59 protein-coding genes (1 of these 59 running past the window's edge) are annotated in these 56057 nt (G+C 71.9%); 19 read left to right on the top strand and 40 right to left on the bottom strand.

The genetic code is table 11. The features are described 5' to 3' along the window. Nucleotides 1–194, top strand: partial view of an inositol monophosphatase family protein gene (locus tag A4R43_RS33475; protein ID WP_113695742.1) — the final stretch only. Its footprint begins 649 nt before the window's first position; 194 of the gene's 843 nt are visible here — the last part of the coding sequence; its start codon lies off the left edge, out of view; the stop codon is at nt 192–194. Here the strand turns inward: A4R43_RS33475 and A4R43_RS33470 are convergent. Both A4R43_RS33470 and A4R43_RS33465 read right to left on the bottom strand, forming a co-directional pair. Next, the gene (locus tag A4R43_RS33470; protein WP_113695741.1) at nt 191–646 is read right to left on the bottom strand and encodes a DUF3592 domain-containing protein; all 456 of its coding nucleotides are present in this window, start codon (nt 644–646) and stop codon (nt 191–193) included. The genes A4R43_RS33475 and A4R43_RS33470 overlap by 4 nt on opposite strands. A 71-nt stretch (nt 647–717) precedes the next feature. Beyond that, nucleotides 718–2310 (bottom strand): M1 family metallopeptidase, encoded by a 1593-nt coding sequence (locus tag A4R43_RS33465; protein ID WP_113695740.1) that lies wholly within the window; start codon nt 2308–2310, stop codon nt 718–720. Nucleotides 2311–2423: 113 nt separating this feature from the next. Between A4R43_RS33465 and A4R43_RS33460 the strand changes: the two genes are divergently transcribed. Beyond that, nucleotides 2424–3176, top strand: a complete 753-nt coding sequence (locus A4R43_RS33460) for a LamB/YcsF family protein (RefSeq protein WP_113695739.1) — start codon at nt 2424–2426, stop codon at nt 3174–3176. A 225-nt stretch (nt 3177–3401) separates the two neighbouring features. Here A4R43_RS33460 and menD read toward each other — a convergent pair whose 3' ends face one another. Further along, nucleotides 3402–5066, bottom strand: coding sequence for a 2-succinyl-5-enolpyruvyl-6-hydroxy-3-cyclohexene-1-carboxylic-acid synthase (gene menD, locus A4R43_RS33455; protein WP_113695738.1), 1665 nt, complete (start codon nt 5064–5066; stop codon nt 3402–3404). A 57-nt stretch (nt 5067–5123) separates the two neighbouring features. On the opposite strand from menD, the gene A4R43_RS33450 reads away from it, so the two are divergent. The 4 genes from A4R43_RS33450 to A4R43_RS33435 are packed head-to-tail and all read left to right on the top strand — an operon-like array spanning nt 5124 to nt 9253. Further along, nucleotides 5124–6047 (top strand): 1,4-dihydroxy-2-naphthoyl-CoA synthase, encoded by a 924-nt coding sequence (locus tag A4R43_RS33450; protein WP_113695737.1) that lies wholly within the window; start codon nt 5124–5126, stop codon nt 6045–6047. Next, a complete protein-coding gene (menE, locus tag A4R43_RS33445) occupies nt 6047–7162 on the top strand; it encodes an o-succinylbenzoate--CoA ligase (RefSeq protein WP_113695736.1) in 1116 nt (371 codons plus the stop codon). Before A4R43_RS33450 ends, menE begins: the two co-directional genes overlap by 1 nt. A gap of 56 nt (nt 7163–7218) precedes the next feature. Further along, nucleotides 7219–8334: a hypothetical protein gene (locus A4R43_RS33440; RefSeq protein WP_113695735.1), complete on the top strand. Its 1116-nt coding sequence runs from the start codon at nt 7219–7221 to the stop codon at nt 8332–8334. A gap of 43 nt (nt 8335–8377) precedes the next feature. Then, a complete protein-coding gene (locus A4R43_RS33435; RefSeq protein ID WP_113695734.1) occupies nt 8378–9253 on the top strand; it encodes a 1,4-dihydroxy-2-naphthoate polyprenyltransferase in 876 nt (291 codons plus the stop codon). A 125-nt stretch (nt 9254–9378) separates the two neighbouring features. Here A4R43_RS33435 and cds1 read toward each other — a convergent pair whose 3' ends face one another. The 3 genes from cds1 to A4R43_RS33420 are packed head-to-tail and all read right to left on the bottom strand — an operon-like array spanning nt 9379 to nt 11221. After that, nucleotides 9379–10452: an L-cysteine desulfhydrase Cds1 gene (cds1, locus tag A4R43_RS33430; RefSeq protein WP_113695733.1), complete on the bottom strand. Its 1074-nt coding sequence runs from the start codon at nt 10450–10452 to the stop codon at nt 9379–9381. Next, nucleotides 10449–10736, bottom strand: a complete 288-nt coding sequence (locus tag A4R43_RS33425; RefSeq protein WP_162788678.1) for a DUF4229 domain-containing protein — start codon at nt 10734–10736, stop codon at nt 10449–10451. Before A4R43_RS33425 ends, cds1 begins: the two co-directional genes overlap by 4 nt. An 11-nt stretch (nt 10737–10747) precedes the next feature. Further along, nucleotides 10748–11221 (bottom strand): Lrp/AsnC family transcriptional regulator, encoded by a 474-nt coding sequence (locus tag A4R43_RS33420; RefSeq protein ID WP_113695731.1) that lies wholly within the window; start codon nt 11219–11221, stop codon nt 10748–10750. 176 nt (nt 11222–11397) lie between these two features. Between A4R43_RS33420 and A4R43_RS33415 the strand changes: the two genes are divergently transcribed. Beyond that, complete coding sequence (locus A4R43_RS33415) at nt 11398–11610, top strand: BldC family transcriptional regulator (RefSeq protein ID WP_113695730.1); 213 nt, start codon at nt 11398–11400, stop codon at nt 11608–11610. 150 nt (nt 11611–11760) lie between these two features. Beyond that, the gene (locus tag A4R43_RS33410) at nt 11761–11958 is read left to right on the top strand and encodes a hypothetical protein (RefSeq protein WP_113695729.1); all 198 of its coding nucleotides are present in this window, start codon (nt 11761–11763) and stop codon (nt 11956–11958) included. Between the two features lie 9 nt (nt 11959–11967). On the opposite strand, the gene A4R43_RS33405 is transcribed toward A4R43_RS33410, so the two are convergent. From A4R43_RS33405 to A4R43_RS33335, 15 genes are all read right to left on the bottom strand, one after another. Further along, on the bottom strand, nt 11968–13278 hold the full coding sequence (locus tag A4R43_RS33405) for a MinD/ParA family ATP-binding protein (RefSeq protein WP_162788677.1): 1311 nt from the start codon (nt 13276–13278) through the stop codon (nt 11968–11970). A gap of 60 nt (nt 13279–13338) precedes the next feature. After that, a complete protein-coding gene (gene ccsB / locus A4R43_RS33400; RefSeq protein ID WP_113695728.1) occupies nt 13339–14313 on the bottom strand; it encodes a c-type cytochrome biogenesis protein CcsB in 975 nt (324 codons plus the stop codon). A gap of 2 nt (nt 14314–14315) precedes the next feature. After that, a complete protein-coding gene (gene resB / locus A4R43_RS33395) occupies nt 14316–15917 on the bottom strand; it encodes a cytochrome c biogenesis protein ResB (protein WP_113695727.1) in 1602 nt (533 codons plus the stop codon). Beyond that, a complete protein-coding gene (locus tag A4R43_RS33390; protein WP_113695726.1) occupies nt 15914–16687 on the bottom strand; it encodes a cytochrome c biogenesis CcdA family protein in 774 nt (257 codons plus the stop codon). Before A4R43_RS33390 ends, resB begins: the two co-directional genes overlap by 4 nt. Nucleotides 16688–17030: 343 nt before the next feature. Continuing rightward, nucleotides 17031–17600 carry a TlpA family protein disulfide reductase gene (locus tag A4R43_RS33385; RefSeq protein WP_113695725.1) on the bottom strand — a complete coding sequence of 190 codons (570 nt, stop codon included), beginning with the start codon at nt 17598–17600 and terminating at the stop codon, nt 17031–17033. Then, the gene (locus A4R43_RS33380; RefSeq protein ID WP_113695724.1) at nt 17597–18223 is read right to left on the bottom strand and encodes a histidine phosphatase family protein; all 627 of its coding nucleotides are present in this window, start codon (nt 18221–18223) and stop codon (nt 17597–17599) included. The genes A4R43_RS33385 and A4R43_RS33380 overlap by 4 nt, the downstream gene beginning before the upstream one ends. Further along, a complete protein-coding gene (gene hemL / locus A4R43_RS33375; protein ID WP_205215558.1) occupies nt 18220–19530 on the bottom strand; it encodes a glutamate-1-semialdehyde 2,1-aminomutase in 1311 nt (436 codons plus the stop codon). The genes A4R43_RS33380 and hemL overlap by 4 nt, the downstream gene beginning before the upstream one ends. A gap of 67 nt (nt 19531–19597) precedes the next feature. Next, nucleotides 19598–19945: a hypothetical protein gene (locus A4R43_RS33370; RefSeq protein ID WP_205215123.1), complete on the bottom strand. Its 348-nt coding sequence runs from the start codon at nt 19943–19945 to the stop codon at nt 19598–19600. Next, complete coding sequence (locus A4R43_RS33365; RefSeq protein WP_113695722.1) at nt 19938–20396, bottom strand: hypothetical protein; 459 nt, start codon at nt 20394–20396, stop codon at nt 19938–19940. The genes A4R43_RS33370 and A4R43_RS33365 overlap by 8 nt, the downstream gene beginning before the upstream one ends. Further along, nucleotides 20393–20896, bottom strand: a complete 504-nt coding sequence (locus tag A4R43_RS33360) for a hypothetical protein (protein ID WP_236808437.1) — start codon at nt 20894–20896, stop codon at nt 20393–20395. The genes A4R43_RS33365 and A4R43_RS33360 overlap by 4 nt, the downstream gene beginning before the upstream one ends. A 79-nt stretch (nt 20897–20975) precedes the next feature. Beyond that, on the bottom strand, nt 20976–21947 hold the full coding sequence (gene hemB / locus A4R43_RS33355) for a porphobilinogen synthase (protein ID WP_113698052.1): 972 nt from the start codon (nt 21945–21947) through the stop codon (nt 20976–20978). Nucleotides 21948–22172: 225 nt separating this feature from the next. After that, the gene (locus tag A4R43_RS33350) at nt 22173–23705 is read right to left on the bottom strand and encodes a bifunctional uroporphyrinogen-III C-methyltransferase/uroporphyrinogen-III synthase (protein WP_113695721.1); all 1533 of its coding nucleotides are present in this window, start codon (nt 23703–23705) and stop codon (nt 22173–22175) included. Between the two features lie 93 nt (nt 23706–23798). Next, nucleotides 23799–24740 carry a hydroxymethylbilane synthase gene (hemC, locus tag A4R43_RS33345; RefSeq protein ID WP_113695720.1) on the bottom strand — a complete coding sequence of 314 codons (942 nt, stop codon included), beginning with the start codon at nt 24738–24740 and terminating at the stop codon, nt 23799–23801. After that, nucleotides 24737–26059 carry a glutamyl-tRNA reductase gene (locus tag A4R43_RS33340; protein ID WP_113695719.1) on the bottom strand — a complete coding sequence of 441 codons (1323 nt, stop codon included), beginning with the start codon at nt 26057–26059 and terminating at the stop codon, nt 24737–24739. Before A4R43_RS33340 ends, hemC begins: the two co-directional genes overlap by 4 nt. Then, the gene (locus A4R43_RS33335) at nt 26056–26871 is read right to left on the bottom strand and encodes a redox-sensing transcriptional repressor Rex (protein WP_113695718.1); all 816 of its coding nucleotides are present in this window, start codon (nt 26869–26871) and stop codon (nt 26056–26058) included. Before A4R43_RS33335 ends, A4R43_RS33340 begins: the two co-directional genes overlap by 4 nt. A gap of 259 nt (nt 26872–27130) precedes the next feature. Between A4R43_RS33335 and A4R43_RS33330 the strand changes: the two genes are divergently transcribed. From A4R43_RS33330 to A4R43_RS33305, 6 genes are all read left to right on the top strand, one after another. Further along, nucleotides 27131–29830: an AfsR/SARP family transcriptional regulator gene (locus tag A4R43_RS33330; protein ID WP_162788676.1), complete on the top strand. Its 2700-nt coding sequence runs from the start codon at nt 27131–27133 to the stop codon at nt 29828–29830. A 37-nt stretch (nt 29831–29867) separates the two neighbouring features. Continuing rightward, the gene (locus tag A4R43_RS33325) at nt 29868–30164 is read left to right on the top strand and encodes a YbaB/EbfC family nucleoid-associated protein (protein ID WP_162788675.1); all 297 of its coding nucleotides are present in this window, start codon (nt 29868–29870) and stop codon (nt 30162–30164) included. After that, entirely contained in the window at nt 30161–30352 is a 192-nt protein-coding gene (locus A4R43_RS33320; RefSeq protein WP_113695715.1) for a hypothetical protein, read from the top strand. Before A4R43_RS33325 ends, A4R43_RS33320 begins: the two co-directional genes overlap by 4 nt. Nucleotides 30353–30410: 58 nt before the next feature. Next, a complete protein-coding gene (locus tag A4R43_RS33315) occupies nt 30411–30734 on the top strand; it encodes a type VII secretion target (protein ID WP_113695714.1) in 324 nt (107 codons plus the stop codon). Continuing rightward, nucleotides 30731–31537 carry a hypothetical protein gene (locus A4R43_RS33310; RefSeq protein ID WP_113695713.1) on the top strand — a complete coding sequence of 269 codons (807 nt, stop codon included), beginning with the start codon at nt 30731–30733 and terminating at the stop codon, nt 31535–31537. The genes A4R43_RS33315 and A4R43_RS33310 overlap by 4 nt, the downstream gene beginning before the upstream one ends. A 309-nt stretch (nt 31538–31846) precedes the next feature. After that, nucleotides 31847–32869, top strand: a complete 1023-nt coding sequence (locus A4R43_RS33305) for an IS110 family RNA-guided transposase (protein WP_113693096.1) — start codon at nt 31847–31849, stop codon at nt 32867–32869. A gap of 22 nt (nt 32870–32891) precedes the next feature. Here the strand turns inward: A4R43_RS33305 and A4R43_RS33300 are convergent, their stop codons facing one another. From A4R43_RS33300 to A4R43_RS33290, 3 genes are read right to left on the bottom strand one after another with little or no spacing between them, the layout of a single operon-like run. Then, entirely contained in the window at nt 32892–34418 is a 1527-nt protein-coding gene (locus A4R43_RS33300) for a molybdopterin-dependent oxidoreductase (protein WP_113695712.1), read from the bottom strand. A 57-nt stretch (nt 34419–34475) separates the two neighbouring features. Then, entirely contained in the window at nt 34476–34712 is a 237-nt protein-coding gene (locus tag A4R43_RS33295; protein WP_113695711.1) for a glutaredoxin family protein, read from the bottom strand. 9 nt (nt 34713–34721) lie between these two features. Then, complete coding sequence (locus A4R43_RS33290; RefSeq protein ID WP_418190761.1) at nt 34722–36272, bottom strand: AMP-binding protein; 1551 nt, start codon at nt 36270–36272, stop codon at nt 34722–34724. A gap of 216 nt (nt 36273–36488) precedes the next feature. On the opposite strand from A4R43_RS33290, the gene A4R43_RS33285 reads away from it, so the two are divergent. The 3 genes from A4R43_RS33285 to A4R43_RS33275 all read left to right on the top strand — a co-directional run bounded on the left by A4R43_RS33285 (nt 36489) and on the right by A4R43_RS33275 (nt 39317). Beyond that, entirely contained in the window at nt 36489–37169 is a 681-nt protein-coding gene (locus A4R43_RS33285; protein ID WP_113695709.1) for a sigma-70 family RNA polymerase sigma factor, read from the top strand. 60 nt (nt 37170–37229) lie between these two features. Continuing rightward, a complete protein-coding gene (locus tag A4R43_RS44520) occupies nt 37230–38264 on the top strand; it encodes a DUF5667 domain-containing protein (protein WP_113695708.1) in 1035 nt (344 codons plus the stop codon). Between the two features lie 66 nt (nt 38265–38330). Continuing rightward, nucleotides 38331–39317, top strand: coding sequence for an HAD family hydrolase (locus A4R43_RS33275; RefSeq protein WP_113695707.1), 987 nt, complete (start codon nt 38331–38333; stop codon nt 39315–39317). Between the two features lie 349 nt (nt 39318–39666). On the opposite strand, the gene A4R43_RS33270 is transcribed toward A4R43_RS33275, so the two are convergent. The 15 genes from A4R43_RS33270 to A4R43_RS33200 all read right to left on the bottom strand — a co-directional run bounded on the left by A4R43_RS33270 (nt 39667) and on the right by A4R43_RS33200 (nt 53487). Continuing rightward, complete coding sequence (locus A4R43_RS33270) at nt 39667–40992, bottom strand: alpha/beta fold hydrolase (RefSeq protein ID WP_113695706.1); 1326 nt, start codon at nt 40990–40992, stop codon at nt 39667–39669. A 3-nt stretch (nt 40993–40995) separates the two neighbouring features. Next, nucleotides 40996–41304: an ArsR/SmtB family transcription factor gene (locus A4R43_RS33265; RefSeq protein ID WP_205215122.1), complete on the bottom strand. Its 309-nt coding sequence runs from the start codon at nt 41302–41304 to the stop codon at nt 40996–40998. Nucleotides 41305–41502: 198 nt separating this feature from the next. Further along, a complete protein-coding gene (locus A4R43_RS33260) occupies nt 41503–42570 on the bottom strand; it encodes a lysophospholipid acyltransferase family protein (RefSeq protein ID WP_113695705.1) in 1068 nt (355 codons plus the stop codon). Next, on the bottom strand, nt 42567–43616 hold the full coding sequence (locus tag A4R43_RS33255; protein ID WP_113695704.1) for an NAD-dependent epimerase/dehydratase family protein: 1050 nt from the start codon (nt 43614–43616) through the stop codon (nt 42567–42569). Before A4R43_RS33255 ends, A4R43_RS33260 begins: the two co-directional genes overlap by 4 nt. A gap of 306 nt (nt 43617–43922) precedes the next feature. Next, nucleotides 43923–44024, bottom strand: coding sequence for a 30S ribosomal protein bS22 (locus A4R43_RS33250; RefSeq protein ID WP_017986394.1), 102 nt, complete (start codon nt 44022–44024; stop codon nt 43923–43925). A gap of 118 nt (nt 44025–44142) precedes the next feature. Next, nucleotides 44143–44361 (bottom strand): helix-turn-helix domain-containing protein, encoded by a 219-nt coding sequence (locus A4R43_RS33245; protein WP_113695703.1) that lies wholly within the window; start codon nt 44359–44361, stop codon nt 44143–44145. Between the two features lie 196 nt (nt 44362–44557). After that, nucleotides 44558–45364: a pyrroline-5-carboxylate reductase gene (proC, locus tag A4R43_RS33240; RefSeq protein WP_113695702.1), complete on the bottom strand. Its 807-nt coding sequence runs from the start codon at nt 45362–45364 to the stop codon at nt 44558–44560. 53 nt (nt 45365–45417) lie between these two features. Beyond that, the gene (locus A4R43_RS33235) at nt 45418–46239 is read right to left on the bottom strand and encodes a thioesterase family protein (protein ID WP_113695701.1); all 822 of its coding nucleotides are present in this window, start codon (nt 46237–46239) and stop codon (nt 45418–45420) included. Continuing rightward, entirely contained in the window at nt 46236–47156 is a 921-nt protein-coding gene (locus A4R43_RS33230) for a proline dehydrogenase family protein (protein ID WP_113695700.1), read from the bottom strand. The genes A4R43_RS33235 and A4R43_RS33230 overlap by 4 nt, the downstream gene beginning before the upstream one ends. Nucleotides 47157–47235: 79 nt before the next feature. After that, nucleotides 47236–48027 (bottom strand): sugar phosphate isomerase/epimerase family protein, encoded by a 792-nt coding sequence (locus A4R43_RS33225; RefSeq protein ID WP_236808435.1) that lies wholly within the window; start codon nt 48025–48027, stop codon nt 47236–47238. 12 nt (nt 48028–48039) lie between these two features. Next, nucleotides 48040–49521 carry a hypothetical protein gene (locus A4R43_RS33220; RefSeq protein ID WP_113695699.1) on the bottom strand — a complete coding sequence of 494 codons (1482 nt, stop codon included), beginning with the start codon at nt 49519–49521 and terminating at the stop codon, nt 48040–48042. Beyond that, a complete protein-coding gene (locus A4R43_RS33215) occupies nt 49518–50516 on the bottom strand; it encodes a Ppx/GppA family phosphatase (protein WP_113695698.1) in 999 nt (332 codons plus the stop codon). Before A4R43_RS33215 ends, A4R43_RS33220 begins: the two co-directional genes overlap by 4 nt. Before the next feature lie 60 nt (nt 50517–50576). Further along, entirely contained in the window at nt 50577–51266 is a 690-nt protein-coding gene (locus tag A4R43_RS33210) for a response regulator transcription factor (RefSeq protein WP_113695697.1), read from the bottom strand. Further along, nucleotides 51263–52495, bottom strand: coding sequence for a sensor histidine kinase (locus A4R43_RS33205; protein WP_113695696.1), 1233 nt, complete (start codon nt 52493–52495; stop codon nt 51263–51265). Before A4R43_RS33205 ends, A4R43_RS33210 begins: the two co-directional genes overlap by 4 nt. Before the next feature lie 107 nt (nt 52496–52602). Then, nucleotides 52603–53487: an oxidoreductase gene (locus A4R43_RS33200; RefSeq protein ID WP_113695695.1), complete on the bottom strand. Its 885-nt coding sequence runs from the start codon at nt 53485–53487 to the stop codon at nt 52603–52605. A gap of 44 nt (nt 53488–53531) precedes the next feature. Between A4R43_RS33200 and A4R43_RS33195 the strand changes: the two genes are divergently transcribed. Both A4R43_RS33195 and A4R43_RS33190 read left to right on the top strand, forming a co-directional pair. Next, on the top strand, nt 53532–54158 hold the full coding sequence (locus tag A4R43_RS33195; RefSeq protein ID WP_113695694.1) for a response regulator transcription factor: 627 nt from the start codon (nt 53532–53534) through the stop codon (nt 54156–54158). Between the two features lie 80 nt (nt 54159–54238). Next, a complete protein-coding gene (locus A4R43_RS33190; RefSeq protein WP_162788674.1) occupies nt 54239–55066 on the top strand; it encodes a hypothetical protein in 828 nt (275 codons plus the stop codon). Here the strand turns inward: A4R43_RS33190 and A4R43_RS33185 are convergent. Beyond that, complete coding sequence (locus A4R43_RS33185; RefSeq protein WP_113695692.1) at nt 55056–55970, bottom strand: GNAT family N-acetyltransferase; 915 nt, start codon at nt 55968–55970, stop codon at nt 55056–55058. The two genes, A4R43_RS33190 and A4R43_RS33185, sit on opposite strands and share 11 nt — an antisense overlap. Between the last annotated feature and the right edge of the window lie 87 nt (nt 55971–56057).

The following is a 56057-nucleotide window of genomic DNA, read 5'->3' as shown; positions in this document are numbered from 1 at the left end:
CGGCCGTGCTGCACAGCTACCACGAATGGGACGTCGCGGGCGCGGTCGCGCTGGCCATCGAATCGGGCGCGGTGGTGATGGACCGGCACGGGGAAGGCAACGCGCTGCCGTCGGACGGCCTGCTGGTGGCGGCACCGGGCCTGGCGGAAGTGGTGCTCGACTGGTGGCGTGGCACCGCCCTCAGCCGGGGCTAGGCAGGCTCGGACTCCGACTTCGCCTCCGCCGCGCGGCGCAGCAGGCGGCGGGCGAACCACCACGCCGGGCCCACCACCAGCCAGGTGAACAGGATCGTCGTGCCCAGCGGCAGCAGGGTCAGCGACGCGCTGCGCCCGGCCACCCGCGCCAGCTCCGGGTCCTCGGTGTTGTATTCGACCCGCACCAGCTGACCGGCCTCCAGCCCCTCCGGGTAGAGCACGCCCAGCGACGGCGTGTGCGCCACGCCGTCCGGGGTCACGAACCGGATCAGCGTCCGGTCGAAGGAAACCGACAGCACCTCGGCGTCGGCGAGGCCGCGGTGGTCGCTGATCGCGCTGTCGTTGCGCACCGCGGCGAAGAACAGGGTCACGCACAGCAGGGTGAGCACGGCCGCGACGCCGACCAGCACGCGGACGCCGATCCGCAGCAGCTTCTCACTCCTGGGGGACATGGGGACACCCTAGCCACCCCTGGCTCGCGGGCGTGGGCAGTCGCTGGAACGCCCGCGAGCCGGGGAGCGGGCTAGAAGTCCCGGCCTCCCGTGTCGTGCCCGTCGGTGTGGGCCTCGCCGTGGGCGTGGGCGTGCCCGTGCTCGGCCAGTTCGGCGTGGGTCAGGCGGATCTTCGACCACGACTTCGGCTCGGCGGGCTTGCCGTCGGCCGCGCGGGCCACCGTCGCCGCCGAAGCCGCCGCGGGCTGCCCGGCCGGGCTGAACTCCGGGCGTCCCGGGGTGTACAGCCACGTCTGGAACAGGTCGTACAGCGGCTTGCCGGAGAGCTTCTCCGCGAGCGCGATGAACTCCGGAATGGTCGCGTGCGTGCCCTTCTTCTGCGCCTGCCAGGTCTGCAGGATCTGGAAGAAGCTCTCGTCGCCGACCGCCTTGCGCAACGCGTGCACGGCCAGCGCGCCGCGGTCGTAGACGGCCGCGTCGAACTGCTTGTCCGCACCCGGGTCACCCGGCTTGACCTGCCAGAACGGGCTGTCCGCCGGGTAGGAGTTGTAGAGGTACTCGGCCAGCTCGTCGGCCGTGCCCTCGCCGATGCTCTCCGACCACAGGAACTCCGCGTAGCTGGCGAAACCCTCGTTCAGCCAGATGTCGCTCCACTTGCCCAGCGAAACCGAGTCGCCGAACCACTGGTGCGCCACCTCGTGCGCGACCACCGAGGTGTTCGAGCCGTTGCGCCAGAAGCTGTTGCCGTAGACCGAGCGCGTCTGGTTCTCCAGCGCGAAGCCGATCGCGTTGGACGCCACGCCGCCCTGCGCCTCGAACGGGTAGGGCCCGAACTGGGTCGCCAGGAACTCGGTGACCTCGGGCGTGCGTTCGATGCTGGCCTTCGCCGCGGGCAGCGCGGCGCCCAGCGCCGGGTCGTAGGCGGACAGGAACGGCTGCCCGCTCGGCGTGGTCGACTGCAGCACCTCGAAGCCGCCGACCGCGAGGAACGCCAGGTAGGTGGCCTGCGGCTGGGTGCTGCGCCAGTTCCAGCGCGTCCAGCCGGTGCGCTGCTTGGTCTTGCGCACGAGGTTGCCGTTGGAGATGGCCGAAACCGCGTCGGGCACCTCGACGGAGACGTCGAAGGTGGCCTTGTCGGTGGGGTGGTCGTTGGCGGGGTACCACCACTCGGAGCTGAACGGCTCGTCCACCACCTCGGCGCCGGTCGGCGTCTTGCGCCAGGCCGTGGCGCCGTCGACAACCACCTTCGACGGCGTGTCGGCGTAGCTGACCACGATGGTGACGAACTGGTTCTTCGCCAGCGGCTTGACCGGCTTGACCACCAGCTCGCTCGGGTCCTTGGTGTCCTTGCTGAACTGGGCGGGGGCGTTGTTCACCCGCACCGAGCTGACCTTGAGCGCGAAGTCCAGGTTCAGCGACGACAGCTCCTGCGTGGTGGTGGCCAGGATGGTCGTCTGCCCGGACAGCTGGTCGGTCTGCGGCTGGTAGGTCAGCCTGATGTCGTAGTGCTGGACGTCGTAACCGCCGTTGCCGGCACCCGGGTAGTAGGGGTCCCCCGCTCCGGGCGCGCCGGGCGCGGGGGCGGCGCTGGCCGAAGTGGCCAGCAGGATCGAGGCGAGGCCGGTGGCCACCGCACCGGCTCCCGCGCGAGTTCTCAGCCGCATCTATACCCTCCAGGTGTCCGTGGCTCGAGCTGCGGCGAACCTATCGCCGCGCGGTGGCCCGAGGAACTACCAAAAGGAGGGTCTTGCCTGCTGAGAACGGTCCAACCGGGAATTTGACGGTCGACCTCAACAGTGATCTGGGCGAGGGCTTCGGGATCTGGACCCTCGGTGACGACGAGGCCCTGCTCGACGTGGTGACCAGCGCGAACGTCGCCTGCGGCTTCCATGCCGGCGACCCGACGATCATGCGCGACACCTGTGAACGCGCGGCCAGGTCGGGTGTGGTGATCGGCGCGCAGGTGTCGTACCGCGATCTCGCGGGCTTCGGCAGGCAGCGGATGGACGTGCCACCGGACCGGCTCGCGGACGAGGTCACCTACCAGATCGGCGCGCTGGACGCGTTCGCGCGCGCGGCCGGGACGCGGGTGGCTTACGTGAAACCGCACGGCGCGCTGTACAACACGGTGGTCACGGACTCGGCGCAGGCGGAGGGCGTCGTCGAGGGCGTGCGCCGGTACGGCTCGCTGCCGGTGCTGGGGCTGCCGGGCTCGGCGCTGCTTTCGGCCGCGGAAGCCGCCGGACTGGCGACGGTGACCGAGGCGTTCGCCGACCGCGCGTACACCCCGGACGGCCACCTGGTCTCGCGGCGGGAGCCGGGCGCGGTCCTGCACGACGCCTCGGCGATCGCCGCGCGGTGCGTCGACCTGGCCACGCACGGGCGGATCACCGCCATCGACGGCTCCACGGTGACGGTCGGGGCGCGCTCGATCTGCGTCCACGGGGACACGCCCGGTGCGGTGGAAATCGCCCGCGCGGTACGCGCAGCCCTGGAAGCGGCAGGCATCACGCCCCAAGCCTTCGCCTGAGCCGAGCGGCGGCGGGGCCCGAGCGGCGCGCGCCTGGGCCGTTCGGCAGGCGGGGCCGATGTCACGAATGTGGCTTTCGAGACGTCTGGCGTCTCGAATGTGGCTTTCGTGACGCCGCCCTGGACACGAATGTGGCTTCCGGGGCGCTGCCTGGACACGAATGTGGCTTTCGGGGCGGAATCGGCCCCCAAAGCCACATTCGTGTTCCGCGAGGGGGCGTCCCGGTCAGACGGCGGCGGAGACGGCGGCTCGTAGGCGGGCGTGCAGGTCCCGGTGGCGTGCCCGGTCCACCCGGACCTCGATCACCCGCAGCCCCGGCGCGGGCCGTAGCGCCGCCCGGAACTCCGTAAGCGTTTCCGCGACCACGTGCGGCACCCGGTACCCCGCGCACAAAGCGCCCAGGTCAGCCCCGTGCGGTGTGCCGAAAACCCGCTCGAACCCGGCGCTGTGCTCCGGCGCGCCCTGCTCCAGCAGGGTGAAGATGCCCCCGCCGTCGTCGTTGAGCACGACGATGGTCAGGTCCGGCCGCGACTCGGCGGGCCCGGTCAGCAGTCCGTTGATGTCGTGCAGGAAGGTCAGGTCGCCGAGCAGCGCGTACGACGGTCCCTTGTGGACACTGGCGGCGCCGATCGCGGTGGACACCGCGCCGTCGATGCCCGCCACGCCGCGGTTGCGGTGGACCAGCACGTCCGGCCGCATGCCACCGGCGAGCGCGATGTCCCGCGTCGGGTTCGACGGGCCGACCACCAGCATCGCGTCCTCGGGCAGCGCCGCCACCAGCTCCGCCGCCAGGCGCAGCCCGGTCGGCCACGGCTCCTCCGCCAGCGCCTCACGCACCGCGGCCTTCGCCGCCGCGTCCGCGCGCTGCCAGCTCGCCAGCCACTCCGGATCGGCGGGCTTGGTCGGCTCGGCAAACCACTGGCCCACCTGCCGCACGTTGTGCGCGGGCGCCGGCCAGTCCGAATCCGGCCGGACCAGCAGCACCTCCACGTCGGCGTCCGAGAGCAGCGCCTGCACCTGCCGGAACACCGTCGGCCTGCCGAGGCAGAGCACCTGCTCCGGCTTGTGCCGCTCGATGAACTCCGGCACCCCGAGCAGCCAGGCCCCGGCGCCGATCGCGGTCGACCCGGTCAGCCCGATGCCGCCGGTCTCCGAGACCACCGGCCAGCCGTGCTGCTCGGCCCATTCGCTGGCCGCGCCCACCCCGGTGTCACACGCGATGACCAGCCCGTGCCGCGCGGACGGCACCACGAACGCGGGCAGCGCGCCGAAGTCGGGCAGCTCGGTCCACCGGGCACCGCCGGGACGGCCCTCCAGCGACTCGTACCACTCGCCGTCCTCCTCGTCGGGGACCAGCGGCTCGCGAAAGGGGATGTTCAGGTGGACCGGCCCGCTGCGCCATTCGCCGTAGGCCGCGTTCCACGCCCGGCAGACCTGGCTGCGCCAGTACGAGTTCTGCCCGGCACGGCGTTCGGCCACGGCCAGCTCGTCGCCGTAGCGGACCGCGTCGCCGTACAACCGGCGCTGGTCGATGACCTGGTTGGCACCGGCCGCGCGCAGCTCGGGCGGGCGGTCGGCGGTGAGCACGATCAGCGGCACGCCCGCGCGGTCGGCTTCGAGCACGGCCGGGTGGAAGTTCGACGCGGCGGTGCCCGAGGTGCACAGCACGGCGACCGGGCGGCCGGTGCGCGCGGCGATGCCGAGCGCGAGGAAGGCGGCGCTGCGCTCGTCGATCCGGACGTGCAGCCGCAGCTTCCCGGTGGACGCGGCGTCGTAGAGCGCCAGCGACAGCGGCGCGTTGCGGGAGCCGGGGCAGAGCACCACGTGCGACACGGTGTTGCGGATCAGCTCGTCCACGATGACCCTGGCCTGCGCGGTCGACGGGTTCACCGGGCATCCCCCGGCAGGTCGTCCGCGCGCATAGCCATAGGTCCTATTCTCCCAGGCGTGGATGACGCCCAAGTTTCCGAGCTGTTCGACCCCGCCTCGTGGTCCGAGGTCGAAGGTTTCGACTTCACCGACATCACCTACCACCGTTCCACGGAGAGCCGCTCCGGCAAACGCGTCGTCCGGGTGGCATTCGACCGGCCGGGCGTGCGCAACGCCTTCCGGCCGCACACCGTCGACGAGCTGTACCGCGCCCTCGACCACGCGCGGATGAGCTCGGACGTCGGCTGTGTGCTGCTCACCGGCAACGGTCCGTCGCCGCGGGACGGCGGGTGGGCCTTCTGCTCCGGTGGTGACCAGCGTATTCGCGGTCGGTCCGGGTATCAGTACGCGGACGGGGAGACCTCCGACACGGTGGACCCCGCGCGGGCGGGCAGGCTGCACATCCTCGAGGTGCAGCGGCTGATCCGGTTCATGCCGAAAGTCGTAGTAGCGGTGGTGCCGGGCTGGGCGGCGGGCGGCGGGCACTCGCTGCACGTGGTGTGCGATCTCACGCTCGCCTCGGCCGAGCACGCGCGGTTCAAGCAGACCGACGCCGACGTCGGCTCGTTCGACGGCGGTTACGGCTCGGCCTACCTCGCCCGGCAGGTCGGGCAGAAGTTCGCCCGCGAGATCTTCTTCCTCGGCCGGTCCTACACCGCCGAGCAGATGCACGCGATGGGCGCGGTCAACGCGGTGGTGCCGCACGCCGAGCTGGAGGCCGAGGCGCTGCGCTGGGCGTGGGAGATCAACGGCAAGTCGCCGACCGCGCAGCGCATGCTCAAGTACGCGTTCAACCTGATCGACGACGGGCTGGTGGGGCAGCAGCTGTTCGCCGGTGAGACCACCCGGCTGGCGTACATGCAGGACGAGGCGGTCGAGGGCCGCGACTCCTTCCTGCAGAAGCGCGAACCGGACTGGTCCGGCTACCCGTACTACTACTGATGCGCCTGGTCACCTCGGTCGCAGAGCTGCCGGGCGCGCTGGCCGACGCGCTGGACGGCGGTCCGGCCGTGCTGCCGGTCGGCGATCCCGCGCTGGCCGAGGCGATGCGGCCGGACCTCCCGGTCGAGGACGGCACCGCGGTGATCATCGCGACCTCGGGCTCGACCGGGGCGCCGAAGGGCGTGCTGCTCTCCGCGGCGGCGCTGCGGGCGTCGGCCGAGGCCACGCACGAGCGGCTCGGCGGTCCCGGCCGCTGGCTGCTCGCGACGCCGCCGCAGTACATCGGCGGGCTGCAGGTGCTGGTGCGCTCGATGCTCGCCGGGACGTCGCCGGTGGTGCTCGACACCAGCGCCGGGTTCCGGGCCGCGGCCTTCGCCGACGGCGTGCGCGAGCTGGTCCGGCAGCCGGGTCCGCACTACAGCGCGCTGGTGCCGACGCAGCTTTCGCGGCTGGTGGACGCGGGCCCGGAGGTGACCCGCGAGGTGGCGAAGCTGGACGCGATCGTGCTCGGCGGGGCCGCGCTGGACCCCCGGCTCGCCGAGCGCGCGGCCGAGGCGGGCATCACCGCCGTGCCCGCGTACGGCATGAGCGAGACCGCCAGCGGCTGCGTCTACCAGGGCGTTCCACTGTCCGGAGTGGACATCCGGATCGGTGACGGCGGCCGGGTGGAGATCGCCGGGCCGGTGCTGGCGCACGGGTACCGGCTGAACCAGGAGCTGACCGCGGAGTCCTTTGTGGATGGCTGGTTCCGCACCAGCGACCTCGGCCGGTTCGACGGTGGGCGCCTGGAGGTGCTCGGCCGCGCCGACGACGTGATCAACACCGGCGGGGTGAAGGTGCCCGCGGCCGCGGTGGAGAAGGCGCTGCTGACGCATCCGGCGGTGCGGGCGGCCTGCGTGGTCGGCGTGCCGGATCCGGAGTGGGGTGAGGCCGTGGTGGCCGCCGTGGTGCCTGCGGCAGAGCCCCTTCCGGAGGACGAACTGCGGGCGCTCGTGCGTGCGGAAGCGGGCGCCGCGGCGGTGCCGAAACGGGTGCTGGTACTGGCCGAGCTTCCGCTGCGGGGGCCGGGCAAGGTGGACCGTAGCGCCGTGCGGCACCTTTTTGAACAGGGATAACACGGTCGGGGATGGTTGATTGACAGATCACGAAGCGTGGTTTTGGCTGGCGTTCCGTGATCAAGAGAACCCGGGCGGTCACCCTGTGCGTGCTGCTCGCCCTCACCTGCCTGACCACCCCCGCCTTCGCCACCGGCCCGGTGAGCTGGACCGTCGAACCGCCGCGTGGCCGGATCGACCCGGTGCCGGGCACGCCGGCCAGCGCGTCGCCGCTGAGCGTCGAGGAACTGCCCGCCAGGGCACTTGAGTCCGAAGTGGACACCGTGCGGGCGGAGTTCGGCACCCCCGGGGTGGCGGTGGACCTGCGTGGGCAGCGGCCGGACGGGAGGTGGACCGAATGGGTCGAGGCGGTACCGGGTGCGCCGACCGTGCTGCCGAGCGCGACGCGGTCGGTGCAGGCGCGGCTGGTGCTGACCGGGCCGGTCGGCACGGCCGTCGGTCCGATCGGGCTGACCGCCTGGCGCGCGGGCACCGAGGTGACCGACCCGACGCTCGCCGCCACCTACCGGGTTTTCGCCACCCGGGAGGGCCTGGTCGGCGGGACCACCGCGAACGGGCACAAGATCGTGCAGCGCGACCACTTCGTGGCGCTGCCGTCGCGACGCGGGCTGGCGGGCAAGGGGCAGGGCAACTACTCGGTGAAGGTGTGCACCGCCGACCACGCGCGGTGCGAATGGGCGCCGGTGTGGGACGTCGGGCCGTGGAACATCAAGGACGACTACTGGAGCGTCGAGCGGCTGAGCTGGGGTGAGCTGCCGCGCGGGCTGCCGCAGGCGCAGGCCGCCTACCAGCACGGGCACAACGGCGGCCGGGACCAGTTCGGCCGGAAGGTGGCGAACCCGGCGGGCATCGACCTGGCCGACGGCACCTTCTGGGACGGGCTGAAGCTGAAGGACAACGCCTGGGTGGACGTGACCTACCAGTGGACCGGCGGCGGGCCGTGGGGCACGGTGACCTCGCTGGACTCGCTGAACGTGCGCACCGGCCCGCACAGCGGCGAGCGGCAGGTGGGGCTGGCCGCGCGGCACGCGCAGATCCGGATCGAATGCGCGGCGGCGGGTCAGCCGGTCACCGGCACCGAGGGCACCACCGACCGGTGGCACCGGCTGGCGCACGGCATGTACGTCTCGGGCGCGTACGTGCGGCTGGCGCAGCCACCACCCGCCTGCTGACCCTGGTGACCGGCCGGGCGCGCCGGTGACCAGAATGAGCGGTATGGCGACGCTGACCGAATGGATCGAGGGGGCGCGGCCGCGGACGCTGCCGAACGCGGTGGCACCGGTGGTCGCCGGGATCGGGGCGGCGACGGCGCTCGACGCGTTCTCCTGGTGGCGTTCGCTGCTCGCGCTGGGCGTGTCGCTCGCGCTGATCATCGGGGTCAACTACGCCAACGACTACTCCGACGGCATCCGCGGCACCGACACCGAGCGCGTCGGCCCGTTGCGGCTGGTCGGCTCGGGCACGGCGAAGCCGAAGGCGGTGCTCGCCGCCGCGCTCACCTCGCTCGCCCTGGCCGGTGTGCTCGGCCTGGTGCTCGTGGCCGCGAGCGGGTACTGGTGGCTGCTCGCGGTGGGCGCGGCCTGCCTGCTCGGCGCGTGGTTCTACACCGGCGGGCGGCGGCCGTACGGGTACCACGGTTTCGGCGAGGTGGCGGTTTTTGTCTTCTTCGGGCTCGCCGCCGTGCTCGGCACGGTCTACATCCAGGCGGGCCGGATCAGCTGGGAGGCGCTGGCCTGCGCGGTCGCCATCGGCTGCTTCTCCACCGCCGTGCTCACCGCGAACAACCTGCGCGACATCCCGACCGACGTCACCTCCGGCAAGCGCACGCTGGCCGTCCGCCTCGGCGACGAGGGCACGCGCCGGTTCTACCTGGTGTTGGTCGCCGTGCCGTTCGTGCTGAGCTTCGCCCTCGGCCTGGCGGTCGATCCGCGGCTGGTGATCGGCGTGCTGGCGGGTGCCCTGCTGATCCGCCCGGTGCGCGCGATCCGCTCGGGCGCCACCGGCCCCGGCCTGATCCCGGCACTCAAGGACACCGGGCTGGCCATGCTGGCCTGGGCCGTGCTGACCGCGCTCGCGCTCGTTCTGCTCTAGGCAGCCCGCGAGGTCGCGCCGGTCGCTGGGCTGAGGTGGGCCGGGCCGCCCAGCGGCACGGCGCGCCTCGGCCCAGCGACCGGCTCAAAAGCGACCTCGCCGCCGCGCCGGAGGCGCGGCCAAAATTACGGCAGGAACTTGCCGCTGACCAGGAATTCCTCCATCGCGGCGCGGTGGGGGGCCAGGTCGAAGCCCTGCGCGGCCACCCAGTCGTCGTTGTAGTAGGTGTGCGCGTACCGGTCGCCGCTGTCGCAGAGCAGGGTCACCACGCTGCCCGCCTGCCCCTCGGACACCATGCGTGAGATCAGCTTGAACGCGCCGTACAGGCTGGTCCCGGTCGAGCCACCGGCCCAGTGCCCGGTGTGCTCGCGCAGCAGCCGGATCGCCGCGAGCGAAGCGGCGTCCGGGACCTGGAACATCTCGTCGATCACGCTCGGCACGAACGAAGGTTCGCAGCGCGGCCTGCCGATGCCCTCGATCCGCGACGGCATGCCGGTGGCGTAGTCGAGCGCCCCGGTCTCCCAGGCGCCGTAGAACGACGAGTTCTCCGGATCGACCACGGCGATCTTCGTGGTGTGCCGCCGGTAGCGCACGTACCGGCCGAAGGTGGCGCTGGTGCCGCCGGTCCCGGCGCCGACCACGATCCACGAGGGCACCGGGTGCCGCTCGGCCCGCAGCTGCGCGAACACCGACTCGGCGATGTTGTTGTTGCCACGCCAGTCGGTCGCGCGCTCGGCGTAGGTGAACTGGTCGAGGTAGTGCCCGTTGCACTCGGCGGCCAGGCGCTCGGCCTCGGTGTACATCTCGGCGGGCACGTCGACGAAGTGGCAGCGGCCGCCGTAGAACTCGATCAGCGCGACCTTCTCCGGGCTGGTCTTGCGCGGCACCACGGTGACGAACTCCAGGCCCAGCATGCGCGCGAAGTACGCCTCGGACACCGCGGTCGAGCCGCTGGACGCCTCGATCAACACGGTGTCCGGGCCGATGTGCCCGTTGACCAGGCCGTACAGGAACAGCGAGCGGGCCAGCCGGTGCTTGAGCGAGCCGGTCGGGTGCACCGACTCGTCCTTGAGGTAAAGATCGACGCCCCATTCCGGCGGCAGCGGGAACACGTGCAGGTGGGTGTCGGCGCTGCGGTTCGCGTCGGCCTCGATGATCCGCACGGCCTCACGGGTCCACGCGCGGTTCTGCTGGTTCATTCGGCTTCGCTCGACTCGCCCCGCAGCTGGGCGCGGAGCTTCGCGCGCTCACGGGCGCGCTTCTCGTTGCGCTTGGCCAGCTGCGCGGTGACCCGGGAGTTGAGCCCGCGGAAGGCGAGCAGCCCCAGCGGCAGGCCGACCACCAGGCCGACCGCGAGCGCCACCAGCAGCGGCACGTTGACCAGCAGCAGGAGCGCGGCGACCACGGCCACCAGGCCGAAGCGCGCGAGCAGGTACAGGGTCAGGTCACGACCCAGGTGGCCGGGCACAGCAGCGTCACTCACATCTATGCAGGTTACGCGTCATCTTCGGCGGCCTCGTCCAGGCCTTCGTTGTTGGGCCTGCCCTCGAACCGGGTGGACAGCACCACGGTGGTCCGCGTGCGCGCCACCCCGTCGATCCGGCGGAGCCTGCCGAGCGTGCGCTCCAGCTCGTCGACGGTGGACACCCGGACCTTGACCACAAAAGCCTCGTCGCCGGCCACCGCGTAGCAGCTCTCCACCTCGCCGAGCTTGCCGAGCGCCTCGGCCACGTCGTCGTCGGCGGCGGTGTCGGTCGGCTGGATGCCCACCAGCGCGGTCACGCCGAGGCCGACCGTGCTCGGGTCGACCACCGCGTGGTACCCGGTGATCACCCCGGCGGCCTCCAGCTTGCCGACGCGCTCGTGCACCGAGGACGCCGACAGCCCCACGGTCCGGCCCAGCTCGGCGTAGGTGGCCCGCCCGTTGAGCCGCAGCGCGGCGATGATCCTGCGATCGAGTGCGTCCATAGCGGCTCACCCTAACCAGCCCGGGTGGATGTCCGAGTCGCGCCGTTTATCCCTTACTACCTCTTTACTCTTCGACAACCGTTCGAGTACCTGGCGGGGTAAGTGCGACGATTGCCCCGTTGAGAGCCGGCTAGCTACCTACCGGTATAGCCGCGAGGTCGTGAAGGAGGCGGAAAGTGACCGCGACCGTCGGAGGACGACTGCTCACCCCGGGTGAGGTCGCCGCGTTGTTCCGAGTCGATCCGAAGACCGTGACCCGCTGGGCCACCGCCGGGCGGATCGGTTCCATCCGCACCCCGGGCGGGCACCGCCGGTTCCGGGAAGCCGAAGTGAACGAGCTGCTCGCCGAGCTGACCACGGACGCCAGCGAGCCCGCCCGCCGCGTCTGATCGGCCTGCGAACCAACGGGGATGTCTCACGACATCCCCGTTCGCATGTCACGACGCGGGGGGCATCGCACACCCGGCACCCGCAAACCCGGCAAAAGGGTTAACCTCGGGGGAAGCACATCCGCGCACCAAGGCCAGAAGGGATCGAGCATGCTCTACCTGCTCGCGGCGATCGGAGCACTGACGGTCGCCGTTGTCCTGTGGCGAACATTCGGCGCCCCGCGCCCCGGAGTCCCGTCGTCACAGCCGCCCGTCGCCCCCGATGACGACCCGGACTTCCTCCGCGGCCTAGCCGAGCAGCAGCGGCGGCAGCAGCAGAAGACCCGCGAGGACGACGACCCGAAGTAAAACCGGGCTTTACCGTTCGACGGCGAACCCGTCGGCCACGGTGGCCGCCAGTTCCAGCAGCGCCAGGCGGGTGTCCGCCTGCAGGCGGTCCAGTTCGATCTCGGCGCCCTCTTCCAGGTGCGGGTCGAACGGGATGCGGCACACCCCGCGCACCCGCGCGGCGAAGTGCGCGGCGAGCTTGTCCAGGTCGACCGAGCCACCCTTCGGCCGCACCGAGTTGATCACCGCGACCGAGCGCTTCACCAGGTCGCCGTAACCGTGCGCGTCCAGCCAGTCCAAAGTGGCCGATGCGCTGCGCGCGCCGTCCACCGAGCCGGACGAGACCACCACCAGCGAGTCGGCGACGTCGAGCACACCCTTCATCGCCGAGTGCATCAGGCCGGTCCCGCAGTCGGTGAGCACGATGTTGTAGAAGTGCTCCAGCAGGTTGACCGTGCGCCGGTAGTCGTCCTCGGAGAAGGCCTCCGAAACCGCCGGGTCCTGCTCGCTGGCCAGGATCTCCAGCCGGCTCGAACCCTGCGAGGTGTACGAGCGGACGTCGCTGTAGCGCGTGATCTTGTCCGCGTCCCGCAGCAGGTGGCGCACGGTGGCGGTGGTCTCGATCGGGATCTTCTGCGACAGCGTGCCGCGGTCCGGGTTCGCGTCCACCGCGACCACGCGGTCACCCCGCAGCGAGGCGAAGGTGGCGCCGAGCGTGGTGGTCGTGGTGGTTTTGCCGACCCCGCCCTTCAGGCTCAGCATGGCGATCTTGTAGCAGCCCCGCAGCGGCTGGTTGACCTGCGCGATCAGCTCGCGGCGGCGCCGGTCGGCCGGGCTCTCACCCGGGTTGATCAGCTTGCCGGAACCGACGTAGAGCGCCTTGCGCCAGCCGGACTGCGGACGGCGCTTGGTGGGCTTGACCAGGTGCGCGGTGGTTAGGTCGTCCCCGGGCAGCGGCTGCCTGCCGTGCTGCGGCTGGGGCAGCATGCCCGGCGGCAGCACCGGCGCGGGCGGACCCTGCGGGGTCTGCGGCTGCGGCAGCGGCGGCGGCTGCTGCTCGTACCCGGGCTGGGCGTACTGCTGCTGCGGGTGCAGCGGCGGCAGCTGCTGGTCGTACGGGTCGGCGTAGGGCCGCTGGTACGGCGGCACCTGGGGCACGTCGTACGGTCCTGACGTGGACCCGGCCGCCGGGTGGGGCGCCGAGTCGGTGCGCTCCTCGGAGAAGTGCGCCTGGTCGCCAGCGGGCTGCTGGGCCGCCGGCGGTGGGGGCGCGGGCTGCCACTGGGTGGGCTCGTCCCCGGGTTCCGGCTGCTGACCGGGCACCTCGTCAGATCCGGTCACCTTCGCGATCCTCCCTCAAGTCGTACTGGGCACGACGGTAGCCGGGATCGCCGCGAGATGTCAGCCGACCCCGGCGTAGGAGTGCAGACCGGTGGTGACGAGGTTCACGAAGAACAGGTTGAACACGGTGGCCGAGAAGCCCAGCACGTTGATCCAGGCCGCCCGGTTGCCGCGCCAGCCGGCGGTGGCCCGCGAGTGCAGGTAGGCCGCGTAGATCACCCAGGCGATGAAGGCGACCGTCTCCTTGGGGTCCCAGCCCCAGAACCGGCCCCACGCGGCCTCGGCCCACACCGCGCCGCACAGCACGCCGAAGGTGAACACCGGGAAGGCGAACACGGTGGTCCGGTAGGCGACGCGGTCCAGCACGTCCAGCGCGGGCAGCTTGGGGCCGAAGCGGGCGAACTTCGCCGGGTTCTTCTCGTGCTTGCTGCGGATCAGGTAGAACACGCTGGCCACGCCGGGCACCAGGAACACACCGGAGGCGACGATGGCCGCGGAGACGTGGATGATCAGCCAGTACGACTGGAGCGCGGGCTGCACCGGCGCGGCGACCGCGTAGAGCATGGTGCCGCCGACGAACATCAGGATGACCACCGGCAGCAGCACGAACGCCGACAGGTGCCGGATGTCGGACTTGCGCAGCACCACCAGCCAGGTCGCCACGGCGATCAGGCAGACCGCCATGATGTATTCGTACATATTGCCCCAGGGCACGCGCTGCGTGGCGAACCCGCGCAGCACCAGCGCGGCCAGGTGCAGCAGCACGCCGAGCACGGTCAGCGCCACGCCCATGCGGCCGATCCGCTCGGCCCGCTCACGCCGGGACGGCGCCTCGTCCACCGGGGGCACGGTGGTGGCCAGCACGGCGGTGCCACCGCCGCCGACCGCCGCCCGCTCCTTGGTGCGCTGGGCCGCCTGCCTGCCCTTGCGCCCGAAGGACTGCTCGACCAGGAAGAACATCATCGCCAGCACGTACACGGCGACGGATGTGGTGTAGGACAGGTCGCTGAACTGCGACAGCGTCTCGTTGACCATGGCTAGTCCTTCTTCTCGTGGAGCGAGACCGCGATCCGGTTGAACTCCTCGCCGTAGCCGGCCTGGTCCGTCCTGGCCAGCCCGCCCACTTCTACTACAGTACGTCGTAGCTCGGCGTCCTCGGCGGGCGGGGTGATGCGCACCCAGAACCGGCGGCGCTTGACCAGCAGCGAGCCGACCAGCCCGAGCAGCATGGCGATCGCGCAGACCAGCACCCACAGCTGCGTCGGGTCGTAGGACACCTGGAGCGAGGCGTAGTTCTCCACCCCGTCGAAGCGGATCCTGGTGCCGTCGTCGAGGGTGATCTCCTGGCCCAGCATCAGGTTCTCGCGGGCCACCTTGACCAGCCGCCCACTGTCCACCATGGACTGGTTGACCTCGAAGATGGACTGGCCGCGGCCGGAGTCGATGCCGAGGTCACCGCGCAGCACGTCCACCGCGACGCCCGGCTCGGTGAGCACCGGGCTCGACGAGCTGAGCACGTTGCCGTGCACGAAGGCGGTCGGCGCGAACAGGCCGGTGACCGCCAGCTGCTTCTTCCGGCGCTCCTCGGTGTCGGTGATGCCCGGCGGGTCGAACTTGGTGGCGCCCTCGGACAGCATCGTGCCCGGATCGACCAGGCGCCACTGGATGGCCTGCGTGCGCGTGGTGCCGTCGGGATAGGTCACGGTGAACTTCGGCGCGTAGCCGTAGCCGAGCACGTAGACGCGGTCCTGGCCCATGCGCAGCGGCTCGTTCATCTTCACCTGGTACGGGTGCCAGGTGCCGGTCTCCAGGTCCGCGGCGGTCTGGTACTCGATGTCGGCCTGGTAGTGGATCGGCTGCAGCTGCTCGGTGTACTCCGCGGTGAACTTGTTGACCTTCACGCAGAACGGGTTCAGCTCGGTGCCGTCCACCTGGAGGCCGGGCTCGAAGGCGTCGTAGGCGTAGATGCCCGAGTTGCAGAACTGGGAACCGTTGGCCAGCACGGTGACCTGGCCCTCGTAGCCGAACATCTTGCCGATCGCGAAGAACACGATCAGCCCGAGCATGGCGAAGTGGAACAGCAGGTTGCCGGTCTCGCGCAGGTAGCCGCGTTCCGCGCTGATCGTGCGGACGCCGCCCTCTTCCGCACGCTCGATCATGCGCCAGCCACGCAGTCGCGTTCGGACGGTCGCGGTCACCTCGTCGGCGCTCGCCGCGGTCTCGAAGTGGTGGTGGTGCGGCATGCGCGACAGCCGGCGCGGGGTGAGCACCGGCTTCGCCCGCATCGCGCGCACGTAGTCGACGCTGCGCGGGGCGAGGCAGCCGACCAGCGACACCATCAGCAGCAGGTAGATCGCGGAGAACCAGACGCTGGAGTAGACCTCGAAGAACTGCAGCCGGTCGAGCAGCTCACCCCACCAGCCGTGGTCGGTGATGTACTGGTCGGTCTTCGGCGCGTTCAGCGCGCGCTGCGGCAGCAGGGCACCGGGCAGCGCGGCCAGCGCCAGCAGGAAGAGCAGGATCAGCGCGGTGCGCATGGAGGTCAGCCCACGCCAGGTGTTGCGGACGAAGCCCAGCGCGCGGCGGACCGGGGTCTCGCGGTACGGGCGCTGCGGGGGCGCGTCCGAGGTGACCGTCACAGTGGCAGCTCCACTTCGCTGATGAACGCCACCCGCAGCCAGCCGACCAGCTCGCCCCACAGCCCGGTGACCAGCAGCAGGCCGACCACCAGCAGCAGCGCGCCGCCGAAGACCTGCACGCGGCGGCCGTTGCGGCGCAGCCAGCCGGTGGCGCGCACGGCCCAGCGCGCGCCCAGCGCGATGAGCAGGAACGGCACGCCGAGGCCGAGGCAGTAGAGCAGGATGAGCAGGAAACCGCGGGCCGCGGTGTCGCCGGTGGAGCTGGCCAGCACCAGCACGCCGGTCAGGGTGGGGCCGATGCACGGGGTCCAGCCGAGGCCGAAGACCGCGCCGAGCAGCGGCGCCCCCCACAGCCCGCCCCGCGGCAGGCGGTGCGAGCGGATGTCCTTCTGCAGCGCGGGGATCAGGCCGAGGAAGACCAGGCCCATGGCGATCGTGACGACGCCGCCGATGCGCTGCAGCAGGTCCTGGTTGACCAGGAGCGCGTCGGAGATCCAGACCAGGCTGCCGAGCCCGAGCGTGAACACCACGGTGAAGCCGAGAATGAACAACCCGGCCGCGCCGACCACGGCGAAGCGGCCCTTCTTGGGCGCCTCGTCCGGGCTGACCGCGGGGGCGTCGGCGCCGACCAGCGCGGACAGGTAGGCGAGGTAACCGGGCACCAGCGGCACCACACACGGCGAGGCGAACGAGACCGCCCCGGCCAGCAGGGCCACCCCGGCGGCGAGCAGCAGCGGACCGGAGGTCGCTAGCTCGGTCACTGGGTCCACCCGATCAGGGTAAGGAATGAAAAACCCGTGAACCGAGCGGCCCTGGTTAGCCCACCAGGCCAGATGGCCGCCGTGCCTACGCCGCTGTCACGAAAGCCACATTCGAGACGCTCAACGCCTCGAAAGCCACATTCGTGACACTCGCGCCGCACCCCCGTGCCCCAGCCGGAAGCCGGGCGCCCAAGGTGCCCACAAACCCCACCCAGCCCCTCCCCATCCCGGTCCAAAGCCCAAAACACGGCGAAGAACCCCTTGTCAAGGCACGCTTCCCAGCCTTGACAAGGGGTTCTTCGCCGTCGTCACAATCGACTACCGGGGTGGAAAACCCATCACGGGAAACCCCTCACTCCGCCGCGAGCCGCTGCACCACCGGGATCAGGTCGCTGGCGAGCAGGCCCCGCAGGAAGACCATGGCCACCCGGTGCTGCTTGTCCAGCACGATCGTGGACGGCACGGCGTTGCGCGGGTAGCCCTTCAGCATCAGCAGCGACCGGCCCGGCGGGTCGTAGATGGACGGGTAGGTGAGACCGCGGTCACGCACGAAGTCCTGCGGTGCGTTGCGGTTGTCCTCGCGGACGTCGAGGCCGAGCACCTGCACACCGGGCACCTCGCGCTGCACCCGCTCCAGCTCCGGCGCCTCGGTGCGGCACGGCGGGCACCACGAACCCCACAGGTTGATCACCACGACCTTGCCCGCGAAATCCGAAACCGAGATCTGCTTCCCCTCGGTCATCAGGTCCTCACCGGACAGCGGCGGCAGCGGCTTGCGCTGGTCGCCTTCGTAAGTGATGTCGACCTGACCGCCCGGCGAGACGAACTCGAAGTTCGTGCCGCGCGTGACCGCGTCGGTCCCGGTGGAGCAGCCCGCGACCAGGAGAACCAGCGCGGAAAACACGGCCGTGAGCTTCCTCATGCCCCGGTCACCTTCGGATCGGTGTACCCGGCGGGCTCGCTGTAGACGATCCGGTCGAGCCGGTCGCCTTCGAAGACCAGGCTGGTCAGCGACGCCAGCGAGCACTGCCGCTGACGCGGGTCGTGCCAGAGCACGCGCCGCTCCAGGAACCGGCGCAGCGTCCAGATCGGCAGCTGGTGTGAAACGCACAACGCCTCGAAGCCCTCGGCCTCGGTGCGCGCGCGGTGGATCGCGCCGAGCATGCGGTGCGCGATCTCGATGTAGGGCTCACCCCACGACGGCTTGAACGGGTTGACCAGCTTCGGCCAGTGCCGCGGCTGCCGGAGCGCGCCGTCGCCGACCGCGACCCGCTTGCCCTCGAACAGGTTTCCCGCCTCGATCAGCCGCTCGTCGGTGGCCACGTCGAGCCGGTGCGCGTCGGCGATCGGCGCGGCGGTCTCCTGCGCGCGTTGCAGCGGCGAGGCCACCACGTGCACGATCTGGTGCCCCGCCAGCGCTTCGGCCACGGTGAGTGCCTGCCGCTGCCCGCGCCCGGACAGCCGGAACCCGGGCAGGCGGCCGTACAGGATGCCCTCCGGGTTGTGCACTTCGCCGTGGCGGAGCACGTGGACGATCGTGGTCATGACGCCTGCTTCGCGGCCGCGGCGGCCTCCGCGGCCGGGGTCAGCGCGGCTTCGATCTGCTCGAACGCGGCGTCGTCCATGGCGGCGTTGACGAACCACGCTTCGAAGGCGCTCGGCGGCGCGTACACCCCGCGCTCGAGCAGCGCGTGGAAGAACGCCGGGAAGCGCCAGGTCTCCGCGGTGGTCGCGTCGTGGTAGTTCCGCACCGGCTCCTCGGTGAAAAACACGCTGACCAGGTTGCCCGCGTAGGCCACGTGGTGCGCCACCCCGGCGGCCGAGAGCGCCCGGCCGAACAACGCGCCGAGCCGCTGCGAGTTCGCGTCCAGCGCGCGGTAGACCGCGTCGTCGGCATGGCGCAGCGTGGCCAGGCCCGAGGCCACCGCCACCGGGTTCCCGGACAGCGTGCCCGCCTGGTAGACCGGGCCGGTCGGGGCGAGGCGCGCCATCACGTCGGTGCGGCCGCCGAAGGCCGCCGCGGGCAGGCCGCCGGACATGACCTTGCCGAAGGTGTAGAGATCGCCCGCCACGGCGTCGATGCCGAACCAGCCCGCCGCGTTCACGCGGAAGCCGGTCATCACCTCGTCCATGATCAGCAGCGCGCCGTTTTCGTGCGCGGTCTCCCGCAGTGCGGCGTTGAAGCCCTGGTCCGGGGCGACCGCGCCCATGTTGCCCGCGGCGGCCTCGGTGATGATCGCGGCGATCTCGCCGGGGTTGTCCGCGAACGCGGCCCGCACGGCGTCGATGTTGTTGTAGGGCAGCACGATCGTGTCCGCGGCCTGCGCACCCGTGACACCGGGTGAGGTCGGCAGGCCGAGCGTGGCCACCCCGGAGCCCGCCTGCGCGAGCAGCGCGTCGACGTGGCCGTGGTAACAACCGGCGAACTTGATGATCTTGGACCGCCCGGTGAAGCCGCGGGCCAGCCGGATCGCGCTCATCGTCGCCTCGGTGCCCGAGTTGACCAGGCGCACCTGCTGCACCGGCTCCACCCTGGCGATGATCTCCTCGGCCAGCTCGACCTCGCCGATGGTCGGCGTGCCGAAGGACAGCCCGCTGCTCGCGGCCTCGCGCGCGGCTTCGACCACGGCCGGGTGCGCGTGCCCGAGGATCATCGGCCCCCACGAGGAGACCAGGTCGACGTACCGGTTGCCGTCGGCGTCCCAGAGGTACGCGCCCTCGCCGCGCACCATGAACCTCGGCGTGCCGCCGACCGCGCTGAACGCGCGCACCGGCGAGTTGACCCCACCCGGGGTGGCGGCCGACGCGCGCGCGAACCATTCCTTGGACTGTTCGACTGTCACGTTCGCCAGTCTGACAGAGCTGACCGGCAGTGCGGTCACCAGCGGCCGGGTAGCCGCCGTTCACTGTCCACTGTGGTCAGTCAGCGGTGACGGGACGCGGTTCCCCGCGTGGTTTGCGCGGCCGGGCGCGCGCCGCGAGCAGGAACTGCCGCACCGCGTCCACCACCAGCAGCGTGGCCGTGACGCCGAGCACGATCGCGGCGAGCACCCAGTTGCCCGCGTAGTGGTAGGAGGTCAGCTCGGCGCCGTCCGAGGCCTGGACCCGCACGGTGCTGAGCGACGCGTCCCACGCCAGGGTCGCCAGCCAGACCGCCACCGCGGCGAGCACCAGTTCGGCCGCCGCGACGATCGCGCGCCAGGGGCGGTGCAGGCGCTGCGGGGTGGTCGGCGGCTCCGGCGGCCAGTCCGGCTCGGTTTCACTCACCGTCAGACTCTCTCACGATGCCGGTGACCCTGCGCAACGCGGCGCGCAACTTTTCCGCGTCCCGCGCCCAGGCGAGCACCACGCTGCCGTCGTCGAGCCGGAGCGGCACGCCGTCGAACTTGCGCGGCACCGCCGGGCCACCGCCGAGCACCTTCGCGCCCACCGGCGCGCCGACGTCGTCGAGTTCCTTGATCCGTTCCACCGGCAGGCTTTCGCGGCCCTGCCACAGCGCTTCGGTGGTCACTTTGACGCTGAGGAACCGGCGCCGCGCGTACACCCAGAGCATGGTCACGCCGAGCAGCACCAGCCCGACCAGCACCCACTCGATGCCGTGCACCGGGCCGCCGGCGAGCAGTTCGAGCAGGAACCCGGCGAGCGCGAACCCGGGTCCCCACAGCAGCGGCGCGCCCCCGGCACCCGGCTCGTCGAGCAGCACCCGGGGCTCGGTCACCGCTTCGGCAGCTTCGGGAAGTAGGGCCGCGCGCTGGGCAGGTAGAGGCAGACCGTGGCGGCGATGATCAGCGCGCACGCCAGCAGCTTGGCCTCGTTGGTGAAGAACAGCACCTGGAACACCACGGTCACCACGGCGAGCACGGTCAGCACGGTGCGCGCCGAGCGCGTGCCGTCCTTGGCCTTCCAGGCGAACAGCAGGAACAACGCGGCGAACACGATCGCGCCGACCAGGAAGGTCCACAGCACGGTGGTGATGCCGCCGGCCACCTGCTCGGCGGTCAGCCGCGGGTCGCGCGGGAGGTCCAGCGTCAGGTCGATGATCTGCTGCTTCAGCGCCAGCGACAGCACAAAGCCGAGCACCATCACCACGCTGGCGGCGATCCACAGGTACCAGGACGCCTTCACCGGCTGCGGCATCGGGCCCGCCACCTGCTTCGCGTCGTCTCCGGACAGGGCGGGCGCCTTGGGCAGGCCTTCTGGTTCGGGGGTCTCGGTCACGGCGGAGAGCCTAGTTACTCGAAGAGGGTTTGGCGCGGAACGCTCCGTTGAGGGTGGCGGTGGGCGACGGTGTGGGGCGTCAGTCCAGCCAGCGCGCGGCTTCGGCCGCCCAATAGGTGAGGATCGAGTCCGCACCGGCGCGGCGGATGGAGGTCAGCACCTCGAGAATCGTCGCCTCGCGGTTCAGCCAGCCGTTCGCCACGGCGGCCTCGACCATGGCGTACTCACCGGAGATGTTGTACGCGGCCACCGGCACCGGCGAGACCTCGGCGGCGGCACGCACGATGTCCAGGTAGGCGAGCGCGGGCTTGACCATCACCATGTCCGCGCCCTCGGCCACGTCCAGCTCGATTTCGCGGATCGCCTCGCGCGCGTTGCCCGGGTCCTGCTGGTAGGTCTTGCGATCGCCCTTGAGCTGCGAGTTGACCGCCTCGCGGAACGGGCCGAAGAAGGCGCTGGAGTACTTGGCGGAGTAGGCGAGAATGCCGGTGTCGGTGAAGCCCGCGTCGTCCAGCGCGCGGCGGATCACGCCGACCTGGCCGTCCATCATGCCGCTCGGGCCGAGCAGGTGCGCGCCCGCGCGGGCCTGCGCGAGCGCCATTTCCGCGTAGCGCTCGAGGGTGGCGTCGTTGTCCACGCCGCCGTTCGCGTCGAGCACACCGCAGTGGCCGTGGTCGGTGAACTCGTCGAGGCAGGTGTCGGCCATCAGCACGGTCTCGTCGCCGAGTTCGGCCTTGAGGTCGCGAAGCGCGACGTTGAGAATGCCGTTTTCGTCGGTGGCCCCGGAACCGATGGCGTCGTGGTGCTCGGGAATGCCGAACAGCATCAGCCCGCCGACCCCGGCGCGGACCGCGTCCACCGCGGCCTTGCGCAGGGAGTCACGGGTGTGCTGGACCACGCCGGGCATGCTCGCGATCGGGCGGGGCGCGTCGGCGCCCTCGGCCACGAACATCGGCAGGATCAGCTGCCGCGGACGGAGCGTGGTCTCACTGACGAGGCGCCGCATCGCGGGAGTGACACGCAACCGGCGGGGACGATGCTCGGGAAACACCCTTTCCACGGTACTCCCCGTTATTCCGCGGAAATGCCCGCCCCCGTTCCGCCGCCTGGTGTCACGAATGTGGCTTTCGAGACGTCTCGCGTCTCGAAAGCCACATTCGTGACATCCCGACCTCAGGGGCCAGCAGGCTGAAGGCTCATTTTAATGACGAATTGTCAGAAAATGAGCCCGCGCTTTTCTGACAATTCGTCACCAAAAAACACGGCGGCCTCGGGCTTACGAACGGCGGGCGCGCTTGGCCTTGCGCGGCGGGGGCAGTGCGCCCTCGGCACGCAGGCGCGCGGCGTGCGCGGCGAGCGCGTCCACCAGCGCGGTCACGTTCGGGACCTCCGGCTGCACGTCCACGCGCAGGCCGAACTCGGTCGCCGTCTCCGCGGTCTTCGGGCCGATGCAGGCCACCAGGGTGCGGGTGTGCGGCTTGCCCGCGATGCCGACCAGGTTCCGCACGGTGGACGACGAGGTGAAGCACACCGCGTCGAAACCGCCGGTCTTGATCATCTCGCGGGTCTCGGCTGGCGGCGGCGCGGCGCGGACGGTCCGGTAGGCCGTCACGTCGTCGATCTCCCAGCCGCGCTCGCGCAGCCCGGCCGACAGCGTCTCGGTGGCGATGTCCGCCCGCGGCAGCAGCACCCGGTCGACCGGGTCCAGCACGTCGTCGTACGGCGGGAACTCGGCCAGCAGGCCCTCCGAGGACTGCTCACCGGTCGGCACCAGCTCGGGAATGATGCCGAACGAGCGCACCTTCGCCGCGGTGGCCTCGCCGACGCAGGCGATCTTCACGCCGGAGAACGCCCGCGCGTCCAGGCCGAACTCCTCGAACTTCTCCCACACCGCGCGCACCGCGTTGGTGGAGGTGAACACCAGCCACTGGTAGCGGCCGTCGACCAGGCCCTTGACCGAGCGCTCCATCTGCGCCGGGCTGCGCGGCGGCTCGACCGAGATGGTCGGCACCTCGTGCGAGGTGGCGCCGTGGCTGTGCAGCCGGTCGGCCATGTCGCCGGCCTGCTCCTTGGTCCGCGGCACCAGCACCTTCCAGCCGTACAGCGCGCGCGACTCCCACCAGGACAGCTTCGAGCGCTGCCCGGCGGCCTGCCCGACGGTGACCACCAGCGGGCCGACCAGCTCACCGGCGTCGGCCGACAGCGAGGCCAGCGTCGAGTCCACCGTGCGCTGGGTGTTGATGGTGCCGTTCGAGGTGACCGCGACCGGGGTGGCCGGCGCGAGCCCGTGCTCGGTCAGCGCGGAGGCGGCTTCGGCGAGGTGGCTGGAGGTGGCGTGCAGCACCAGCGGGCCACCGGTGGCGGCCAGCGCGGCCCAGTCGACCTCACCGCGCAGGTCGACCTCGGTGTGCGTGCCGCCGAGCGCGACCCCGGCGTAGGCGGGCACGGCGGCGCCGGGCGAAACCCCGGGCACCACGTCGAACACGGCGCTGGTCTTGGCCACGGCCTGCACCTCGGCCACCGCGGCGGGCTGGGTCAGCGGGTCACCGGCGACCAGGCGGAGCACCAGCCGGCCCGACTTCGCCTCGTTGACCAGGTCCTTGGCCACCTCGGCCGGGTCCCCCACGGCGGGGCGCACCTCGGCGTCGGGGTGGGCGAACGCCAGCACGCCGGCGGGTACGTCCGGATCGGTCACCACGACCTCGGCCTTGCCCAGCAACTCCTGGGCGCGGACGGTCAGCAGACCGGCGTCGCCGGGGCCCGAGCCCACGAAGGCGACGCGCCCGGTGGTCTTGCGCGCGGGGGTCATTTCCACGTCTCTCCTCTTTACAATCGGCCGCCTGAACACCTCGGCCAGCTGGCAAGCATTCTCCCCGGTCCGACCAGGGAAAACGAAAATCGGTCAGTTCGCGGTCAGCGCGCCCGCGCCCAGGTCGAGCAGTTCGGCGGCGAGCTCGCGGCCGAGCTTGTCGGCCTCGGCCTTCCCGGCCACCGCGGAAGCCCGCAGCATCTCGACCGCCTCGCCGTCACCGGCGACGGCCGCGGTACCCCGCAGGGAGACCCGCTCGACCACCGAACCGTTCTCGTCGAGGTCCTCCACCACTTCGGCCAGCGCCCCGACCGGGGCACTGCACCCGGCTTCGAGCGCGGCCAGCATGGCCCGCTCCGCGGTGACCGCCACCCTGGTCGCCTCATCGTCCAAAGTGGACTGAAGCAGCCGCGCCACGTCCGCGTCGTCCGCCCGGCACTCCACCGCCAGCGCGCCCTGTGCGGGCGCGGGCAGCAGCTGGATCGGGTCGAGCGTCTCGGTGATCTCCGCGAGCCTGCCGACCCTGGCCAGCCCGGCCCTGGCGAGCACCACGGCGTCCAGCTCACCGCCGGACACCTTGCCCATGCGGGTGTCGATGTTGCCCCGGATCGGCACGATTTCCAAACCGAGGCCCAGCGCGCGCAGCTGCGCGGTGCGCCGCGGCGAGCCGGTGCCCACGGTCGACCCCGGCGGCAGTTCGCCGAGGGTGAGGCCGTCACGGGCGATCAGCGCGTCACGCGGGTCGGCACGCGGCGGGACCGCCGCGATCACCAGTCCCGGCGCGGGCGCCGTGGGGAGGTCCTTGTACGAGTGCACGGCGACGTCGATCTCACCGGCGGTGAGCGCGTCACGCAGCGCGGAGGTGAACACCCCGATGCCGATCTCGGTGATCGGCGCGCTGGAGCGGTCGCCGGGGGTGGAGATGGTGACCAGCTCGACCTCGGCGCCGGCGTCTTCCAGCGCCTTGGCCACGGTGCCGGTCTGGGCCAGCGCCAGCTTGCTGCCGCGCGTGCCGATCCTGATGGTCCTGCTCACTGGGTTTCACCGTGGGTTTCTGGGTTCTCGGACGGACGCGCGACCACCTGCGGCGCGGCGGGGTCGAGCTCGAACAGCTCGCGCAGCGCGCTGGCGTAGTCGGTTCCGGCGTCCTGCCCGGCGAGTTGCTTCACGCGCACGGTCGGCGCGTGCAGGAGCTTGTCCACCACGCGGCGGACGGTGCGGCCCAGCTCCTCGCGGACCGTGGAGTCGAGCTCCGGCAGCCGGTTGTCCAGCCGCAGCAGCTCGGCGTCGACCACCTCCGCGGCCCGCTTGCGCAGGGCGGTGACGGTCGGCGTGACCTCGGCGCTGCGCTGGCCGGCGAGGTACTCGCGCACCTCGTCGAGCACGATGCCGGTGGCCTTGGCGAGCTGGCGGTCGGTCTCCGAGGTGCCGGTCGCCGCGCTCATCCGGCGGCGGACGGTCTCCAGGTCGACCACGCGGACGCCGGCCAGCTCGGCGACGGCCGGTTCGACGTCCCTCGGCAGCCCGAGGTCGCAGATGACCAGCTCCCGGCCTTCGCGCGGGAGCACGTGCGAGGAGTCGAGCACGGCGTCGGCCGCGCCGGTGCTGGAGACCACCACGTCGGCCTTGGTGACCGCGCCGGTCAGCTCGGTCATCGGCACCGCGGTGGCGGGCACGCCCTGCTCGGCGATCGAAGCGGCCAGGCGCTGGGCGTTGGCCAGCGTGCGGTTCGCCACGGTGATCGAGCCGATCCCGGCGCGACGCAGGTGGGACCCGGTCAGCGCGCCCATCGAACCCGCGCCGATCACCAGCGCGTGCTTGCCCTCGAGTTCACCGGCGGCGCGCAGCGCCTCGGACACCACGGAGGCACCCAGCTCACCGAGCCCGGTCTCGGTCTGCACGCGCTTGCCGACCCGCAGCGTGGTCTGGGTCAGCTCGTGCAGCACGCGGCCGACCGTGCCCGCCTCACGCGCGGAGGCGTAGGCGGCGCGGACCTGGCCGAGGATCTGCGACTCGCCGATCACCATCGAGTCGAGGCCGGAGGCGACCGAGAACATGTGCTCCACGGCGGCACCGGCGTAGTGCACGTAGAGGTTGTCGTACAACGCGGCCGGCTCGACCCCGGCCTGGCGCGCGAGCACCGCCGAGACGTCGGACAGCCCGCCGTGGAAGGCGTCGACCACCGCGAAGACCTCGATGCGGTTGCAGGTCGAGAGCACCATCACCTCGGCGATGTGCGGTGCCTGCTGCAGCTCGTGCAGTACCTTGCCCAGCTCGGCGGCGGGCACGGCGGCGCGCTCCAGCATGGTCAGGTCCGCGGTGCGGTGGGAGAGCCCGATGGCCAGAATGCTCACGATCGCACCACCATGCCGTTGTTCGCCACGCCGTTCTCACTCGCTTCTTGATCCGCCCTGCGCGCCACGTGGAACGAGAGGATCTGCAGTTCCACCGCCAGGTCTACCTTCCTGACCTCGACGTGCGGTGGAGCCTGGAGCACCACCGGCGCGAAGTTGAGGATGCACTGCACGCCCCCGGCGACCAGCCGGTCGCACACCGACTGCGCCGCGGTGGGCGGGGTGGCGATCACGCCGATGGAGATCTCCCGCTCGGCGCACACCTGCGGGATCTCGTCCAGGTGGGACACCGGCAGCCCGCCGACGGGCACGCCGATCAGGTCCGGGTCCAGGTCGAACAGGGCCTCGACCGGGAAGCCGCGCCCCGGGAAGCCGCCGTAGTTCGCCAGCGCGTGGCCCAGGTTGCCGATGCCGACCACGGCCACCTTGTGCTTGCGGGTCAGCCCGAGCGTGCGCTCGATCTGGCCGACCAGCACGGAAACCTCGTAGCCGACCCCGCGCGTGCCGTAGGAGCCCAGGTAGGAGAGGTCCTTGCGCAGCTTCGCCGAGTTCACCCCGGCGGCCGCGGAGAGTTCTTCGCTGGAGACCGTGGTCGCGCCCTGCTCGGCCATCGCGGAGAGCACCCGCAGGTAGACGGCGAGGCGGGCGACGGCGGCCTCGGGAATGGACCGGGCGCGGACCGGGTCGGCGACGGCGGCGCCGTTCACCGGCGCGTCGGCCACGGTCGGCATCTCGGCGGTCGGCGCGTTGTCGGCGTCGGGGGTGCCCGCCTGCCTGGCCGACCCGCCTCGGCGGCCCCGCTGTGCGACCACGCCTGATCTCCTCGTTGATGCCGTTCCTGCTGCCAGAACCGGGTTGAAAAATCAACCCTTGACCCGGCGGCCGGCGCAGTGTTCGATACCCGGCGCCGCGCGGGGCGATGGCACTACGGTAGCCACTTGTGAACGCATGCACAAAGTGACTGGTAGAGCGCTTGAACCGAGGTTACCCGCCGATCTTCCATCCGCCGAAAAACGGCAACCGGACGCCGGTATTCCACGTCACACTGGGCGGAAGGACAGGTGGGGCGGGGTGGCGGTGTCGAACGGCGCGAACGTGATGGAGTTCGAGGTGCTCGGGCCGATGCGCGTCCGCCGGGCCGACGGGCCGTCCCAGCCGGCCGGAAAGCTGCAGCGGATCCTGCTCGGAGTGCTGCTGACCAGGGCGAACCGTCCGGTCCCCGTGGACGTGCTGACCGACGCGCTGTGGGGTGAGCGGGCCGATCGCCGGGCCGCGCAGAAGCTCCAGCTGCACGTCCACCGGCTGCGCGCGTTGCTCGGCGCACCCACCCGGCTGATCTTCGACTCGGGCGGTTACCTGCTGCGCGTGCTGCCCGGTGAGCTGGACGCGGAGAGATTCGAATCACTCGCCGCCGAGGCCGTCACCGATCCGGCGCTGGCCAGGAAGGCGCTCGACCTGTGGCAGGGCACCCCGTTCGAGGGACTCGACGTGCCGTTGCTCACGGACGAGGCGCGGCGGCTCGCCGAAACCAGGCTGAACCTGCTGGAGGCGTTGTTCGAAGCGGAGCTGAGCGCCGGGCGGCACCTGGCCGTGGTGGGTGAGCTGGGCGCGCTGGCCGCGGCGCACCCGCTGCGGGAACGGCTGCACGCGCTGCTCGTGCGTGCGCTGTACCGCGGTGGCAGGCAGGCCGACGCGCTCGCCGCGTGCCGCACCGCCCGCCGGGTGCTGCGCGAGGAGCTGGGCCTGGAGCCGGGCGCCGAACTGCGGGAGCTGGAGCAGGCGATCCTCGAAGGCCGCGAGGCCGAGCCCGCCGGGGCGTCACCCGTTCCGGCACAGCTCCCGGCGCAGGCACGCGGGTTCACCGGCCGCGAGCGCGAACTCGCCGAACTGGACGAACTCACCCCGCTGTCGGTGATCACCGGCACCGCGGGCGCGGGCAAGACGGCGCTCGCGCTGCGCTGGGCCCACCGCACGCGCGACCGGTTCCCCGACGGGCAGCTCTACGCCGACCTGCACGGGTACGGCCCCGACCGGCCCGCCGACCCGGCCGACGTGCTCGCCGGCTTCCTGCGTGCGCTGGGCGCGGACGGCGCCGCGCTGTCGCCGGTGCTCGCCGAGCGGTCGGCGAAGTTCCGCACGCTGGTCGCCCGGCGGCGGCTGCTGATCGTGCTCGACAACGCGCGGACCGCCGAGCAGGTGCGGCCGCTGCTGCCCGGCAGCGGTTCGTGCGTGGTGCTGGTGACCAGCCGCGACACGCTGACCGGGCTGGCCGCGGTCAACGGCGCGCGGCGGCACGAGCTGGACCGGCTGCCCGCGGCGGCGTCGCTCACCCTGCTCCGCGAGCTGACCGGCGACCGGGTCGACGCCGAGCCCGAGGCCGCCGCCGAGGTGATCGAGCTGTGCGCCCGGCTCCCGCTGGCGCTGCGGATCGCCGCGGAGTCCATTCGCGACCGGCCGGCCCGCAGCATCGCCGCGCTGGTCGAGGAGTTGGCCGACGAGCGCGCCCGGCTCGACCTGCTGGACGCCGACGGCGATCCGCGGGCCGCGGTCCGGTCCGCCTTCTCGTGGTCGTTCCAGCATTTGCCAGCGGAAGCCGCGCGGGTGTTCCGGCTGCTCGGGCTGCACCCCGGGCACGACACCGGTGAGCAGGCGGTCGCCGCGCTGGCCGGGACCGACCTGCGGACCGCGCGGCGGGCGCTCGGGCAGCTCCGGCGGGCGAACCTGGTCGAGGCGAGCGCCGACGGCCGGTACGCGATGCACGACCTTCTGCGGGCATATGCCGGGGAGTCGGCTGGTGCGGACGACGCGGCGTCCCGGCGGATCCTCGGCTGGTACCTGCATTCGGCGATCAACGCGCGTGCCGTGCTCGACCCGCACGCCCGTCCGATGTGGAGTGACGCCGTCGAGCCGCCCGAGCACCTGCCCGCCTTCGCCGACCGCGACGCGGCGCTCGCCTGGTTCGAGCTGGAGCGCGCGAACCTCGGCGCGGCCGTCCGCGACGCCGTGGCCCGCGGGTTCACCACGGTCGCCTGGCAGCTGGCGTCGGCCCTGCTCATCTACTTCTATTCGTGCCGTCGCTGGGACGACTGGCTGGGCACGCACCGGACCGCGCTGGCGGCCGCCGAACCGCTGGGCCGCGCGCACATGCTGAACGGGCTCGGTGTCGCCTACGACGACCTGCACGACCACGAGCGCGCGATCGCCTGCCACCTGGAGGCCGCCGAGCTGTTCGACGCCGAGTACGACGGGCTGGCCGCCGCGTGGAACCTGAACAACCTGGGTGTGGTGTACGACAACGCGAAGCGGTTCACCGAGGCCGCGGCCTGCTACGAGGACGGCCTGCGCCGGTTCCGCGCGCTCGGCGACCCGCGTGGTGAGGGGTACTGCCTGAACAACCTCGGTGACGTGCACCGGCAGCTGGAGTCGTTCGAGAAGGCCGAGTCGTACCTGCGCGCGGCGATGGAGGTGCACCGGCGGGCCGCCGACACGCCCGCCCGCCGCTTCACCCTGTGCACGCTGGGCGATCTGCACCGCGACAGCGGCGACACCGCGCGCGCCATGGAGGCCTACCGGGAAGCGCTGGAAATCTGCCGTTCCCTCGGCGAAAGCTGGCGCGCCGCCCGCGTTCAGGCCCGCCTCGGCGCGGTCCTGCACAGCGCCGGACGTGACGGCGAGGCCCGCGACTGCCTGCGCGAGGCGCTGGAGGTGTTCACGCGGCAAAGCGATCCGGAGGCCGCGGAAGTGCGGAAACTGCTTGCCGAGATCGGGTGAAACCGCGATGAAAGCGGCAAGCGCCACACTTTCCGGCATGGTGAGTTCGCTGGACGCACTGGCCGCGCGCAACAACCGCGCCGACGAGGGCCTGCTCGCGCTGCGCAAGGACCTCGCCCAGCGGACCGTCACCGCGCGCGACCGCGGCGACCTGGTCGAGGTGGAGGTGGACGCGGGTGGCAAGGTGCTCGCGGTCTCGGTGAACTCGACGCTGGTGCGCAAGGTCGACGCCAAGACGCTGGCGAACGCGATCCTGCAGGCCAGCACCGGTGCCCAGCGCGCGGCCGCGGAACTGGTGGCACAGCGCCGGGCCTACCACCTCGGCCGCACATGAGCCCGTGGGTGCGCGCGAGCGCGGACGCGCCTGCCGAGGTCCGCGTGCCCGCCGCCGGGAAGGCGGTCTGGGTGAAGGCGGACGGGGAGATCTCGGCGCCACCGGCGGTGGTCCAGGTGCGGTCCGACGACGACCACGAGCCGCCGTCGACCTGGCTGGTGCCGTCGTTCGAGCTGCCACCGCGATGAAAGTCCGCCGAAAGCGGGGCCCGGCACGATCGCACCAACCAGTACGAAGGGGGAAACCATGACCGGATCAGGATTCCGCGTCGACACCGGCAGGCTCCGGGGCGCCGCCACCGGGTTCCGCGCGAGCGGCGATTCCGTCGGCACCGCGGTGTCGGCGATTTCCGCGGCCAAGGTGCCGACGGCGGCGTTCGGCATTTCCGGGCCGGGCCCGGAGCTGGCCGCCGACATCGAGAAGGCCGTGGGGCACCGGCTGGAGCGCCTGCGCACGCGGCACGCGCGCCGCGGGGAGTTCGCCGGGAAGCTCGACGTGGCCGCGGCCGACTACGACCGCGCCGAGTCCGAGACGCAGGAAGACCTGCGGGCGGCGGGACGGCAGCAATGACGCATCCCGCACTGCAGAAGGCGATGGACGCCTGCCGCCCGCTGTCGGCGGCGGCGCACCAGCTCGGCGCCGCCGACCCGCTCGAGGTGCTCGCGCACATCGACTGCGACCCCGAGGCGATCCGGTCCTACGCCGAGGAGCTGCGCGTCACGATCGCCGACCTGGACAAGGCGATCGACCAGGAGAAGGCCACCATCGCCGAGCTGAAGCAGGAAGAGGGCGAAGGCTCGGAGGCCGCGATCGCCGAGGCGGAGAAGGAACTCGCGGAGCTGGAAACCGACCGCAAGGAACTGGTCGCGATCGTCGACCAGATCAGCCGGGTCGCCGGGGAGATGGAACAGCTGGTCATCTCGACCTCCGAACAGATCTGCGGCATCGCGAACGGCGCCAGGCCCGCCGCCGAAGCGGTGGCCGCGGGCACCGCGGAGGCCGAGGACGAAGAGCGCGTGATCAAGGCGATCAACGAGATCATCGGGCTCGCGCAGCACTTCCAGCAGCAGGTCGACCAGTTGCGGGAGAAGTTCAAGTCGCTGCTGCCGGAGCCGGGTGAGGCGGAAGCGGGCAGCGGGAGCCCCGGCTCCGCCGAAGGCGGCACCCAGGGCGGCGCCGAAGGCGGCGTCGAGCAGGGCGGTGGCGCCGAAGGCGGCACCCAAGGTGGCTCGGAAGGCGGCGTCGAACGCGGCGACGGCGGCGAAGGCGGCGTCGAGCAGGGCGGTGGCGCCGAGGGCGGCGTCGGCCGCGGCGGTGACGGGGAGGGGCAACAGGCCCCGTCCGGCGGCGCGGGCGCAGGCGGCGGAAACTGAGCCGCCCCCCATGTCACGAATGTGGCTTTCGAGACGTTTCGCGTCTCGAAAGCCACTCAGTGTCAGGGTTGGTGTGGCCGCTCGTGGTGGGCGGTTAGGGTCCGGTCTTGATCGCGTGGTGACTCTGAAAGCCACTGCCGTTGCTGGCTTGCGAACGAATTGTCCAGCGTGATCAAGGTCCGGGCCTGGCTGGCCTGACTTGATAGAAGCGTGGGCATACGCCATCAACCTCGACTGAGGTGTGTCCGACCAGCCCGGCCCGGAAAAGACGCATGTTCTCCGGCTAGGGAAGGAACACACGCGGTGTCCATGGTGGTCATTGGCATCGATCCGCACAAGTCCAGCCACACCGCGGTCGCGGTCGATCAGACCGGCCGCCGCCTGGGGCAGAAAACCGTGACCGCCGACCCCGACGGGCTGCTGCGGCTGCGGTCCTGGGCCACCCAGTTCGGCACCGGGCCGCGCTGGGCGGTCGAAGACGGCCGCGGCGTGGCCGGGCGACTGGTCCGCACCCTGATCGGCACCGGCGCCACCGTGGTCTGGGTCCCACCCAAACTGATGGCCGCCTGCCGCGCCAGCGCCCGCACCCGCGGTAAATCCGACCCGATCGACGCCCTGGCCATCGCCCGCGCCGCCCTGCGCGAACCCGACCTGCCCACCGCACACCTGGACCAGACCGCCCTGGACCTGCGCCTGCTCTCCGACCGGCGCGAACACCTGGTCAACCGCCGCACCGCCAGCATCAACCAACTGCGCTGGCACCTGCACGACCTCGACCCCGCCCTGGACCAGACCCACCCCCGCCTGACCGGGCCCCGCGCCCAGCACACCCTCACCACCGCCCTGTCCACCCTGCCCGCCAGCGTCCGCCGCGACCTCGCCCTGGACCTGCTCACCGAGATCACCACCCTGACCCAGCAGATCACCCAGCTCGAACACCAACTCCGCACCCGAGTCCAGCCCCTGGCCCCCACCCTGCTGGCCATCACCGGCGTCAGCACCGTCCTCGCCGCGAAAATCATCGGCGAAACCGCCGGCATCACCCGCTTCCGCTCACCCGCCGCCTACGCCATGCACACCGGCACCGCACCCATCCCCACCTGGACAGCCAACAAACCCCACTACCGCCTCAACCGCGGCGGCAACCGCCAACTCAACACCTGCCTCCACCGCATCGCCATCACCCAACTCACCCACCACCCACCCGCCCGCACCTACCGCGACAACTGGACCAAACACCACCCCCACGCCACCACCAAAGCCGCCCTCCGCGCCCTCAAACGCCACCTCGCCAACACCATCTACCGAGCACTCACCACCGACCTCACTTGACATAGAAGCTTCATTCGTGACATCAGGCCGTCGCGGTGAGGGAGATCGAGTGCCAGCCGGTGGCCCCGTCCGGCACGGTGCCCTGGACCTCCCCCGTCTGCACGTAGCCCGACCGGTCCACCGCCCGGCAGTACACCTGGTGCGGCCCCGGCGGCACGTCCAGCTGCACCCACCACATCCGCCAGGTGTCCGCGTTCACCTCCGTGGTCAGCGTCGCGGGCACCCACGGGCCCTGGTCCAGCCGCACCTCCACCCGGTCGATGCCGGTGTGCTGCGCCCACGCGATCCCGGCGACCACGGTCTTCCCCGCCGCCTGCGTGGTGAACGGCTTCGGCACGTCGATGCGTGACTGCGTCTTCACCGGCCCCTCCCGCGCCCAGTCGCGCTCCAGCCAGTACGCCCGCCGCGCCGACCAGGTGGTCACCTCCAGGTCGGTGACCCACTTGGTGGCCGACACGTAGCCGTACAGCCCCGGCACCACCAGCCGCGCCGGGAAGCCGTGCTTCACCGGCAGCGGTTCCCCGTTCATGCCGAGCGCCAGCATCGCGCCGCGCCCCGGGTCCAGCACGGCGGAGATCGGCGTGCCGCAGGTCCAGCCGTCCGCACTGGTGGAGAACAGCTGCTCGGCCCCCGGGCGCACCCCCGCTTCGTTGAGCAGGTCGGCCAGGTCCACGCCGACGAAGGTGGCAGTCGAGATCAGGTCCCCGCCGACCTCGTTCGACACGCAGCACAGCGTGACCGCGCGTTCGACCAGCGGCCGGGAACGGATGTCCGCGTAGGTGACCGTGACTTCCCGGTCTACCAGGCCGTGGATGCGCAACCGCCAGTCCTCGGCCCGCACCTGCGGCAGTGACAACGCGGTGTCGATCTTGTAGAACTCCGCGTTCGGGGTCAGGAAGGCGGGCGTGCCGAGCTTGCGGAAGTCGGCGTCGGCCGGGATCGCCGGCGCGGGCCGCGCGGGCACCAGCGAACCGACTTCTGCCCGCGAAAGCTCCGCGTCGCGGCTCACGCCGATCACCTCACCGGTCAGCGCGGCCACCCCGGCACCCGCCGCGACCCCGGCCCCGCCGACCAGGAACCGGCGCCGGGTCAGCCCGCCGTCCACGGCCTCCTCCGCGACGGCCCGCCCGTGCAGCCAGGAGAACACCCCGCAGCCGACGACCAGCGTGGCCAGCGGCGCGAGGATCGCCAGCTGCCCGAGATCCGGCCGCCGCAGCACGGCCAGCACACCGAGCACACCGAACGCCCCGATGAGCACCAGCCCCGGCGTGCGCGACGCCCGCGAGACCAGCCCGGCGACCGCGGCCAGCACCAGCATCACCAGGCCCATGCCGACGAACAGCGCGAGCTTGTCGTAGACGTAGAAGACTTCCTTGCCGAACTCGGTCAGCCAGCCCGGCGAGAACTCGGCGACGGTGTTCCCGACCGCGACCACCGGTGACGAGTTCCGCCCGAGGAACGCGGACAGCAGGTGCCCGGCCGCGGCCGCCGCCCCGGCGGCGACCACCCCGATCGCGGCCGCGCGCGGACGGGAAAGGCGTGTGCTCATGCCTCCATCGTGGTCACCGACGAGCCGGAAAGCCGCCCTCGCGCCCTTACGAGTGGATTACGCGAGCGCCGCGCGCAGCCGGTCCTCCTCGACCGACCAGTACCCGTGCTCTTCCCCGTCGACCAGGATCACCGGCACGCGGTCGCCGTACTCGGCACGCCATTCCGCGTCACTGTCCACATCGAACGTCCGCCACGCGACGCCCAGCTCACCGCAGATCCGCGCCACGTCGGCCTCCGCGCGCACGCACGCCGAGCAGCCTTCCCTGGTCACGACCGTCACCTCATGCGCCATGGCACCTTCCTACCGGAGCCGGAGACGGCGCAGCTTGCCGGTCGCCGAATGCGGCAGGCTGTCGGCGAACTCGACGCTGTGCGGCACCTTGTACCCGGCGAGCTTGCCCGCGCAGTGGTCCACCACCTGCTGCGCGGACAGCGAAGCACCCGGCGCGACCACCACGACCGCCTTGACCGCCTCGCCGCTGCGTTCGTCGACCACGCCGACCACCGCCGCCTCGATCACCTCCGGCAGTTCGGTGAGCACCGACTCGACCTCGTTCGGGTACACGTTGAACCCGTTCACGATGATCAGGTCGTTGGCGCGGTCGACCAGGTGCAGGTCGCCGTCGGTGTCCAGGTAGCCGACGTCGCCGGTGCGGAACCAGCCCTCGGCGTCCGGCCCGTGCGCGCCGTCCGGCCAGTACCCGGAGAACAGGTTGGCGCCACGCAGCGCGACCAGCCCGGTGCCGCCGTCCTCCTCGTCGAAGCTGTCCACCAGGTCGTCCGGATCGGACGGCACCGGCCCGGCGGTGCCGTCGCTGTCCACCAGCCGCAGCTCGATGCCGGGCAGCGGACGGCCGACCGAGCCGGGCTTGGGATAGCCGGTGACCAGCGTGGTGGTCACCACGGGCGCGGCCTCGGTCAGCCCGTAGCCCTCGTAGACGTCCATGCCGGTGGCGGCCCGGATCGCGGCCAGCACCTTGGGGTGCAGCGGCGCCGCCCCCGAGGTCATCCGGCGCACGGTGGCCAGCCCGGCGCCCAGTTCGTCGGCGTCCAGCGCGGCGAACTCGGCGTACATCGCGGGCACCCCGGCGATCGTGGTGACGCGGAACTCGGCGCAGTCGGCCAGCGCGCGTCGCGCGTCGAAGCGCTCGGACAGCACCACGGTGGCGCCCACCGCGGCGGCCTGCAGCAGGCCGGGTCCCAGCCCGTAGACGTGGAACAGCGGGATCGCGATGAACACCCGGTCGGAAGCCTGGAGCACGGCGGGCCGCACCGCCGAGAGCTGCTCGACGTTGGCCAGGAGCGCCCGGTGCGACAGCATCACGCCACGCGGCGGGCCGGTGGTCCCCGAGGTGTACGAGAGCACCGCGATGTCCTCGCCGCTGCCCACCGGCGCGACCGGCTCGGCCGCCTCTCCGGTGGCGTCGGGTGCGGGCAGCACGGTGACCTCGTCCGCCAGTTCCTCGGCGTCCGGGTCGTGGCTGACCACCAGCGTGGCACCGCAGTGCTCGGCCAGCGGCCGGATCTCGGCGGCCGGGGCCTGCGGGGACAGCGGCACGGCGATGCCACCGGCCCGCACCACGGCGAACAACGTCACCGCGAAGGCGGTCGAGGTCGGCAGCCGGACGACCACCCGATCACCCGGGTGCAGTCCGGCCTCGGTGAGGCGCCGCGCTTCGGCGTTCACCGCCGCGTCGGCCTGTGCCCAGGTGAGCCGCCGCTCGGTTCCTGAATCGATAAGTGCGAGTGAATCCGGGCGGCGTCCGGCGGCCGCCGAAACCAGCTCCGAGACGTTGCCCGCGGTGCCGGACGACCACTGGTGGTCCTGGTGATTCCCCTGTTCGGACGACAAATCCCAACCCCTTCCGCGAGCGCACTCACACCGTAACCAGTCTGTCATCCCCATCCCCCGAAGCGGGGATAAAGCGCGGTCCCGCCCGTTACGTCACGGGAACACCACTACCTACTTCGCGGTAACAACACGTATGCTGCACTGGTCCTGAGGGTGGTCTTGATCACTCGGGAACCAGCCGACGCCTTGCCGATGGGGCCTGGGAGGTGCGAATCGATGAGCCTGCAAGTCGCCGTGGCCGGCGGTTCGGGGGCACTCATCGGCACGAGCGTGCCGGCCCGCGGCGACCTCGCCGCGCAGCGTGCCGCCAGGGCCGAAGCCGTCAAGGCCGAGGCGTGGGACCTCGTGCACGCCGCCCAGCAGGGTGATGCCGGCGCCTTCGGCAAGCTGTACGACCGGTACGTCGACATGGTCTTCCGGTACGTGCTCTTCCGCCTCGGCGACCGCGACCTGGCCGAGGACGTGACCAGCGAGACCTTCCTGCGCGCGCTGCGCCGGATCACCTCGGTCAGCTACCAGGGCCGGGACGTCGGCGCCTGGTTCGTCACCATCGCCCGCAACCTGATCCTCGACCACGTCAAGTCCAGCCGGTTCCGCCTCGAGGTGGTCACCGACGAGGTCGCCGAGGGCGGGGCCAGCCCGTTCACCGGCTCCACCGCGCCGGGCCCGGCCGGTCCCGAGCAGCAGGTGATCAGCCGCGCGACCAACTCCGAGCTGTTCCGCTGCATCGACGAACTGGGCAGCGACCAGCGCGAATGCATTCTGCTGCGGTTCATGCAGGGGCTTTCGGTGGCCGAGACGGCGGAGATCATGAACCGCAACGAGGGCGCCATCAAGGCGTTGCAGCACCGGGCGGTCCGGCGGCTGGCCCAGCTCCTGCCGAGTGGTTTCCGGTAGTCCCGGTTGATACTGGCGGGTACGCCGTAACTGTCGTTATCGGCTGTTCGTTAGCCAGCCGTGAAGTTGCCGTGGGAGCGCGAGCACGACCGGTTCGCGCGCGCCGTCGAGGACCCGTCGTCGGACGACGACGAGTTCCGGCGTGAGCTGGACCTGGTCGGTCAGCTCCGCAGGCTCGGCAACGCGGCGTCACCCGGCCCGGAGACCAGGCAACGCATCGCCGCCGCCATCGAAGCGCGTCCGGCCGTGGTGCCCGAGCCGCGCCGCCGACGGCGGCTGGGTCCCGTGCTCGCGGGCGGGCTGGCCGGGTTGGTCGGCGTCGGCAGTCTCGGCGTGGCGCTCGCCGCGGACTCGCTGCCCGGGGATTCCCTCTATGGCATGAAACTGGCCGGGGAGACGGCCACGGTCGGACTGACCTTCGACGACGAGGCCCGCGCTGGCAAGCGCCTCGACCACGCGGGCGCCCGGCTGGCCGAACTCCGCGAGATCCGCGGGCGCGGTCCCGCCGAATTCCGCGCCACGCTGGAAAGTTTCGCGCAGGCGACCCGGGAGGGCACCGCCGAGCTGACCGCGGTCGCCACCGGCAGCTCGGGCGCGCAGCTGTCCGGCCTGCGGGGCTGGGCCGCCGAGCAGTCGCGCCTGCTGGCCGAACTGCGGCCCGTGGTGCCCGAGGGCGCGAGCGTCGCCCATGACAACGCTGTCGCGCTGGTGGGCCGGGTCGATGAGCGCGCGGCCGCGCTCGCCGAGCGGATGAGCTGCTACCAGATCACCTCCGGCAGGCACGACGATCTCGGCGCGCTGCCCGCCACCGGCGGTTGCGCGAAACCGGGTCCGCCACCGGCCGAACCCGAGGAGCCGCCCGCGGTGCCGGTCGATCGGGGCGAGTCGCGGACGGTCGCCACGCCGCCCGTCGACAACCGCCCGGAGACCGCCACGCCGGTGCTCGACGTGCCCGAGGCACCGGCACCGCCCGTGACCGAAGTGCCACCTCCCGTCACGCGGCCGCGTCCGCCGGTAATCCCGCCGCCACCTGGCGAACTGCTGAGACTTCCCCCACTGTTGCCGGGATTGCCCGAGGTGAGGGTCGGCTGGTAACCCGTCGGCCACTCCGGCTCGCTACCCTGTGCACAGGCGTTCCGCACAAAATCGGAGGCGGTGAGCGTGTCGCGGTGGAGTGGCAAGGATAAGAGTCAGGAGCTGGAGCGGCTCGCGGAAATGGCTGGTGAAGCCTCCGCCGAGGCCGCCGTCGCGATGGAGCAGGCTCCTTCCGCCGTGCTGACCGTGCCCGCGCAGGAACTGGCCGCCGGGGAGGTGGCGCCGGAGCCGGTCGCCGGGCCGGAAGAGGCCGGCCGGGCCGAGCCGCCGGCCGCCGCCGCACCGCCGGACCTGACCGCCGCCGCCTTCTTCGACGTGGACAACACGATGATGATGGGCGCGTCGATCTTCCACTTCGTCCGCGGGCTGGCCTCGCGGAACTTCTTCACCACCTCCGACCTGGCCGGATTCGCCTGGCAGCAGCTGAAGTTCCGGGTCGGCGGGCGCGAGAACCACGACGACATCAAGTCGCACCGGGAAAAGGGACTGTCCTTTGTGGCCGGTCGGACGGTGCAGGAGATGGTCGACGTCGGCGAGGAGATCTACGACGAGCTGATGGCCGAGAAGATCTGGTCGGGCACCAGGGCGCTGGCGCAGATGCACCTGGACGCCGGCCAGCGCGTGTGGCTGGTCACCGCGACGCCGGTGGAGCTGGCCGCGATCATCTCGCGCCGCCTCGGCCTGACCGGCGCGCTCGGCACGGTCGCCGAAAGCGTGGACGGCGTCTACACCGGACGGCTCGTCGGCGACCTGCTGCACGGCCGGGCGAAGGCACACGCCGTGCGGGCGCTGGCCGCCAGGGAGGGCCTGAACCTGCGCCGCTGCACGGCGTATTCCGACTCCTCGAACGATATTCCGATGCTGTCGGCGGTCGGCACGTCGGTCGCGGTGAACCCGGACTCGGGCCTGCGCGAGGTGGCGCGGGCGCGGGGCTGGGAAATCCGCGACTTCCGCACGGGGCGGAAGGCCGCCAAGATCGGCGTGCCTTCGGTACTGGGCGCGGGCGCGGTAGCGGGCGCCGTCGCCGCGGGGCTCGCCTACCGCCGCCGCTGAGCCACCAGCCCACGCCCCACCCACCACACCCGCGCCGCCGACCGCGAGCCTCACGCCGCTGCGTCGGCAGCCGCCGCTGGGTCGCGGCCGCCGACCACGAGCCCTGCCACCGACCGCAGACCGCGGGCCGCCGCCGACTGCAGGCTGCCGCTGGGCCGCCAGCCACAGCCGACCGCGGGCCCTGCGCCACTGACCGCAGACCGCAGGCCGCCGCTGAGGTACCAGCCACCGCTGACCGCGAGCCCCGCCGCCGAGTCACCAGGCCGCCCCGCCGACCACGAAGCCTGCACCGCTGGCTGCGGCGGCTGCCGTTGTGTCGGCAGCCGCCGCGAGGCTTGCGCCGTGGGCCTCAGCCTCGGCCGAGCAGGAACTCCCGCGCCTGCTCCGCCACCGGCTCCGGCGCCATCCAGAACGCGGAGTGGTCCTGGCCGGGCAGCGTCAGCACGGTGACGTTCGGCAGGGTCTCGGCCAGCGCGGCCGCTCCCGCCCGGATGAAGTCCTCCCCGTTGCTGCCGACGGAGACCGCGATCGGCGCGTCGATGGACCACCGGTCGGCGGGCAACGGCTTGCCTTCCTGCAGCCCGCGGAGGATCCGCGCGTCGTAGGCGTAGGTGTGCGCGTACTTGGCCATTTCGTCCCAGGACGGGTCCTCCTTCATCGCCGGGAGGTACTCGGCGGGCACCCGGATCATCCTGGTCATGAAGTACTCGACGGCCTCGCTGCGCTTGCCCGCCCCGACCAGCGCTTCCAGGTGCTCGACGTAGTCGGCGGGGGCCGGCGGCCGCGAGTCGTCGACGATGAACGGCGGCTCGTAGAGGTAGACCCCGGTCACCTTGCCGCCCAGCGCGCTCGCCGCGTCCAGCGTGAGCCCGCTGCCGCCGGACCCGCTGGTCAGCGCCGCGGAGCCACCCGCGACCTCGATCAACGCGGCGATGTCCTCGATCTCGCGTGCCGGGTCGTAGGGCTGCGGGTCACCGCTGGCGCCGCGGCCGCGGCGGTCGAAGCTGATCACCGTGAAGTGCTCGGAGAGCGCGGCGGCCAGGCCCGCGACGCCGGTGTGGTCCTCGGCGACGTTGCTGACCACGATGATCGCCGGGCCGGAACCGGTCTTCCGGTAGGCGATCGTGGTGCCGTCGGCTGAGGTGAGGGTGGACATGTTGTCGGACATGGTCGTTGCTCCTTCGGAAGTCTTCGGTTCGATCAGGTCGGCCAGGCGGTCGAGCGCTTCGGCGTAGCCTTCGGCCATCTGGAGTTCGACGGCCCGCCGCAGCGCGGCGGCGTCGGGGAAGGTGGCGGACACCTCGACGGTGCAGCCGGTGTCCGCTGGGGTGAAGGTGACGGTGGTCGGGAACGTCCCCGTGCCGTCGGCCTCCCAGGTCTCGTCGGCAAATGTGTCCTCATAGGACAGTTCGGCGCGGGGCACGACGGACCCGTAGGTGGCGACGATGCGGACCGGATCGGCCGACTCGTCCGCCGGCGCCATCCGGAACCGCCAGCGCCCGCCCGGCCGCACGTCCATCTCGTACACGGTGGCGGCCCAGCCCTCCGGCCCCCACCACTGGCTGATCGCCTCGGCGTCGGTCCAGGCCCACCAGACCCGGCCGAGCCCCGACCGGTAGGTCCGGCTGATGTGCACGGTGTTGCGTGCCCGGTCGATCGTGATGCCTTCCGGCATTGGTCAATCCCCCTCTTGGTCCGCTGTCTCGTTGAGGAAGGCGCCCAGGCGGTCCATCCGCGCCGTCCACAGTCCGGCGAAGCCCGCCACCCAGTCGCTCAGCTCACGCATCGCTTCGGGGCGCAGGTGGTAGATGCGCTGCTGCGCCTGCTTGGTCACGTCGACCACGCCCGCCTCGGCGAGCAGCCGCAGATGCCGCGACACCTGCGGCTGCCCGAGGCCGAGCGCGTCCACGATGGCGCCCACCGACCGGGGGCCACCCTTGAGCAGTTCGACGATCCGGAACCGGTTCGGCTCCGAGATCGCTGTCATCCGCTGTTGCACCTTGCTGGCCACACCAGTGACTATATACCGCGACACATATACACGCAAGTACATATACGAGATAGGCGCTCGAGACGAGCGTGCTGGTTGCGGCAGGCGAGCGCGGTACCGGTGGCAGGCGGCGTCACCAGCACCGGGACACGTGGTCCACGCCGTCGATCTTCAGGCGCGCAGCCCGCGAAGAAGTCAGTCCCGGAAGATGCTGCGGCGTTGCGAGAGGCGGCGGTACAGGGTGTGCTGGATCGACTCGCGCACCTGGTCGGTCAGGTTGAACACCAGCATCGGATCGTCCTCGGCGTCCGGGCCGAACTGGTCGGTGCGGATCGGCTCGCCGAACTCGATGTGCCACTTCGTCGGCAGCGGGATCGCGCCCAGCGGCCCCAGCAGCGGGAAGAACGGCGTCACCGGGAAGTACGGCAGCCCCAGCAGCCGCGCCAGCGGCTTGATGTCGCCGATCTTCGGATAGATCTCCTCGGCACCGACCACCGAGCACGGGATGATCGGCACCCCGGCCCGCATCGCCGCCGAGACGAAGCCGCCGCGGCCGAAGCGTTGCAGCTTGTACCGCGACGAGAACGGCTTCCCGATGCCCTTGAAGCCCTCCGGCCACACCCCGACCAGCTCACCGGCACGCAGCAGCCGCTCCGCGTCCGGGTTGCAGGCCAGCGTCTGCCCCGACTTGCGCGCCAGCGAACCCACCAGCGGCATGCGGAACACCAGGTCGGCACCCAGCCCGCGCAGGTGCCGGTGCTCCGGGTGCTCGTCGTGCACCGCGACCGCGGTCATCACCGCGTCCAGCGGAATGGTGCCCGAGTGGTTGCTGACCAGCAGCGCCCCGCCCTCGACCGGCAGGTTGTGCACACCGTGCGTGCTGACCCGGAACCACTTCTCGTACAGCGCGCGGAACGGCGGCATCAGCAGCGCGTCGGTCAGCTCCACGTCGAAGCCGAACTCGTCCACCGTGTAGTCGCCGGTGAGCCGGTTGCGCACGAACTTGAGCAGGGTGACCAGCGCGTCCGGTAGCTCGGCCTCGTCAGCCGCGACCGCCGGGGCCGGCGCCTTCGGGAACGGGAAAACCGGAGCGTCGGCGAGCCGGGTCGCTTCCTCCGCGGCGCCTTCCGGCCTGGCGGCCGTCGGCTCGGGGGCCTTCTCGCGACCCGGTCCGTGCAGCGGAATCACCTGCGCGCTCGTGCTCGTGGTCACTTCCTGCGCCCTGCCTTCCCTTCTGTCCCTGACCCCGTCCGCGCGGCTCATCGCCCGCCGGCCTGACCGGTGGCGGCGGCGACGGCCACCTTCCCGGCGAGCTTGGCCAGCCGCGGGCCGTCGAGCACCGGCCGCAGCCCGCGACCCTGTACGTAGTCGTCGAAAGCTTCCCGCGTGGTCCATCGCGGGGTGTACCCGAATTCCTGCTTCAGCTTGGTGGTGTCCACCACCCGGCCGAAATTGAGCAACCGCACCTGATCGGCGGAGAAGTCCACCAGCTTGGCCCCGCGCAGCACCTTGCCGACCGACGGCACCACCCCGCGCGGCATCGGCAGCTCGACCCGGCCGGCCCGCCGGATCGCCTGCGACAGCGTCAGCACCCCTTCGCTGCCCACGTTGAACACGCCCGGCTTGTCCTCGAGCGTGGCCTGCTCCAGCACGGCCAGTGCGTCCGAGGAGTGCAGCAGCTGCATCCGCGCGTCGTAGCCGAACACGGTCGGCACCACCGGCAGCGAGAAGTACCGCGAGAGCACGGTGTCCACCTCGGGACCGATCAGGTTGGTGAACCGCGCCATGGTGACGATGATGTCCGGGCGGCGGCGCGACAGCCCGCGCACGTAGCCCTCCATCTCCACCGCGTCCTTGGCGTAACCGCTGGTCGAGGTGGGAATGAGCTCGGAATCCTCGGTGAACACCGCCTGTGACCGGGAACTCGCGCCGTACACCGCGGCGGTGGACTTCACCACCAGCTTGCGCACCTGCGGTGACCGCTGGCACGCGGCGAGCAGGCGCATGGTGCCGATCACGTTCACCTCCTTGATCGCCGACCGGCGGCCGGGGGCGGCCGGGTGGCAGGTGGTGGAGGCGTGCACCACGGTGTCCACCTGCGCGGTGCTGATGACCTTGGCGATCAGCGGGTTGCGGATGTCGGCGCGCACGAACTCGGCCTTGCCCATGCGCTGCAGCACGGACTTCGCCGGTGCGGTGGTGTCGACGCCGATCACGCGCTCGAAGTCGGGGTGGCAGCCGAGCCGGGCGAGCAGGCGCCCGCCGAGCTCACCGCCGACTCCGGTGACGAGCACGATTCTGGACGGCATTCGGCCCCCTGGCGGGATTGTGCGGACATCGATCTCTCGGGCGGGACAGCCGCAACTCCGGACGCTGTCACTCAGTGCGCGGCTGGTTACGCAAGACCGTATCGCGCTGGCGCACCCGCGATGTTACCCCGCGACGGGCTGGCCGGAAGACCGTCTTACCTGCTGTTAACGCGGCTCAACCGGTTTCGGGGACGGACCACACTAATGGCGGCGGCCCGCCCGGCTGAGCCGGACGGGCCGTTCGCTGTGTTGCTTCGTGGTGCTTCGCGATGCTTCACACAGCAGGTGGAACCTGTGGTTCGCCGCTCACTTGCCCTGCTTGCGACGCTGCATCCGCGTGCGGCGCAACAGCTTGCGGTGCTTCTTCTTGGACATGCGCTTGCGGCGCTTCTTGATGACCGAGCCCACAGGTGCTCCTTAACCTCTCGTCAGTGATCACCCGGCCAGGCGCGATCTGCGGCGCTACCGGACGAGCGGCCTACTAGGTTACCGGTGGCCGGGCGGCCACCGGTCGGCGGGGGAGGTCTCATCCCACGTCGTAGTAGGCGCTGTCCAGGTATTCGTGCACCGCCTTCTCCGGCACCCGGAACGATTTCCCGACTCTCACGGCCGGGAGTTCGCCCGAGTGCACGAGCCGGTAGACGGTCATCTTGGAGACCCGCATCAGCGTGGCCACCTCGGCAACTGTCAGGAACTGGACCTGACGTGGTGGTGTCAGGTCCTCTTGTTTCTTCTTCGTCGGCATAGTCACCGCGTCCTTCGACACGTGTCGCGCCGCTCGGCTTCCCCACCGGCGGTACCGACACGCACGTGCTTCTAGCGAGGGTAGCGGGACAGGTGAGACTAATGCGACGCCTGTCACCGGAAATGGCCCCAACCAGGCCCGATATCGCCAACATTCGCCCGTTTGCTGGCCAGCCACCTGGGCGAACGGGGGGCGGTCAGTCGTGCGCCTTGCCCAATTCGACCGACCGGTCACGGGCCGCTTCGATGGCCGCGAGCAGCGCCGCGCGCACCCCGTGGTTCTCCAGTTCGCGGATCGCGTTGATCGTGGTGCCCGCCGGCGAGGTGACGGCCTCACGCAGCGTGACCGGGTGCTCGCCGGTCTCCGCGAGCATCTTCGCCGCGCCGACCGCCGACTGCACGATCAGCTTCTCGGCGATGTTGCGGGGCAGGCCGAGCAGGATGCCCGCGTCGATCATGGCCTCGACCAGGAAGAAGAAGTAGGCCGGACCGGAGCCGGACAACGCGGTGACCGCGTCCTGCTGCGATTCGGGCACGCGGACCACGCTGCCGACGCAGGCCAGCAGCTCCTCGACCAGGGCGAGATGCTCGGGCGTGGCGTACCGGCCGGGTGAAATCGCGCTCATCGCCGCACCGACCACCATCGGGGTGTTCGGCATCACCCGGACGACGGGCGTGCCCTCGGCCAGGCGGCGTTCGTACAGCGCGGTCGGCAGCCCGGCGCAGAGCGAGACGACCAGGGTCTCGGGGCGCAGCAGCGGGCCCAGCTCGTCGAGCAGCGGCTCGATGTCCTGGGGCTTGACCGCGACGATCAGCACGTCGGCCAGCTTCGCGGCCTCGGGCACGTCGACACCGCGGACGCCGTAGCGGCGGGTCAGCTCCTCGGCGCGCTCCGGGTACCGCTCGGTGAACAGCAGCTCGCCGGGCTTGCGCCCGCCGTGCAGCAGCCCCGACAGGAGGGCCTCGCCGATCTTTCCCGCTCCGAGCACCGCGATGACAGCCATGCCGTCGATTATCACCGGCGCCCCTGCGACCGCCGGGCGGCGGGGGCAGCGGGTCAGGGGCCGGGGGCCAGGGCGAGCTGGCGGGCCTGGCAGATCAGGCGGCCCGCCGAGTCGATCACGGTGGCGTCCGAGTCGAACCAGGATTCGTGGATGGCCCGGCAGTCGACCTGCACGCGGAGCCAGCCGGGCGCGGGGCGGCACCGGATCAGCGCGGTCAGCTGGACGGTCGGCGCCCAGCCCATCCGGCCCACGTTGAACACCACCGGCGGGTTCACGTCCCCGGCCAGCAGCGCGAAGTACGCGTCCGGCTGCCCGGTGCGCGGCCGCACCCACAGCCGGATCCGCGGCGCGTCCGCGGTCCGCCCGGCCAGGTAGCCGACGGTCGACGGGTCGAGCCGGACGTCGCAGGCCTTCGCCAGGTTGAACGCGCCTTCGGCGGTGTTCGCCCCGATCTGGATCGCGCCCGGCGGCGGCTCGGCCGGCACCGGCGGCACGTCCGTCCACTCCGGACGCCGCGTGGGCAGCCGCCCGGTGGTCACCCGTGCCTCGACACAACTGCGCCCGCGCTGCTCCAGCCGCACCCCGACCACCGTGGCGCGGCGGCCGAGCTTGTGCAGCTCGGTGCGCAGCAGCACCGGCCCGATCGCCGGCGGGTGCAGGAACTCCGTCGAGACCACCAGCGGTTCCGCCTGCGGCTCACCGCGTTCGGCCAGCGCCGCCTGCGCCGACCTGGCCAGCAGCGCCAGCAGGAAACCGCCGTGCGGATGCGCGCCGATCGACCACTCCGGCCGCAGATCGGCGGTGAACGTGCCGTCGCCCAGCGAGCGGACCGAGATCGCCGCACCGAACGGCACGGCCTCTTCCGCTGCGCTCACGAACGGCTGGCCAGCGCGCGCAGGAAAAAGCCGAGGTTCGCCGGGCGCTCGGCGAGGCGCCGCATCAGGTAGCCGTACCACTGCTCCCCGAACGGGACGTACACCCGCACGGTCTCCCCCTCCCCGGCCAGCCGGCGCTGCTCGTCCGGCCGGATCCCGTACAACATCTGGAACTCGTAGCTGCCCTGCTTGCGCCCGTACCAGCGCGCCCGCTCCCCGAGGATGTCCACCAGCCGCGGGTCGTGGGTGGCGAACATCGGGTACCCGTCCCCGGCGAGCAGCGCGTTCGCCGACCGCACGTAGCTCAGGTCCACCTCGTGCGCGGTGCCGAAGGCCACCGACTCCGGTTCGGCGTAGGCCCCCTTGCACAACCGGACGCGGGAACCGGCGAGCGCCAGCGCGTCGGCCTCGGTCCGGCGCAGGTACGACTGCAGCACCGCCCCCGCCCACGGCCAGGTGCGGCGCAGCTCCGCGACCGTGGCCAGGGTGGCGTCGGTGGTGGTGTGGTCCTCCATGTCGAAGGTGACCGTGGTGCCGCACTGCTCGGCCGCCGCGCAGATCCGGTAGGCGTTGTCCACGCTCAGCCGCCCGGAGAGCTTCTGCCCGATGGCCGACAGCTTGACGCTCACCTCCGCGTGCGGTGCCAGCCCCTCGCCGTGCAACTGGTCCAGCAGGTTCAGGTAGGTCCGCACGGTGTGCTCGGCCTGCTCGACGTCGGTGGTGTCCTCGCCGAGGTAGTCCAGGGTGGTGTTGAGCCCGTCGGCGGCCAGCCCGCGCACCACCTCGACCGCCCGCGCGCAGCTCTCCCCGGCGACGAAGCGCTCGACCACCGACCGCGTGCCCGGTGCGGTGGAGACCAGCCGCCGCAGGCGGTTGCTGCCTGCCGCGGCGAGTATCGTCGAGCGCACGAGGTTCACGCCGGAAACCTTACGTGTTCGGTCGGCCGAAACCGAGTCACCCGGCGGCCTGCCCGCCGGTAAAGATGATCTTGGTAGGTTACTGCCCGAGGTGCAAACGCGCGTACAGCAGCGCCTCGGCCAGATCCTTGACCCGGCGCGCCCGCTCACCGGCCCGCCGCGTGTTGACCTCCAGCACCACCTGCCCGTCGAACCCGCTGCCGCGCAGCAGTTCGAGCACCTCCGCGCACGGCTGGCCACCGCGGCCGGGCACCAGGTGCTCGTCCTTCGGCACGCCGGTGCCGTCGGCCAGGTGCAGGTGCGTCAGCCCCGGTCCCATGCGGCCGGCCAGCGCGATCGGGTCCATTCGCGCGGCCGCGGTGTGCGACAGGTCGAGCGTGTAGTTGCGGTAACCCACGTCGGTCGGGTCGATCGACGGCCGGAACGCCGACACCCGCGCGTCCCGGTTCCCGCCCGGCGGCCGGACCTTGAACATGTTCTCCACCGCGACCGCCACGCCGCTGGTGTCCTCCAGCTCGGCGACCAGGTCGGCGAAGCCGTCGCCGTAGCGGCGCTGCCAGCGGAACGGCGGGTGCACCACCACCGTCCGCGCGCCCAGCTCCTGGGCGGCCTCCACGCTGCGGCGCAGCCGGACCACCGGATCGGGCGACCACACGCGCTGCGTGATCAGCAGCGACGGCGAGTGCACCGACAGCACCGGCATGCCGGTGCGCTTCGACAGCTTCTTCAGCGCGCCGACGTCCTGGCTGACCGAATCCGCCCAGACCATCACCTCGACCCCGTCGTAGCCGAGGTCGGCGGCCAGCTCGAAGGCGGCGCCCGCCTTCAGCGGCCACACCGATGCGGTGGACAGGCCGATGGGAATCGTCACGCCGGAATGGTCCTACTTGGACAGTAGGAGCAGTGCGGCGGGTGACACCGTGACCACCAGGCCGACCAGCACGGCGAGCACGGTGGTCTGCATGTCGTCGGCCCGCCGGATCTTCCGCACGATCCAGACCAGCGCGACGATCACCACCAGCGCGGCGATCAGCGCGGCGGCGGGCAGCCTGCCCCACAGCCAGTTGAAGCCCAGCCAGACCCCGGCGCCGCCGATCACGCCCAGCGTCAGCTGGGCCGCCATCGCCAGCCACTGCTTGCCCGGTGACGCCTCTTCCTCGGGCAGCTCGTCGACCCCGGCGACGCCGTCGTAGGAGTCGTCCAGCTCGTCGGGCTCGAGTTCGGCGTCGAAGCGGTCGTCGTAGCCGGGTGCGTGGCGCGGGTCGTCGTAGTCGTCGGCGTACGCGGGACCGCCGAGTTCCCCGGCGACCGGCCGCTGCACGGCTTCGAAGTCGCCGGTGCTGAACCGGCCGGAGGCGTACTGCCCGCCGGCGTACGGGTCACCGGGCGGGCCGTCGTCGAGCGGGTCGTCGTCCACCGGCGCCATCGCGGCCTGGGTGTCCTCCAGGCGCGCCTGCTCGCGGCGCTGGCGCCAGCCGGACAGCCCGGCGGGCGGCTCGTCGGGCTCCGGCTCGGGCTCGAACGGCGGCTCCTGCGGCGGGCGCGGGGCGAACCCGCTCTGGTAACCGCTGGCGTACCCGCTCGCATAACCGCTGTTGTACCCGCTGGGCGGGCCGTTGTCCGGCTCGTCCGGCACCACCGGGATCTGCTCGGTGTGCTCCTCGCGCTTCGGCGGCGCGGACCGGCGCACCGGGCTGCCCCGGCGGCGCGGGGCACGCGGCGGCACCGCGTAACCGCCGGTCGGCGGCGGGCCGGGCTCCGGCTCGGCTGGGGGCGCTTCGGCCTCGGGGCCGTCCAGCCCGTCCAGCCCGTCCAGCCGGGCCGCGAGCGCGCCGGGCGGCGGTGCCGGTGGGGCCGGTGGAGCGGGCGGTGGCGGTGGCTGCTGGAGGCGGCCACGGGTCGGGACCCGCCGGGTGGGCGGGTCGACCGGGGACTCGGCCGCGGGCGCGCCACGACGCGAGCCGCGGGGCGCGCGCCGGGGTGGCTCGTCCGGCGCGGGCAGCGGCCCGGAATCCTGCTGGGGCGGGCGCGGGAGCGCGCCGGAATCCTGCGGTGGACGCGGGAGGGCGCCGGAGTCCTGCTGCGCGCGCTCCTGCCGCGACGGGCGGGGCAGCGCGCCGGAGTCGTGCCGCGCCCCCGAGCGGCGGGGGGCGCCGTTGCGCCGGTTCGCCGGGGGCGGGGTGTCGCCCTGGACGCGTTCGATGATCGCCTGCGGGGCGGTGTCGCTGATGTCGCGCCGCGGGGCCTCGTCCTCGTCGTCGGCACGACGACGACGGCGACGTGAACCGCCGCCCTGGCCACCGTGTTGGGCGAGCAGTTCGGCCACCGTTTTCTGGTGCTGCTCGCCACCGCTGTCTTGGGTCATCCCTTCCACCGTGCCTGTCGCCCGTCGTCGAAGTCCAGTCCCCGTCCGCCCAGTGCAGTGTCCTCGGCCCCGTTGGAATGGTCCAGCCGCCGCAGGATCACTCCCTCCCGCAACGCCCACGGGCAGATCTCGAGTTCCTGCAGTGACAAAGCTCGCATGGCCGCCTGCGCCACCAGCGCGCCGCCCACCAGCTGGTGGGCGCGACTGGCGCTGACCCCTTCGAGCTGGGCCAGGTCGGCCGCGGTCATCCGCGAGATGAACGCGATCAGCTGCCGCAGCGCGGTGTCGGTCAGCGTGCGGCGGACCCGCGGTCCCTCCGCCGACGGCGCCGCGCCGGTCAGCCGTGCCAGCGAGCGGAAGGTTTTCGAAGTGGCCACCACCCGATCGGGTAGCCCCTGCTTGGCCACCTTCTTCGCCAGGCCGGCCAGCTGCTCCTCCAGCCAGGCGGAGGTGGCGATCAGCTCGGACCGGCTCGGCGGGTCGTGCTTGAACCGGGTGCGGGTGGTCCGCCCGGCCCCCAGCGGCAGCGATTCGGCCAGTTCCGGCTCCTCGTCCATGCCCATCGCGACCTCGAGCGAGCCGCCGCCGATGTCGAGCACCAGCAGCTTGCCCGCCGACCAGCCGAACCACCGGCGGACCGCGAGAAAGGTCAGCCGCGCCTCGTCCACCCCGGACAGCACCTGCAGGTCGACCCCGGTTTCCTCGGTGACCTTGCGGAGCACCTTCGCCGAGTTCTTCGCCTCGCGGACCGCCGAGGTGGCGAAGGCCATCACCTCGCGGCAGCCCAGCCGCGCGGCCGCCGCCTTGGCCGACGCGACCGCGCGGACCAGGTCGTCCGCGCCCGACTTGCTCAGCTCACCGTTGCCGGTGATCTGCTCGGCCAGGCGCAGCACGGTCTTCTCGGAGTGCATCGGCAGCGGGTGCGCACCACGGTGCGCGTCCACCACGAGCAGGTGGACGGTGTTCGAGCCGACGTCGAGAACCCCAAGGCGCACGGGGGTAAACGGTACCCGGCTGAGCAGACCCGCTGGTCGGCAACCGAGATTAAACCGAGATCATGACTCGAACTTGTAGCCGAGACCACGCACCGTGACCAGGTGCCGCGGCGAGCCCGGATCGGGTTCGATCTTCGACCGCAACCGCTTGACGTGCACGTCCAGGGTCTTGGTGTCCCCGACGTAGTCCGCGCCCCACACCCGGTCGATCAGCTGCCCGCGGGTGAGCACGCGGCCCACGTTGCGCAGCAGGTACTCGAGCAGGTCGAACTCCTTGAGCGGCAGCGAGACGTCCTCGCCGTCGACGGTCACCACGTGCCGTTCGACGTCCATCCGCACCGGCCCGGCGGCCAGCACCAGCGGCGCCAGCTCGCCCTCGGAGCCCGGCTCACCACCACGCCGCAGCACCGCGCGCACGCGGGCGATCAGCTCGCGCGCCGAGTACGGCTTGGTGACGTAGTCGTCGGCGCCCAGCTCCAGGCCGACCACCTTGTCGATCTCGCTGTCGCGCGCGGTCACCATGATCACCGGCACGCCGGAGCGCTGCCGCAGCTGCTTGCACACGTCGGTACCGCTCATGCCCGGCAGCATCAGGTCGAGCAGCACGATGTCGGCGCCGTTGCGGTCGAACTCCTCCAGCGCCTGCTGCCCGGTGGTGGCCACCGCGGCGGTGAAGCCCTCCTTGCGCAGCAGGAAGGCCAGCGGGTCGGCGAAGGACTCCTCGTCCTCGACGATGAGCACCCTGGTCACAACTGTCCTCCATGATCGGTGACGTCCTGGGCAACCACGAGGCGGGGAGTCCGCTCGGGGGGCATGTCGGCACGGGTGGCCGCGGCCGGTTTCCCGGCCGCCGCGCGGCCGTGGTCCGGCTGGTGCGCGGGTATGCGCAGGGTGAACGTGGAGCCGGTCCCCGGGCTGCTCCACAACCGCACGTCACCGCCGTGGTTGGCGGCGACGTGCTTGACGATGGCGAGGCCGAGCCCGGTGCCGCCGGTGGCCCTCGACCGCGCCTTGTCCGCCCGGTAGAAGCGCTCGAACACGCGCTGCTGGTCCTCCTCGGCGATGCCGATGCCGCGGTCGGTCACCGCGATCTCGACCGCGCCGTCGACCAGCCGCCTGCTCACCGAGACCGGACTGCCCGGCGAGGAGTAGTTGATCGCGTTCTCCAGCAGGTTGGACAACGCGGTGACCAGCAGCGTGCGGTCGCCCTCGATGAGCAGCGAGCTGGGCTGGTCGGTGGTCACCACGATCTCGGCGGACTCGGCGGAGAGCCGGACCCGGCCGAGCGCCTCGCGCACCACCGCGTCCACCTCGACCACGTTGAGATCGGGCAGCCGCTCGGCACCCTGCAGCCGCGAGAGCGCGATCAGCTCGGTGACCAGCTGCCCCAGCCGGGTCGATTCGCGCAGGATCTTGCCGCCGAACCGGCGGACCTCCTCGACGTCGTCCGCCGCGTCCAGCACCGCTTCGGTGAGCAGCGCGATCGCCCCGACCGGGGTCTTCAGCTCGTGGCTGACGTTGGCCACGAAGTCCCGCCGGGTGGCCTCCAGGCGGACCGCGTCGGAGTGGTCCACCGCCTCGACCACGGTGAACCCGTCGCCGAGCGGGCGGACCTCACCGAGCACGGCCTCCGGCTGGCGGCCGCGGGTCTCCAGCGGTGACAGGTCGATCTCCAGCGCGTCGTCGGTCTCCACCACCTGCTCGGCGGCCTTCCGCGCCCTGGCGTCGGCGCGGTTGTCGCGGACCAGGCCCAGTTCCTCGGCACGCGGGTTGTGCAGCACCATGTCGCCGAAGCGGTTCAGCACCACCACGCCGTTGTTCGAGGAGTGGATCAGGCGGGACAGCAGTTCGGCCACGGTCGGGCCGACCGGCCGCCGGCGCACGGTGCGACGGCGGCGCAGCGAGGCCGCCAGGAAACCGGCTACCGCGCCGACCACCAGTGCACCGATGGCCAAAGCGAGTGAAGCGGGCACGGTCACGAGGGAATCGTAAGCAGTCAGGTGGCCGTTTGGCCTAGTCCTGGCTGCCTCGTCGTGACGCCCGTGACACCTTTGGGCGGTTTGTTCGCGCGCCCGTCAGTGCCTGTTCACGCATTCGTAGCCGAATTCAGTCGGTCGAGTTCCTCCGTTGAGAGTTCGAGCGCTCCGGCGGCGACGTTTTCGTCGAGATGAGTGACACTGCCAGTGCCCGGGATGGCCAGCACGTTGGGTGCCCGGTGGAGGGTCCACGCGAGCAGCACCTGCGCCTCGGTCACCCCGCGCGCGGCGGCGATCCCGGCGACCACACCGTCCGACAGGTTCCCAGCTCCGCCGTGCACGGAGAAGAACGGGACGAAGGCGATTTCCCGCTCGGTACAGGTGTCCAGCAGCGCGTCGTCGTCCCGTTTGGACAGTCCGTACCAGTTCTGCACGGCGGTCACCGGGGCGATCCCGCTCGCCTCGGCCAGGTGTTCGTGACCGACGTTGGAGATGCCGAGGTGCCGGATCAGCCCCTGCTCGCGCAGTTCGGCGAGCACCCCGAAGCGCTCGGCGAGCGAGCCGGAACCGCGGTCGAGTGAAGTGCCGATCCGCAGGTACACCAGGTCGAGGTGGTCGCGGCCGAGTTCACGCAGGTTCTGCTCGACCTGCCCGCGCAGCTGGTCCGGGCGGGCCTCCGGCTGGTGCTCGCCCTCCGCGTTCCGGCTCGGGCCGACCTTGGTGGCGATCACCAGGTCGTCCGGGTAGGGCGCGAGGGCCCGCCGGATCAGGTCGTTGGCGGACACGCGGCCGAGGAAGTAGAAGGCGGCGGTGTCGATGTGGTCGACGCCGAGGTCGACGGCCCGGCGCAGCACGGCGATGCCCTGATCGGGGTCGCGTTCGGTGCCGTTGGGGCCGAGCGCCAGCCGCATCGCGCCGAAGCCGAGGCGGTGCACGAGCCGGTCGCCGAGTTTCCAGGTGGGAGAAATTGTCATGCCTTCAGCCTGTGCGGTCATCGTTTTGTCATCCACCTTCGGCAACTTGCTGCCAGACTTGACCGGTGATCGCCGTGGTCAAGGGTGAGGAAGAGCTGTACGCGCGCACCGAGCACCTGTTCATGAGCGCGACCGAGGTCTGGTGCGCCGCCGCCGACCTGAGCACCTTCGCCGCGTCCCGCCGCACCCAGGAGCAGCTGGGCGGCTACCGCGCGAAGCGGGTGCGCAAGATCTACCGGCCGTCCCTGCTGCTGGACCACGCCGCGAGCGCACACCTCGACGAGGTGGTGCGGCTCGGCGCGGAGGTCCGGATCAGCGCGGACGAGATCAACGAGACGATCGTCCTGGACCGCCGGGTGGTGATCCTGGCGGGCGACCGGACCGCGGGCGACCGCGCGTACAGCGTGCTGACCGCCCAGGAAACCGTGCAGGGCGTGGTGTCGCTGTTCGACGCGGCCTGGCGCGGCGCGACCGACCTGGCGGTGTACGACGCGCGGGTGGCCGAACTCCGCACGCTCGCGCCGCGCATCCTCGACATGCTGGCCTCCGGCTGCAAGGACGAGACCGCGGCCCGCTCGCTCGGGCTCGGCCTGCGGACCTACCGGCGCCGGGTGGCCGAACTGATGGACGCGCTCGGCGCCACCTCCCGCTTCCAGGCGGGCGTCCGTGCGGGAGAACTGGGGTTGCTTTGAGGATCTGGCCAATTCTGTGCGTTGCCGTACTGGTTTCCGGGTTGGTTTCCGGGTGCACGCGGGCGGTGCCGGGTGAGCCGGTGCCGCCGTCCGTCCCGGCGAACCTGGCGCTGGTCGATCTCGCGGCCACCAACGACGTGCTGACGGCGTCGAAAACCGCGGTCGAAGGGGTGTTCAGCTTCGACCCGGCCAACCCGGGCGCGCAGGCCGACGCCGCCGCGAAGCACCTGACCGGTGCCGCGCGCACGCAGGTCGAGGAGCGGCTCGGCGAGGTGCGTCAGACGGGCGCCAAGGTGACCACCGTGGCCCGCGAGGCCGCGGTGGCCGAGCTGACCCCCGGCTCGGCCAAGGTGCTGGTGCTGCTCGACCAGACCAGCACCCGGACCGACCCGGTGCAGAGCAGCTCCGGCGGCGCGGCCCTGCTGGTGACGGCCCAGCGCGAAGGCGGCAAGTGGCTCGCGAACGACATCGTCGCCAGCCCCACCCTCGCGCCGGTTCCGGCGTCGCCGGGCGGGCCGGTGGCCGAGGCACGTGACTCCGCGCTGGCCGCGGCCCGCACCGGCCTGGAGGCGTTCATGCGGGTCGACAGCAACGATCTCGACGGCTGGATCGACCGCCAGCTGGCGGTCGCCGCCGAACCCCTGCTCTCCCAAATCCGCGCCGGCGCGCAGAACACCGTGGACGCCGTGCGCACGCAGGGCACCACGGTGACCGTCGCGCCGGACATGGCCATCGCGGCGAAGTCGGCCGCCCCTGACCTGGTGACCGGCCTGGCGGTGGCGAAGACCACGGTCACCAATCCCGGCACGCAGCCGACCGAACGGGTGCTCCGCATCACGTTCGAGATGACGCGGCAGCCGGACGGCTGGAAGCTCCGCGCCCTCTCGAACCTGCCGGTTACCGGCTAGGCCACTCGAGCACCGCGCGTTCCTGCGTCACCGGGTACCCGGCGCGCTCGAACGCGGCGGCCATCGCCCGGTTGCCGAGGTCGGTGGCCGCGAGCACGCGCTTCTCGCCGTTTTCGACCAGCAGGTGCGTGCACTCCACCAGCAGGTCGTAGCCGTAGCCGTGGCCGCGGTGCTCCGGCACCACGCCGATGATGCCGACCACCGCGCCGCTGTAGTTGCGGCCCGGCACGGTCAAGCCGACCAGGTCGCCGTCCGGCGTGTAGGCCAGGCGCCACCACTCGCGTGGCGACGGGAACCACTTCAGCAGCTCCAGGTCCTCGTCGGCGGCCTGCTTGAGCCCGCCCTGGGCGATGGCGCGCTGCGCGTGGGCGTCGAGCGTGCCCTCGTGGACCCGCATGAGCGCGGCGTGGAACGCGCCGTCGTCCGGATCGGCGCGGTAGTCGAGGCGGTTCGGTCGTTCGGGCAGGCCGTCGTCGAGGGTCCAGGTGTAGCGGAACCGGTCCACCAGCGGACGCATCCCGGCCGCGAGCGCGGCGTCGATGCGCACCTGCCGCGCCTGCACCACCTCGGGCCGCTCACGCCAGTCCGCGGGCAGCGCCAGCTCGTATTCGGCGCGGAACCCGGCGGCACGCAGCAGCGCGGTGCCCGCCTGGGCGTCGGTGAAGTCGAACCAGTCCAGCGCCACCGGCTCGGTGTCCTCGGGCCCACCCCACCACGCGGCACGGGCGACGACTTCGCCGTCGCGCAGGGCAACCCAGGTCCAGCCGGGGCGGTACTCGCCCTTGGCCCACATCTCGGCGAAATCCCGGCCGAAGATGCCGAAGCCGACCAGCTGCGGAACGTCCAGTGAATCGAACAGGGAACCTTCGCCCGCTTCGAGCGGGCGGATGACCAGATCGGTCAAGTCGAAAGCCTTTCAGGAGCGTTCAGCGGAACACGCTCCCGCCTCAGCCCTCGGCAAGCTGACGACGCCCGGTGGCGGCGGGAGCGG

Origin of the sequence: Amycolatopsis albispora (assembly GCF_003312875.1) — a bacterium.
GTDB lineage: Bacteria > Actinomycetota > Actinomycetes > Mycobacteriales > Pseudonocardiaceae > Amycolatopsis > Amycolatopsis albispora.
This window is presented reverse-complemented; position numbering and strand designations above follow the sequence as displayed.

Bases quoted from the DNA above. Each gene is read 5' to 3' on its own strand.
- A4R43_RS33265 (WP_205215122.1), bottom strand. From the start codon at position 41,304: ATGACAGCGATCTCGGAGCCGAACCGGTTCCGGATCGTCGAACTGCTC.
- A4R43_RS33385 (WP_113695725.1), bottom strand. From the start codon at position 17,600: ATGAGGAAGCTCACGGCCGTGTTTTCCGCGCTGGTTCTCCTGGTCGCG.
- A4R43_RS33285 (WP_113695709.1), top strand. From the start codon at position 36,489: ATGAGCCTGCAAGTCGCCGTGGCCGGCGGTTCGGGGGCACTCATCGGC.
- A4R43_RS33260 (WP_113695705.1), bottom strand. From the start codon at position 42,570: ATGAGCCGCGCGGACGGGGTCAGGGACAGAAGGGAAGGCAGGGCGCAG.
- A4R43_RS33295 (WP_113695711.1), bottom strand. From the start codon at position 34,712: ATGGCGCATGAGGTGACGGTCGTGACCAGGGAAGGCTGCTCGGCGTGC.
- A4R43_RS33300 (WP_113695712.1), bottom strand. From the start codon at position 34,418: ATGAGCACACGCCTTTCCCGTCCGCGCGCGGCCGCGATCGGGGTGGTC.
- A4R43_RS33220 (WP_113695699.1), bottom strand. From the start codon at position 49,521: ATGACCCAAGACAGCGGTGGCGAGCAGCACCAGAAAACGGTGGCCGAA.
- menE (WP_113695736.1), top strand. From the start codon at position 6,047: ATGCGCCTGGTCACCTCGGTCGCAGAGCTGCCGGGCGCGCTGGCCGAC.
- A4R43_RS33465 (WP_113695740.1), bottom strand. From the start codon at position 2,310: ATGCGGCTGAGAACTCGCGCGGGAGCCGGTGCGGTGGCCACCGGCCTC.
- A4R43_RS33305 (WP_113693096.1), top strand. From the start codon at position 31,847: ATGGTGGTCATTGGCATCGATCCGCACAAGTCCAGCCACACCGCGGTC.
- A4R43_RS33310 (WP_113695713.1), top strand. From the start codon at position 30,731: ATGACGCATCCCGCACTGCAGAAGGCGATGGACGCCTGCCGCCCGCTG.
- proC (WP_113695702.1), bottom strand. From the start codon at position 45,364: ATGGCTGTCATCGCGGTGCTCGGAGCGGGAAAGATCGGCGAGGCCCTC.
- A4R43_RS33410 (WP_113695729.1), top strand. From the start codon at position 11,761: ATGCTCTACCTGCTCGCGGCGATCGGAGCACTGACGGTCGCCGTTGTC.
- A4R43_RS33420 (WP_113695731.1), bottom strand. From the start codon at position 11,221: ATGGACGCACTCGATCGCAGGATCATCGCCGCGCTGCGGCTCAACGGG.
- A4R43_RS33325 (WP_162788675.1), top strand. From the start codon at position 29,868: ATGGTGAGTTCGCTGGACGCACTGGCCGCGCGCAACAACCGCGCCGAC.
- ccsB (WP_113695728.1), bottom strand. From the start codon at position 14,313: ATGGTCAACGAGACGCTGTCGCAGTTCAGCGACCTGTCCTACACCACA.
- A4R43_RS33470 (WP_113695741.1), bottom strand. From the start codon at position 646: ATGTCCCCCAGGAGTGAGAAGCTGCTGCGGATCGGCGTCCGCGTGCTG.
- A4R43_RS33315 (WP_113695714.1), top strand. From the start codon at position 30,411: ATGACCGGATCAGGATTCCGCGTCGACACCGGCAGGCTCCGGGGCGCC.
- A4R43_RS33270 (WP_113695706.1), bottom strand. From the start codon at position 40,992: ATGCCGGAAGGCATCACGATCGACCGGGCACGCAACACCGTGCACATC.
- A4R43_RS33350 (WP_113695721.1), bottom strand. From the start codon at position 23,705: ATGACCCCCGCGCGCAAGACCACCGGGCGCGTCGCCTTCGTGGGCTCG.
- A4R43_RS33320 (WP_113695715.1), top strand. From the start codon at position 30,161: ATGAGCCCGTGGGTGCGCGCGAGCGCGGACGCGCCTGCCGAGGTCCGC.
- cds1 (WP_113695733.1), bottom strand. From the start codon at position 10,452: ATGAACCAGCAGAACCGCGCGTGGACCCGTGAGGCCGTGCGGATCATC.
- A4R43_RS33255 (WP_113695704.1), bottom strand. From the start codon at position 43,616: ATGCCGTCCAGAATCGTGCTCGTCACCGGAGTCGGCGGTGAGCTCGGC.
- A4R43_RS33200 (WP_113695695.1), bottom strand. From the start codon at position 53,487: ATGACCGCACAGGCTGAAGGCATGACAATTTCTCCCACCTGGAAACTC.
- A4R43_RS33380 (WP_113695724.1), bottom strand. From the start codon at position 18,223: ATGACCACGATCGTCCACGTGCTCCGCCACGGCGAAGTGCACAACCCG.
- A4R43_RS33245 (WP_113695703.1), bottom strand. From the start codon at position 44,361: ATGCCGACGAAGAAGAAACAAGAGGACCTGACACCACCACGTCAGGTC.
- A4R43_RS33435 (WP_113695734.1), top strand. From the start codon at position 8,378: ATGGCGACGCTGACCGAATGGATCGAGGGGGCGCGGCCGCGGACGCTG.